The organism is Epilithonimonas sp., assembly GCF_032055105.1.
Taxonomy (GTDB): Bacteria; Bacteroidota; Bacteroidia; order Flavobacteriales; family Weeksellaceae; genus Epilithonimonas.
In genome coordinates this window covers 1-57671 of record NZ_DAMBRK010000005.1, presented here as the reverse complement: position 1 = coordinate 57671, position 57671 = coordinate 1, and the positions used below count along the sequence as shown (strand labels likewise).

Annotated in this window: 39 protein-coding genes (1 of these 39 running past the window's edge); 14 read left to right on the top strand and 25 right to left on the bottom strand. The window is 35.7% G+C overall.

All coding sequences use genetic code 11. The features are described from left to right. Window positions 1-1523 carry the 3' portion of an MFS transporter gene (locus RTY06_RS05685; protein ID WP_312823445.1) on the top strand. 52 nt of this gene lie to the left of the window's left edge, so only the last 1523 of its 1575 coding nucleotides appear in the window; its start codon lies beyond the left edge, outside the window; its stop codon occupies window positions 1521-1523. Window positions 1524-1622: 99 nt separating this feature from the next. Here the strand turns inward: RTY06_RS05685 and RTY06_RS05680 are convergent, their stop codons facing one another. The 6 genes from RTY06_RS05680 to RTY06_RS05655 all read right to left on the bottom strand — a co-directional run bounded on the left by RTY06_RS05680 (window position 1623) and on the right by RTY06_RS05655 (window position 11497). Continuing rightward, on the bottom strand, window positions 1623-3191 hold the full coding sequence (locus RTY06_RS05680; RefSeq protein WP_312823444.1) for a M20/M25/M40 family metallo-hydrolase: 1569 nt from the start codon (window positions 3189-3191) through the stop codon (window positions 1623-1625). 252 nt (window positions 3192-3443) lie between these two features. Further along, window positions 3444-4157 (bottom strand): 3-ketoacyl-ACP reductase, encoded by a 714-nt coding sequence (locus RTY06_RS05675; protein WP_312823443.1) that lies wholly within the window; start codon window positions 4155-4157, stop codon window positions 3444-3446. Window positions 4158-4379: 222 nt separating this feature from the next. Continuing rightward, window positions 4380-5963: a calcineurin-like phosphoesterase family protein gene (locus tag RTY06_RS05670; RefSeq protein WP_312823442.1), complete on the bottom strand. Its 1584-nt coding sequence runs from the start codon at window positions 5961-5963 to the stop codon at window positions 4380-4382. 20 nt (window positions 5964-5983) lie between these two features. Then, the gene (locus RTY06_RS05665; RefSeq protein WP_312823440.1) at window positions 5984-7435 is read right to left on the bottom strand and encodes a SusD/RagB family nutrient-binding outer membrane lipoprotein; all 1452 of its coding nucleotides are present in this window, start codon (window positions 7433-7435) and stop codon (window positions 5984-5986) included. A gap of 11 nt (window positions 7436-7446) precedes the next feature. Beyond that, on the bottom strand, window positions 7447-10422 hold the full coding sequence (locus tag RTY06_RS05660) for a SusC/RagA family TonB-linked outer membrane protein (protein ID WP_312823438.1): 2976 nt from the start codon (window positions 10420-10422) through the stop codon (window positions 7447-7449). A gap of 328 nt (window positions 10423-10750) precedes the next feature. Continuing rightward, window positions 10751-11497 (bottom strand): glycerophosphodiester phosphodiesterase family protein, encoded by a 747-nt coding sequence (locus RTY06_RS05655; RefSeq protein WP_312823436.1) that lies wholly within the window; start codon window positions 11495-11497, stop codon window positions 10751-10753. A 245-nt stretch (window positions 11498-11742) separates the two neighbouring features. Here RTY06_RS05655 and ligA point away from each other — a divergent pair, with 245 nt between their 5' ends. Then, the gene (gene ligA, locus RTY06_RS05650) at window positions 11743-13746 is read left to right on the top strand and encodes an NAD-dependent DNA ligase LigA (RefSeq protein ID WP_312823435.1); all 2004 of its coding nucleotides are present in this window, start codon (window positions 11743-11745) and stop codon (window positions 13744-13746) included. A 246-nt stretch (window positions 13747-13992) separates the two neighbouring features. On the opposite strand, the gene RTY06_RS05645 is transcribed toward ligA, so the two are convergent. Together RTY06_RS05645 and RTY06_RS05640 are read right to left on the bottom strand one after the other, a co-directional pair. Beyond that, window positions 13993-14553 (bottom strand): sugar O-acetyltransferase, encoded by a 561-nt coding sequence (locus RTY06_RS05645; RefSeq protein WP_312823434.1) that lies wholly within the window; start codon window positions 14551-14553, stop codon window positions 13993-13995. A 128-nt stretch (window positions 14554-14681) separates the two neighbouring features. Further along, complete coding sequence (locus RTY06_RS05640) at window positions 14682-15803, bottom strand: 5-methyltetrahydropteroyltriglutamate--homocysteine S-methyltransferase (RefSeq protein WP_312823433.1); 1122 nt, start codon at window positions 15801-15803, stop codon at window positions 14682-14684. A gap of 165 nt (window positions 15804-15968) precedes the next feature. Here RTY06_RS05640 and RTY06_RS05635 point away from each other — a divergent pair, with 165 nt between their 5' ends. After that, entirely contained in the window at window positions 15969-16424 is a 456-nt protein-coding gene (locus RTY06_RS05635; RefSeq protein WP_312823432.1) for an Lrp/AsnC family transcriptional regulator, read from the top strand. 274 nt (window positions 16425-16698) lie between these two features. Here RTY06_RS05635 and RTY06_RS05630 read toward each other — a convergent pair whose 3' ends face one another. The 5 genes from RTY06_RS05630 to RTY06_RS05610 form a co-directional block, all read right to left on the bottom strand. Further along, complete coding sequence (locus tag RTY06_RS05630) at window positions 16699-18279, bottom strand: DHA2 family efflux MFS transporter permease subunit (RefSeq protein WP_312823431.1); 1581 nt, start codon at window positions 18277-18279, stop codon at window positions 16699-16701. A 6-nt stretch (window positions 18280-18285) separates the two neighbouring features. Beyond that, window positions 18286-19401 carry an HlyD family secretion protein gene (locus tag RTY06_RS05625; RefSeq protein WP_312823430.1) on the bottom strand — a complete coding sequence of 372 codons (1116 nt, stop codon included), beginning with the start codon at window positions 19399-19401 and terminating at the stop codon, window positions 18286-18288. Between the two features lie 21 nt (window positions 19402-19422). Further along, on the bottom strand, window positions 19423-20724 hold the full coding sequence (locus tag RTY06_RS05620; RefSeq protein WP_312823428.1) for a TolC family protein: 1302 nt from the start codon (window positions 20722-20724) through the stop codon (window positions 19423-19425). A gap of 31 nt (window positions 20725-20755) precedes the next feature. Continuing rightward, complete coding sequence (locus RTY06_RS05615; protein WP_312823426.1) at window positions 20756-21388, bottom strand: TetR/AcrR family transcriptional regulator; 633 nt, start codon at window positions 21386-21388, stop codon at window positions 20756-20758. Between the two features lie 191 nt (window positions 21389-21579). Continuing rightward, window positions 21580-22686 (bottom strand): DNA polymerase III subunit delta', encoded by a 1107-nt coding sequence (locus tag RTY06_RS05610; RefSeq protein ID WP_312823425.1) that lies wholly within the window; start codon window positions 22684-22686, stop codon window positions 21580-21582. Between the two features lie 300 nt (window positions 22687-22986). Here RTY06_RS05610 and RTY06_RS05605 point away from each other — a divergent pair, with 300 nt between their 5' ends. The 3 genes from RTY06_RS05605 to RTY06_RS05595 are packed head-to-tail and all read left to right on the top strand — an operon-like array spanning window position 22987 to window position 25936. Further along, window positions 22987-24264, top strand: coding sequence for a hypothetical protein (locus RTY06_RS05605; RefSeq protein WP_312823424.1), 1278 nt, complete (start codon window positions 22987-22989; stop codon window positions 24262-24264). A 19-nt stretch (window positions 24265-24283) separates the two neighbouring features. Then, window positions 24284-24877, top strand: a complete 594-nt coding sequence (lptC, locus tag RTY06_RS05600) for an LPS export ABC transporter periplasmic protein LptC (protein ID WP_409450827.1) — start codon at window positions 24284-24286, stop codon at window positions 24875-24877. Further along, a complete protein-coding gene (locus RTY06_RS05595) occupies window positions 24878-25936 on the top strand; it encodes an anhydro-N-acetylmuramic acid kinase (protein ID WP_312823421.1) in 1059 nt (352 codons plus the stop codon). On the opposite strand, the gene RTY06_RS05590 is transcribed toward RTY06_RS05595, so the two are convergent. Beyond that, on the bottom strand, window positions 25933-26319 hold the full coding sequence (locus tag RTY06_RS05590) for an SRPBCC domain-containing protein (RefSeq protein ID WP_116035729.1): 387 nt from the start codon (window positions 26317-26319) through the stop codon (window positions 25933-25935). The genes RTY06_RS05595 and RTY06_RS05590 overlap by 4 nt on opposite strands. A gap of 37 nt (window positions 26320-26356) precedes the next feature. On the opposite strand from RTY06_RS05590, the gene RTY06_RS05585 reads away from it, so the two are divergent. After that, complete coding sequence (locus tag RTY06_RS05585) at window positions 26357-26971, top strand: NUDIX domain-containing protein (protein ID WP_312823419.1); 615 nt, start codon at window positions 26357-26359, stop codon at window positions 26969-26971. Window positions 26972-26990: 19 nt separating this feature from the next. Here the strand turns inward: RTY06_RS05585 and murF are convergent, their stop codons facing one another. Together murF and gldJ are read right to left on the bottom strand one after the other, a co-directional pair. Beyond that, window positions 26991-28262, bottom strand: coding sequence for a UDP-N-acetylmuramoyl-tripeptide--D-alanyl-D-alanine ligase (murF, locus tag RTY06_RS05580; RefSeq protein ID WP_312823418.1), 1272 nt, complete (start codon window positions 28260-28262; stop codon window positions 26991-26993). 83 nt (window positions 28263-28345) lie between these two features. Next, entirely contained in the window at window positions 28346-29953 is a 1608-nt protein-coding gene (gldJ, locus tag RTY06_RS05575; RefSeq protein ID WP_312823416.1) for a gliding motility lipoprotein GldJ, read from the bottom strand. A gap of 160 nt (window positions 29954-30113) precedes the next feature. Here gldJ and porU point away from each other — a divergent pair, with 160 nt between their 5' ends. The 3 genes from porU to RTY06_RS05560 all read left to right on the top strand — a co-directional run bounded on the left by porU (window position 30114) and on the right by RTY06_RS05560 (window position 37580). After that, window positions 30114-34076, top strand: coding sequence for a type IX secretion system sortase PorU (porU, locus tag RTY06_RS05570; RefSeq protein ID WP_312823415.1), 3963 nt, complete (start codon window positions 30114-30116; stop codon window positions 34074-34076). A 45-nt stretch (window positions 34077-34121) separates the two neighbouring features. Next, window positions 34122-35252, top strand: coding sequence for a type IX secretion system outer membrane channel protein PorV (porV, locus tag RTY06_RS05565; protein ID WP_312823413.1), 1131 nt, complete (start codon window positions 34122-34124; stop codon window positions 35250-35252). Between the two features lie 72 nt (window positions 35253-35324). Next, the gene (locus RTY06_RS05560; protein WP_312823411.1) at window positions 35325-37580 is read left to right on the top strand and encodes an FUSC family membrane protein; all 2256 of its coding nucleotides are present in this window, start codon (window positions 35325-35327) and stop codon (window positions 37578-37580) included. Here the strand turns inward: RTY06_RS05560 and RTY06_RS05555 are convergent. Next, window positions 37556-38167 (bottom strand): 4'-phosphopantetheinyl transferase superfamily protein, encoded by a 612-nt coding sequence (locus tag RTY06_RS05555; RefSeq protein ID WP_312823410.1) that lies wholly within the window; start codon window positions 38165-38167, stop codon window positions 37556-37558. The genes RTY06_RS05560 and RTY06_RS05555 overlap by 25 nt on opposite strands. A gap of 145 nt (window positions 38168-38312) precedes the next feature. Between RTY06_RS05555 and RTY06_RS05550 the strand changes: the two genes are divergently transcribed. The 4 genes from RTY06_RS05550 to RTY06_RS05535 all read left to right on the top strand — a co-directional run bounded on the left by RTY06_RS05550 (window position 38313) and on the right by RTY06_RS05535 (window position 44637). Next, complete coding sequence (locus RTY06_RS05550) at window positions 38313-38690, top strand: hypothetical protein (protein ID WP_312823409.1); 378 nt, start codon at window positions 38313-38315, stop codon at window positions 38688-38690. Window positions 38691-38914: 224 nt separating this feature from the next. Further along, window positions 38915-39997, top strand: coding sequence for an efflux RND transporter periplasmic adaptor subunit (locus tag RTY06_RS05545; protein WP_312823407.1), 1083 nt, complete (start codon window positions 38915-38917; stop codon window positions 39995-39997). 22 nt (window positions 39998-40019) lie between these two features. Beyond that, complete coding sequence (locus tag RTY06_RS05540) at window positions 40020-43214, top strand: efflux RND transporter permease subunit (protein WP_312823406.1); 3195 nt, start codon at window positions 40020-40022, stop codon at window positions 43212-43214. Next, window positions 43192-44637, top strand: a complete 1446-nt coding sequence (locus RTY06_RS05535; RefSeq protein WP_312823404.1) for an efflux transporter outer membrane subunit — start codon at window positions 43192-43194, stop codon at window positions 44635-44637. The genes RTY06_RS05540 and RTY06_RS05535 overlap by 23 nt, the downstream gene beginning before the upstream one ends. A gap of 179 nt (window positions 44638-44816) precedes the next feature. On the opposite strand, the gene RTY06_RS05530 is transcribed toward RTY06_RS05535, so the two are convergent. From RTY06_RS05530 to rplK, 8 genes are all read right to left on the bottom strand, one after another. Next, the gene (locus RTY06_RS05530; protein WP_312823402.1) at window positions 44817-46100 is read right to left on the bottom strand and encodes an ectonucleotide pyrophosphatase/phosphodiesterase; all 1284 of its coding nucleotides are present in this window, start codon (window positions 46098-46100) and stop codon (window positions 44817-44819) included. A gap of 135 nt (window positions 46101-46235) precedes the next feature. Further along, window positions 46236-46541 carry a DUF3467 domain-containing protein gene (locus RTY06_RS05525; RefSeq protein WP_027384121.1) on the bottom strand — a complete coding sequence of 102 codons (306 nt, stop codon included), beginning with the start codon at window positions 46539-46541 and terminating at the stop codon, window positions 46236-46238. A gap of 124 nt (window positions 46542-46665) precedes the next feature. Continuing rightward, entirely contained in the window at window positions 46666-50931 is a 4266-nt protein-coding gene (gene rpoC / locus RTY06_RS05520; RefSeq protein WP_312823401.1) for a DNA-directed RNA polymerase subunit beta', read from the bottom strand. Between the two features lie 81 nt (window positions 50932-51012). Then, window positions 51013-54840 carry a DNA-directed RNA polymerase subunit beta gene (rpoB, locus tag RTY06_RS05515; protein WP_312823399.1) on the bottom strand — a complete coding sequence of 1276 codons (3828 nt, stop codon included), beginning with the start codon at window positions 54838-54840 and terminating at the stop codon, window positions 51013-51015. 402 nt (window positions 54841-55242) lie between these two features. Then, window positions 55243-55611 (bottom strand): 50S ribosomal protein L7/L12, encoded by a 369-nt coding sequence (gene rplL, locus RTY06_RS05510; protein WP_116031725.1) that lies wholly within the window; start codon window positions 55609-55611, stop codon window positions 55243-55245. A 47-nt stretch (window positions 55612-55658) separates the two neighbouring features. Continuing rightward, window positions 55659-56255 (bottom strand): 50S ribosomal protein L10, encoded by a 597-nt coding sequence (gene rplJ / locus RTY06_RS05505; protein ID WP_312823398.1) that lies wholly within the window; start codon window positions 56253-56255, stop codon window positions 55659-55661. A 17-nt stretch (window positions 56256-56272) separates the two neighbouring features. Beyond that, on the bottom strand, window positions 56273-56965 hold the full coding sequence (rplA, locus tag RTY06_RS05500; RefSeq protein WP_116031730.1) for a 50S ribosomal protein L1: 693 nt from the start codon (window positions 56963-56965) through the stop codon (window positions 56273-56275). 11 nt (window positions 56966-56976) lie between these two features. Next, window positions 56977-57420, bottom strand: coding sequence for a 50S ribosomal protein L11 (rplK, locus tag RTY06_RS05495; RefSeq protein WP_116031731.1), 444 nt, complete (start codon window positions 57418-57420; stop codon window positions 56977-56979). Window positions 57421-57671: the final 251 nt, after the last annotated feature.

Sequence of the window (57671 nt, the reverse complement as noted above, 5' to 3'; positions counted from 1 at the left end):
TCACATTGTTGTTGCCCAATATGATTATGTTCTTCCTGCCAATGGCCAACGAAGACGTTGCTGCAGGTTATTACGGCATAGAACCGAATGACATCCAGTTTACGATTTCGCTTTACTATGCAGGATTTGCATCATTCTACTGTTTGGAAAGGAGATTTTATAATTACTTCACTTCTAAGCAATACTTTATCCAGTTTCAGTTGTTCCAACTATTGTGTTGTTATCTGCTGTTCTCCTCTCAGATTCTACTGGTGGTTTTCATTGTCAGATTTGTTCAAGGGATGCTTTTTGCGAGTGCCGTGAATCTCTATATGTCGATGGCTATCAGATTTATGAAATCTTACAGAGCCAAAGAAGTTACTTATAGTTTGTTTTTCGGGATGTTGCTTTGTACGACATCTTTTAACAACCTGATTACCGCAGACCTCATCGACCAGTATAATTTTGACATTGTCTATAAACTATCGATGGTGATGTTTGCCGTGAGCGTAATCATTGTTTTGGTTTGCATCTCTTCTGCCAAAGTATTTCATCGACACACGTTGATTCAGTTGGATATGAGCAGTTTTATTTTGCTGGCTGTCATACTAATTGGATTGGGCTATTTGAGTGTCTATGGACAACAATATTATTGGTTTGAAAGTCCCAAAATTATTCAGGTTTCGGTAATGATTGGGTTGGCAACATTGTTATTTGTAGTCCGTCAGTTAACTTTAAAAAGACCTTATATTGATCTTTCTATTTTTAAACAAAAACAATATCTGTGGGGCGCAATGCTCTTGTTCTTTATGTACATCGAGCGATTCTCTTTTACCTATGTCGGGAGTTTTTACAAAAGTGTGCTTCATATGGACCCAAAGCATATCTCATATATGTTTGTCTTTAATCTCATCGGAATAATTGCTGGTGTGGCTTTGGCGGCTTGGCATCAAATCAAACAATCGAATGTCATCTGGCTCTGGATGTGCGGTTTTGTTTCATTGATGATTTATCACATTTGTATGACACAGATGTTGGATAATGCAGGAAATGAAAGCTACTACAGTATTCCGCTATTTGCACACGGATTGGGTGTCGGTCTTATAATGGTTCCTACGATTTTGTTTATCATAAGTATTGTTCCTTATTATCTGGCGCCTTCTGCCGCTGCTTTTGGGCTGGTTATAAGATTTTTAGGCTACACAACCAGCACTTTTTTGACTAAATTTTTTACAGTTTACCACTACAATCTGCATTACAACAGATTCTTAGATTACATCAATTATAACAATCAATATTATCTGGATAAAATCAATCAAATTAAAGCCTATCTCGGAAATAATGGTTTGGAAGAGAAAACTGTTCCTCTAGTAACACAAAAAGTATTCAAAGCACAACTGGACAATCAGATTCTGCTAAGGTCTATTATGGATTATTATTCTCTGATGATTTGGTTTTCTATGGCGATTTTGTTTTTGCTTGTCTGTTATTATATCCGAGAGAAAAAAGTATATGTCCACTTCCGACCATTACTTCCTATCTAAATTTCAAAATCAAAAAAAGCGACAAAAAATATTGTCGCTTTCTTATTTATTTTTGATTGAAATCTAACTTGTAAACTCCAATATCAATTTTCTTTTAGATTAATAATCTTTACTGCTTCTTTTTGGTTCTCTAGCTTCTGGCCATTTCACAGCAGTTCCTTTGTCATCATTCGGCATCACTCGCTTTTCTCTGCTTACAAACTCTGGGTCTTCCGAAGCCATATAAGCTAAAGTGGCTGTCAGAATCACGTTATTTTTCAACTCGTCAAAAACGATTTTGTCATAGGTATCTTTGGTTGTATGCCAAGTATAACCAAAGTAACCCCAGTTAAGCGAACTCAAAGAAAATCCCGGAACTCCTGCTGCCACAAACGATGCGTGGTCCGAACCTCCACCACCAGGCATTCCCGGAAAAGTACTTTTGATTTGGTCTTTCACTTTTTTAGGCGCTGCATCTAGCCATCTTCCGATGTAAGCATAAGAATCTTTGAAACCTTGTCCACTGATGTCCACTACTCTACCAGTTCCGTTATCTTGATTGAAAACCGCCTGCACACCTTTGATGATTTCCGGATTATCCGCAACAAAACCTCTTGAACCATTCAAACCTTGCTCTTCACTTCCCCAAAGTCCAACAACAATAGTACGTTTTGGATTTGGATAATATTTTTTAAGGATTCTCATTGTTTCCAGCATTGTCAAAGTTCCTGTCCCGTTATCAGTCGCACCTTGCGCACCATCCCAAGAATCGAGATGAGCAGAAAGAATCACATATTCATTCGGTTTTTCTGAACCTTTTATCATTCCGATTGTGTTGAAAGATTTAGCTTCCGGAAGAACTTTGGATTGCGCATCCACTTTGATTCTCGGTTTTGAACCTTTTTCTGCCATTCTATAAAGCATTCCATAATCTTCTAAATCAATATCAAACATTGGAATTGATTTGGTTTTAGCGCCGAAAATACGGTTTGTACTTTGGATTCCTGTCCAGTTGGAAATGGCAATTCCTACAGCTCCAGCTTTTTCAAGAGCTTCCGGCAAGGTTGTATTATCATAACCGATAGTTTTGATATAATTTGCGAAATCTTTTTTAGCCTGCTCTTTTTCAGCTTTCAGTTTTTCGTATAATTCTGGTGTTGCAAATTCTTTAATCTGTTCATCAGAACGACCGATTTTCTGATATTGAGCCATCAAAACAATTTTTCCTTTTGCAGAAGGCAACCATTTATCAAACTCCGCTTTGGAAGATACTTTTGGAAGGATTACCACTTCTGCTTCTACTGCTTTTTTAGTTGCCGGACTCCACGCTAATTGTGTTGCAGACAAGGTTTTGGTTCTTGGATAAACCAAATCTACGTGTGTAGTTCCACGCTGCCAACCTTTCCACGTTCCAAATTGCTGAAGATTAGCATCGATTCCCCAAGATTTCAGTTTATCTGCTGTGTAATTGTTAGCAGCTAACATCTCAGGTGTTCCAACAAGACGCGGTCCGATACCGTCCAAAAGTTCGAAAGCCATATTTTCCAACTGGGAATTATCATTGGCTTCATTAACAAAACTTTGAACGATTGGATTGAGTTTTTCTTCGGATTTGTTTTGAGCGTTGACTAACGTGATTTGTCCTGCAAAGAAAACAGCAGACATTGCTAAAATTGAGTTTCTCTTCATATCTTTTATTTAATTCCGATAAAGATAGGGATAAGTGTATTTAAACGCAAAGATTAAATAACGAAACCATTCCTAAGCTAAAAACCCTTCGACTCCGCTCAGGGTGACATCTTAATATCTATCGAGAAAGTTGTTAAGCTGAGTGGAGTCGAAGCCTTATAACAGATACTTAAATAGAACTTAATATAAAACAAAACCCTTTCAGAGTTTGAAACTCTGAAAGGGTTGATATTTAGAATTACTTTATTCTAACTAAGGATTAGTGGAGAAAATAGAACCGTTCGCAATCAATGCGCGTCTGTTCATTTTCAGGATATCTCTTACCCATTCTGCGAAATCTTCTGGCTGAAGAACTTTATCCGGATTACCGTCTGTCAAACCACCACTGATGCTCATATCTGAAGCAATCGTGCTCGGAGTCAAGGTAATCACACGGATATTCTGCTTTCTCCATTCTGCCATCATAGATTGCGAAAGAGAAACGACAGCTGCTTTGGAAGCCGCGTAAGCCGACATATTTGGTCCGCCTTTCAATCCTGCTGTGGAAGCGATATTCACGATGTCACCTTGTCCTTTTTCTTTCAAATAGGGATAAACCGCTTTGGCTGTGTAATAAACGCCAAAAAGATTGGTTTTGATAACTTGTTCCCAAACATCAGAAGCCATTTCCTCGATGCTTCCAAAGTCACCGATTCCTGCATTGTTGACCAAAATATCGATTCCGCCTAATTCGTTTGCCAGAGATTCGATTCCGGCTTTTACTTCTAATTCGTTATCGACGCTGAAAACGGCGTAAGCTACTTTCACCCCGGTTTGTTTCAGTTCGTTAACTGCTATTTTGAGATAATTTTCGTTTCTTCCTGTGATACCAATATTGACACCTTCGTTGGCAAGAATCTGAGCTACAGCTTTTCCAAGTCCTCTTCCTCCGCCAGTGATAATGGCATTTTTACCTTTAAGATCCATAATGTGATTTATAAAATATGAAGCTGCAAATTTACCATTAGTCTATTTATAATCCGAATAAAATCAAATGATTTTATACAAGTTTATGATTAGAAAATTCTATAAATACAAATCACCATATAAGGATGTTAGATTTTTATAAATTGTAATTTCAATCTTTACAAAAAAAAAGAAACCGATTTACAAAACCGGTTTCTGAAAGTAAAAAGTAAAACTTGACTTTTAAGGAATGATGATTTGATCTTGCACTTCGAATTCTTCGGAAGCATAAAACTCATTTCCATACATATCAAGAGCCCTAACCTCAACTTTATGCTTTCCGAGTGCGAGTTTATTTCCAAAACCGCCAACCCAAATATGCTTTGACTGTTCAGGATTTGAAGGTCTTCTTCCCGGAAATATTTTTTCAGTAGCATCCCATTTGAAAACAGAATTAGCAAAATTTGGATCAATCGTTTCGTTGTAATCCATATCTTCCCATTTTCCACTGTCTATCCTGTACTGTACTTTGTCTTTTTTGCTTCCCATAAAGAAATTAGCCAAAACTTTTGCAGAAGTTTTTGATGGATGAGGAATCACTTTCGGAACATATAATTTAATTTGATAATCTTCCGGTTTCCCTGCAGTTTTATATTTAACCTTATACTGATTGTCATTAAAACTGATGAAAGAATATCCTTTTGCAGTACCGTCTCTCATCGTAGAAGTTGGCAAACCAATTTCATCTGAGGTTCCAGACCACCAATCTCCACAAGTTGTACCAACGTTGTACTCATGCAAATCTTTTGCACCATTCCAACCTTGCGCTTTTCCGTAGAAAATCTGCTGCTGAATGTGCGTATGCGCCGAAAGCATTAAAGCATTTGGAAATGGCGATAACGCATCAAACAATTTCTGACGGTCTGCATTTCTGAAGTTATCTTCATTATTATGATCTAACGGAATATGGAAAGAAATGACAATCAATTTGTTTTTGTCAACGTGTTTTAAATCATTTTGAATAAACTGAATCTGATCATCTCTAAAACCTCCCCAATATCCTTTCCCATCTCTCGGATCTGGAAAAAGTATGTCATCAAGAATCATAAAGTGTACATTTCCGTAGTTGAATGAATAGTTTGCAGGACCAAAAGTAGATTCAAAAGTTTCATCTGAAAGGTGATCTTCTTTAGCATCATAATTCATATCATGATTTCCCATCACGTTGTACCAAGGCAAACCGATTTCTTTCATAATGTCTGCGTAAGGTTTCTGAAGACTTAAATCATCTCCCACCAAATCTCCAAGACTGATTCCGAAAACTGCATTTTTCTTATTTCCTTTAACCTCATTCACGATTGCTCTTTTGAAATAATCAAGCTGTTTTTCTGTGTAAGGTTGCGGATCTCCAAAAACCAAAATGTCAAAATTTTTGCTTTCGTTTTGTTTGTTCAAAGCAAAATTTAATTCTTTTGGAAGTTCTCCTGTAGGCGCCGAACCTTTATACTTAAAATCTGTGGGTGAACCTTTTGGTTTATACTGATAATAATATTGAGGAAGGTTATTTTGGTTTAAAGCAACCATATAACCGGAAGGTTTAATTACAAAAATCGTTTGTCCGTCTGCAAGTGGTAAGCTGTACTTTCCGTTTTTATCGGTTAAAACAACCTGTGCTCCGTTGGAAACTGCAACTCCCGCGATTCCTTTCTCTTTATTTTCTTTCTTTTGATTTTTGTTGGCATCTTCATACACAAATCCTGAAACCGAAGCCTGAGAAAAGGCCATTACAGAAATGAATAATGAAGGAATAATGAATTTAGCTTTCATATTTTTTTTAGATTTAATAATTATTGATTCCACCAATTGATAATATTAATATCATCGCCTCCGATGGACTGAACTGCCGCCTGATAATTGGCTGCGTTAAGAATTTTAGGTTGAGTAGGATACATTAACCTTTGAGGCAATTTACCGTCATTCAGCAAACCACCGTTGTTTGGAAGCACCGGAAAACCTGTTCTTCTTTTCTCGTACCACTGTTGCTGATCTACAAAGAATAAGGCTACATATTTCTGTACCATAATTCTTTCTAAAGTACCGTTGTAAACCACATTAGGATTGGCAAAATAGTCAGCAGGCAACACCGCACCCCACTGCTCTACCGCTGCTTTTACCCCATTTTCATAAAAAGTTTGTGCACTTCCGCCAATGATACCTTTCTGTGCAAATTCCGCAAGACTGAACTGAAGTTCTGCATAAGGATAAATCAAAATTTTAAGAGGAGCTTTAGCCAAATTCTGATTCATATTGGATGGCTGATACGTAAATGATGTTCCGGGAGCATAACCGGCCGGAGCCCCTTTGTAGCCAATATTCTGCTGTGTTGTAAGATCTTTAGCCTGAGAAAAGAAAGTTGCCAGTCTCGGATCATTATTATTTTTAAGTGTTTCCACGAATAAATCTGCCGCCGCTCTTCCCGTCGTAAAATCCTGAGGCCTTGGAATTGGAGGAAGATATGGGGCCACGCCTGTAATATCAAGACCTGCTGTATCTGCATTGCTCGTCATAATAGGATACGTTGTAGGATCATTTACAATCTCCTGAATTTTACCGTGTACATCTATTTCACCATTTTTTTTCAGGATTCTTCCTAAAAGTCTCAATGATAAAGAATTACAGAATTTTTTCCATTTCAGAATTCCTGCGGTGCTTGCATTGGCGCTGTAGAAAAGATCCTGATCTGAAAGTGTTTCAGTGGTTACAAACAAAGCGTTTGCTGTTTTCAGGTCTTCCAGAATTTTGATGTAAATATCTTTTTGTTTATCAAATTTCGGTTGGGTAATTCCCTCTTCAACACGTGCCGCTTCACTGAAAGGCACATCCCCAAAAGTATCGGTAAGGTTAGCAAACATCCAAGCATTTAAAACCAGTGAAATCGCCTGATAGTTTTTATCATTTTGAAAGACCGCAAAATCATACATTTCCTTGTTTTGCTTGATCCATTTATAAGAGGTATTCCAGTAAGAATTTCCGGTGGTTTCTGTAATATAATATCTGCTGATAGTATTTCCTTCATTCGGGAAATTGATAGCTACCTGCATCAAGTCAAATGTAAAATCTTCTGCTCTTGAATAGGCATTGGTAGACATATTATACTGTATCGGCATCAAAAGGCTTCCTGCAGTAGGCGTATTGATTTTACTGGTATCTGTATTGATTTCTTCGAAAGACCGATCGCAAGAGCTAAGCATTGCAGCGGCTACCAAAGCGATACATAATTTTGATACTTTATTTTTCATAATTTCTTTTTTTAAAATTTAGCATTAAGTTGAATTCCTATTGTTCTTGCGGTTGGCAATTGTCCCACTTCCACTCCCGGTGTAATCGAAGCGTCGTTAAGCGTAGCGGCTTCAGGATCGAATAATGGGAAATCTTTGGTCCACATCAATAGGTTTCTTCCGTATAGAGAAATACTTAAATCTATCATTTTAAGATCTTTCACCAAAGTTCTTGGGAAAGCATAGGTAATGGTGGCTTCTCTTAATTTAATATAAGAAGCATCGAAGCTGTTCGTTTCTATATTAGCTCTTCTGTAATAATCTCCATAATACGTATGAAGTGCTACTGCCTTTGTATTTGTGGAGAAGCTGCCATTGGCATTCTGTACAACACCGGCACCTACAATAGTTCCGCTAGGATTGTCTCTTCCTGCCAAAGTATGGGTTAGTTTTCCCTGTTCAGACATTTTGTGATGAGACTGCGAGTAGACCATACCGCCATACTGCCCATCGATGCTGAATGAGAATGAGATATTTTTATATTTAAAAGTATTCTGCAAACCTCCTCTCCATTTAGCATATGCATTTCCTACCAACTCTATCTCAGTAGATTTTGCCGTAAGACCATCCGAACCGTAAATGACCTGCCCATCCGGAGATCTCTGCAGCTTGGCACCGTACATATCTCCTAAAGAACCGCCTACAACAGCATTAAAAAATACTACCCCTCCTACAGAAGACATCGTATAAGGTTCCCCATTAAATTCTTCGGGTAATGAAAGAATTTTGTTTCTGTTCATTGACCAGTTAGCATTCACGTTCCATGAGAAATTGTTGTTTCTTATTGGGTATGCGCCCAAAGTCATTTCTATTCCTCGGTTTCTTACTTCTCCGGCATTGATGATTCTGGTAGAATATCCACTTTCTATCAATGTAGGCACCGGGATAATTTGTTTATCGGTGTTATTTTGATAAAATGTAATTCCATAGGTTAACCTATTTTTAAGTAAGCTGAAATCCATCCCTGTTTCAATATTGATATTCATTTCAGGTTTTAGGTTTGGATTAAAATAGATCGCAGAGATTTCTGCCGAATTGTTGAAATCACTGGTATTATAGGTTTGCAATAAGTTATAAGGATCGGTATCACTTCCTACCATTGACCAAGAAGTTCTAAGTTTCCAGAAGTTAAAATTGTTTGACCTTAATCCGAAAAGATCAGAAAGAATGATGGACGTTGCTGCTGAAGGATAAAAATAAGATCTATTTGTTTTAGGCAATGCGCTAGACCAGTCGTTTCTTGCAGTAAGATCTAAAAACCAGATATTATCATAATTTAAAGATGCCAAACCGTACAAACTGTTCATTTCTTTATCTCTTGGCTGAGGCACTCTGGTTAAAACAGAAATACCATTGGTAAGTTCATAAAGCCCCGGGATTTTTAATCCTGTTGCACGGTAATCATTTAAAATATATTCGTTGTATCGAAGATTTCCACCCGCAGAAGCATTAAACCCAAATTTTCCGAAGTTGTTTTTATAACTGAATAAAACATCCGTATTATATTCTGAATTATTGATATACTGTTCTCTATAATATCCCTGTGCATAATTAGCAGAACTGTAAGGCCTTTTCGTGGTTCTAACCTCATCCGTCAGTTCAAGGCCTGAACGCACCATGACGTCAAAGTTTTTGGTAAACTTATAAGTTGCCGTAACGTTTCCTGTGATAAATTTTTTATCAACTCCGTTCAGCATTTCATAGGCAATCAGGTAAGGATTATCAATGTAAGAACTGAATGGATGGATCTGATCGATTTGATTTTGTCCGTTTTTCCAGATCGGTCTGTACCAATTCAAATCCACATTCGGATTCTGGAAAATCATAAAATAAGAGATTGATTGGTTATTATATCCCGTTGCAGGAAGATTATCACTTTTGGTATTACTGTACGCAAACTTGGTTACCACGTGAAGCTTATCATTCACATGATGATCGATAGACAAAGCTCCGCTCAATCTGTCGAAGCCTGTATTGGGCATCATCCAGTTGTTTTTTGTGTAATTTAATGAAGCCCTGAAAGCTGTTTTCTCAGTAGAACTTTCTAGCGAAATGTTATTAGAAAAGGTAGTTCCTACTTCCCAGAAATCTTTGATGTTATTTTTATAAGGTCTCCAAAGCTGTCTTTCAAGACTTTGCCCTTCTACATTCGGGTCGTATTGGAAATAAGACTGTCCGTTAAACTTAGGTCCGAAAGCAGAACTTGTAGAACCTGTATTTACACCATCTGCGGAAGCTCCGTAAGAATAGTAAAACTGCCCCGCTGTATTTTTCTGCAAGGTACCCTGTCCGTATTCGTACTGATAATCCGGCCAATGCAAAACAGAATCAAAACTGGTATTGGAATTAAAAGTTACGGTTACTTTACCATTTTTAGATTTTCCGGATTTTGTGGTAATCATGATAGCCCCATGCATCCCTCTTGATCCATACAAAGCACCTGCAGTGGCGCCTTTCAGTACGGTAACAGATTCAATATCTTCAGGATTAATGCTATTAAAATTATTCCCAAAATCAACCGGAAGGTCACCTCCGGAACCTGCAGCATAAGCAGCATTTCCTGTTCCCGTATTGGTACCTCCTAAAGGCACACCGTCTACAACAATTAATGCCTGGTTATTATCCATATTCATGGATGCACTTCCTCTCAAGGTAATTTTTGCAGATCCCAGCGGTCCTGCACCCGCAGTCTGAATTTTCAGTCCTGCCACTTTCCCTTCAAGAGCCTGAGCCCAATTGTTATTTTGTGTTTTTGTAAATTCTTCTCTTTCTACTTTCTCAGCAACATATCCCAAAGATTTGTCTTGTCTTTTGATTCCGAGAGCGGTTACTACCACTTCCTCGATGGTCTTTGCACTGTCTTGTTTCACCTGCTGCTGAGCCGCCATTTGGACGCTCACTAATCCTAAAACGGATAGAAGAAGCAGTTTTTGAATCTCTTTACGCATATATAAATTTGTTTGCGCAAAAATATAAAGCCATGATAAGCATAGCTTTAAGATGAATTTAACATATCTTAAATATTTTTTAAACCCTTTATGAACCTATTATGAACAGAAAAACATAAATCATTTATTTAAAGAGACTTAAAAACATTACGTATTTTTAATGCAATTTGTGAATTATTTCAGCGTATCTTTATTGTCTTTCTCTGAGAAAATACGAAATACCATATGTATACCTCATTGCTTTTCAATCTTTAAAATTTTCTGTAAAAGAAAAGTCTGCCTCTCGAAGAAGCAGACTTTTAAAAATTAATTCACAAATGAATTAATATTATTTTCCATTAAACATATCTGGTGTATTAGTCGTAACAAAATCCAAACCTTGGGATTTGAGTTTTAAGTATACATCAAGATCATTCACCGTCCAAGAATTGGTGATTAATCCTAAAGCTTTCGCTTCTGAAATCCATGTCGGGTTTTTCTCAAAAACTGAATAATGATAATCCAATCCATCCAAACCGGCTTCTTTAATCTGTTGTGGAGAAAGTTCACCTCTTAAATACTGCACTTTAAAATCCGGTGCCAGTTTTTTGATTTGCTTACAAATATTTAAGCTAAAAGAAATAAACTCGCATTGAGATTCCAGCTTCATTTTTTTAATTAGAGCAACTGTTTTTTCCGTTACCTCATTTTCTCTTGCCTCAGAATCGATGGGCTTTATTTCTACAATCAGCTTTACCGAAGCATCTTTTTTGCCTTGTTTCAGATAATCTTTGAGGGTTGGGATTTTTTCTCCGTTGGATAATTTCAATTTTCTTAAATCAGAAAAATCCGTTTGCGAGATTTCCATTTTCCCGTGATGTTCATCGTGGTTTACGACCAAAACGCCATCTTTGGACATCTGCACATCGAATTCAGCTCCATAAATCTTTAATTGCTGAGCATTTTCTAAAGCCTTAATCGAATTTTCCGAAGTTTTGGGTTGTGTATTCCAAAAACCGCGATGGGCGATAATCTGAGTTTGGGCGTTGATAAACATAGTCGTGACAAGGGTTAAACTACAAAATACTTTCTTCATTTTTTTTAATATTGAATAAATTTGAAGACAAAGTCCACAAAGATTTTTCTTGATTATTTAAACTCTTTTTAAGGTTCACAAAGACACTTCGACAAGCTCAGTATAAACTTTAACCTTAGCAAAAAGCTCAAAGAAGTTCAAATTTATGTGACTATGTGGTTTTATTTTTATGGGTAAGCAAATTACTCATTTTATTTTTAGTCGTTATCCTTGTTTTGGTTATTTTTGCTTTAAATAATTTCCCAATGTCCGAAAACATTCAGCAAAAGATAGAATCCCTGAGAGAAGAACTTCATCAACATAATTATAATTATTATGTTCTTGATAATAATACGATTTCTGATTTTGAATTTGATGAAAAATTGAAAGAACTTCAGGAACTGGAAACGGCGCATCCAGAATTTTATGATGCTAACTCTCCGACTTTACGTGTTGGGGGCGGAATCACGAAGAATTTCCCGACCGTTCAGCATCAATACAGAATGTATTCTCTCGACAATTCTTATGACTTTGACGACCTTGAAGACTGGGAAAAACGAATCATCAAAACCATTGATGAACCTGTAGAATTTGTTGCTGAATTGAAATACGACGGTGCTTCGATTTCCATTCTTTATGAAAATGGAAAATTATCACAAGCTGTAACTCGTGGAGACGGTTTCCTAGGCGATGAAATCACTAATAATGTGAGAACGATTTCTGATGTTCCTTTGACTTTGAAAGGCGATTTTCCTAACCGATTTTTTATCCGAGGCGAAATTTATCTGACAAGAAAAAACTTCGATAAAATCAATAAAAGTCGTGAAGAAGAAGGTCTTGATTTGTTTATGAATCCAAGAAACACAGCCAGCGGAAGTTTGAAAATGCAGGATTCGGGAGAAGTTAGAAAACGTGGCCTTTCTGCAGTTTTGTATCAATATATTTCGGACGAATTTCCGGCAGATACACATTGGGAAATCTTGGAAAAAGCCAAAAATTGGGGTTTCCGAGTTTCGGAAGACCAAGCAAAATTGTGTAAAACTCTTGACAAAGTGAAAGAATTCATCACTTTTTGGGATACCGAAAGACACAAATTACCTTTTGAAATTGACGGCATTGTTCTGAAAGTTAATTCATTAAAACAACAAAGACAACTCGGTTACACCGCTAAATCGCCACGTTGGGCTATGGCTTACAAATTCAAGGCAGAAAAAGTAGAAACCGAATTACAGAGTGTTTCTTATCAAGTTGGAAGAACTGGAGCAATAACGCCTGTTGCGAATTTGAAACCCGTTTTATTGGCAGGAACAACTGTAAAACGCGCATCACTTCACAACGAAGATATCATCAAAAAATTGGATTTGTATGAGCACGATTTTGTTTATGTAGAAAAAGGAGGAGAAATTATTCCGAAGATTGTTGGCGTGAATACAGAGAAACGAACGCTTTTACAAACGCCAATCGAATACATCAAAAATTGTCCTGAATGTGGAACTGAATTAGTGAAAATCGAAGACCAAGCGATTCATTTTTGTCCGAATGAACTGCATTGTCCACCACAAGTTGTGGGAAGGATGATTCATTATGTTTCAAGAAAAGCCTTGAATATCGAGAATCTTGGCGGAGAAACTATCGAACAACTTTATAGAGAAAAACTGATTGAAAATCCTGCCGATTTTTACACTTTGAAAAAAGAACAACTTCTTCCACTCGAAAGAATGGCAGAAAAATCTGCTCAGAATATTCTGGACGGCATTGAAAAATCCAAAAATATTCCGTTTGAAAAAGTACTTTACGGAATTGGAATCAAACACGTTGGGGAAACTGTTGCGAAGAAATTAGTCAAGAATTTTTCTACGATTGATGAACTGAAAAATGCAACTTTGGAAGAGCTTTGTCAGGTTGAAGATATCGGAATGAAAATCGCAGTTAGCATCACTGACTTTTTCCAGAATTCTGAAAATATCCTGATGATTGAACGCTTAAAATCTTACGGTGTTCAGCTGGAAAAAGGTGAAAACACCAACGAAGTTTTGTCTAATGTTTTGGAAGGAAAAACATTCCTTTTCACAGGAAAACTGTCGCTATTTACAAGAGAACAAGCGGAAGAAATGGTGGAAAAACACAACGGAAAAAATATCTCTGCCGTTTCAAAAAACCTCAACTATTTGGTTGTTGGCGAAAAAGCTGGAAGCAAACTGAAAAAAGCGCAAGATATCGGAACGATTACGATTCTAGATGAACAACAGTTTCTGGATTTGATTGGATGAGTTGAGTTGGAGAGTTTTAAAATTTGAAAGTTTGAGCGCTTAAAATCTATATACAAAAGACACCAAAGGAAACAATTAATAACCTGTTTAAATTTGTTTCGAAAACCATAAAAGTCACAAAAGTTTTAATTTTCCTTAAGTTTATCAAAAGTTCAAATAAGGATAATGGCTTCATAAGTTAGCTTTTTTGCTCTTTGAAAGATTTTCTTTTGTGATTTTTCTTTTGTGACTTTTGTGGTTGATTTACTATATTTCTTTGATGACCTTACAAGGATTCCCAAATGCTAAAACATTCGCAGGAATATCTTTTGTAACAACACTTCCGGCTCCAATTACAGCATTATCTCCAATCGTAACTCCGGGAAGAATTGTGCAACTTCCGCCAATCCAAACGTTATTTCCGATTGTAATTGGTTTGGCATCTTCCAAACCTTTGTTTCTGGTTTCAGCGTCCAAAGGATGTCCAGCCGTGTAAAATCCGCAATTGGGCGCAATGAAAACATTATCTCCAAAGGTCACTTTTGCGCAATCCAAAATCACGACATTGTGATTGGTATAAAAGTTTTCGCCAATCTCGATATTGTAACCGTAATCGCAATAAAAAGGTTGCTCGATATGAAACATCTTTTCAGTCTTTCCGAAAAGCCTTTTGATGAGAGCTTTTCTTTCTTTAAGCTTTGAAGGTGGAATATGATTGTATTCGAAGCAGAGGTCTTTGCATTTTTGTCTTTCCTTTACCAAAGTCGCATCGCCTGCATCGTACATCTCGCCGGAAAGCATTTTTTGTTTTTCGTTCAGATGATTCATTGTATTTTTACATTAAATAACTAAGCAAAAATAAAGGCTTTGTTGTTTTTTAGCAATAGTTTTCAATATTTTAGTTTCTAACCAAAAAGCACCCAAAATTGGATGCTTAGATTATTATTGAAACATTATTATTTCCAGACTTCGTCGGCAATTTCTTTTACCAATTTTATCTTGTTCCATTGGTCTTCTTCGGTTAAGATATTGCCTTCTTCGGTGGATGCAAAGCCACATTGCGGGCTGAGACTTAATCTGTCAAGACTTACAAATTGACTGGCTTCTTTGATTCTTGCAATGATGTTTTCTTTCTGTTCCAAAGTTGGGTTTTTACTCGTAATCAAACCTAAAACGACGTTTTTATTTTCCGGAACAAACCTTAATGGCGCAAAGTCTCCAGAACGGTCATCATCAAATTCCAAATAAAAATTTTCAACATTTTCTTTGGCAAAAAGTGTATCTGCAACAGGCTCATATCCGCCGGAAGTTGCCCAAGTGGAATGGTAATTTCCTCTGCAAACGTGAGTCGAAATCCTTAAATCCGACGGCAAATCCTGCAAAGCATCATTATTGAGTTTCAAGTAGATTTCTTTTAGCAAATCTTGATTATAATCTTCACCTGCCATTGTTTTCCAAAAATTGGCATCGCACAACATCCCCCAAGTGCAGTCATCGATTTTCAAATCTCGGCAACCCAATTCATAAAAAGCTAAAATGGCGTCACGGTAAGCTTTGGACAAATCACTTAGAAATTCTTCTCTGTTTGGATAAAATTCTGCTACTTTATCCGCATTAGATTCTCTTAACAATTCTGCATAAAGTTGTGCTGGTGCAGGAATACTTTGTCTTGCAATATGATTTTCGCCCGCCAAACTTTTTAGAAATGCAAAATATCCTAAGAATGGATGATTCTTTGTAAATCTGATTTTGCCTGTCAATCTTGCAGAATCATTTTTGGTTTCTTCGCCGTGAAATTGATAACCGCGCGGCATAAAATTGTGTTCAACACCTTCGAATCCCCAGAAAAAATCGAGATGCCAATAACTTTGTCGGAACTCGCCATCGGTAATTACCTCTAATCCTAACTCTTTTTGTTTCTTAACTAATTTGATGATTTCCTGGTTTTCGATTTCGGTGAGTTGTTCTTTTGAGATTTCACCGTTAGAATATTGTTCTCTTGCTTTTTTCAGAACTTCTGGTCTTAAGAAACTTCCAACGGTGTCTAATTTTGGTGTTCTTACTTTTGTTTCACACATACTTGATTATTTAGATTAATATTTTGTGTAAAATTATATTTAAAGTTTTTTATTTTTTATTAAATGAAATTATTAAGCAAATAAAACTCATAAACAATAATTAAAAAGATAAATATTCTTTAATTTTACCATTCATTAAATCGAAACCAAAATATATTCTGAATTATGCTCGACGATACTGACATCAAACTCTTAAAAATCCTTCAAAAAAATTCTAAATTCACGGTAAAAGAGCTAGCACAGCAAGTTAATCTCTCCGCATCGCCTGTTTTTGAGCGTGTAAAAAAGCTGGAACAAGATGGCTTTATCAAGAACTACATTGCTGTTCTGGATTCAGAAAAGTTGAATAAAGGTTTTATTGTCTTTTGTAATGTCAAACTGAAACAGCACGATAAAAATATCGGAAATCAGTTTGTCAACGACATCCATTCCATAGATGAAGTTGTGGAATGTTATAATATATCAGGAGACTTTGATTTTCTTTTGAAAGTTCAGGTTCAGGATATGAAGCATTATCAGGATTTTGTTTTCAACAAATTAGGTTCTTTGGAAAGTATTGGAAGTACACACAGTTCTTTTGTGATGTCGGAAATCAAAAATAGTTATGGCATCACGATTTGAGTTTTGCGAGACTTTGAGAGCTTCAGCCTGACATTGATTGACAAGTGGTTTTTATGACAAAATCCCTAGCCCTGATTGACTCTATATTTTATTTTTTTTAATTGGAATCGTCGAAACTTCGTTTTGCAGTGGAAATCCCGCAGTGAGGCGGCGGAGCGAAGCGGAGCCGACCGAGCGAGGAATTGTAACGGAAAGCAGGTTCCCGGCTCCTAAAAATAAAAAACTCAGAACCAATGATGATTCTGAGTTTTCACAAATAACTAAAATTTAAATATTAATGAACTGAACTAAGGTCGATTTTCTCGCCTTTGCCTTTTCGCTCTTTTACGAATAATACAAACGGAATACATATCAAGAACATCAATCCTAAGTAAAGGAAAACGTCCATATATGATAAAACGGTTGCCTGCTTCGTAACGGAGAAATCAAGCATCTGATAAGCTGCATCAAGCGCTCTGTCTGGCGTATATCCTTTGGCTATAAAACTTCCTTTGAGAGCAGCAATTCTCTGTTGTACATCAAAATCGTTGACATCTAAGTGGGATACAAGATTGCTTCTGTAAAGTTCACTTTTATTAGCAATGAAAGTTGTAATAGCTGCAATACCAAATGAACCTCCTAACTGACGCATCATTCCCGTGAAAGCTGCACCTTGTCCAATTTCAGGACCTTTCAGTGTACTGAGTGATAATGATGTAATCGGGATAAATAGCAATCCTAATCCCATTCCTCTTACAATCAGCATCCAGAAGAAGGCATCTTTTCCTGTGTCTGGCGTTAGAATTTTGTAACCCCAGAAACTGTAAACGAAGAAGATGAATAAACCCAAAGCTACTAACACTTGTTGTTTTGCTCCTTTTGTCAATAATTTACCTATTATAGGCATCATAAAAGCAGTTGTCAATGCTGCCGGAATCATTAACGCTCCAGATTGCAAGGCTGTCCATCCAAGTATACTTTGTGTATATAATGGAACGATAAACGTTGAACCATACAAACCAAACCCTAAAATGAAGGACATCACGGTTCCAATTCTAAGGTTACCGTTTTTGAGAACTCGGAGTTCTACAATCGGATATTTGAAAGTAAGTTCTCGCCAAATAAATAAGATGAATCCTACAACTGCAGTAATCGTCAATACAACAATGGCTTTGCTTTCAAACCAATCGTCCTCGTGCCCTCTTTCCAAAATATATTGTAAAGAACCTACAAACGCAGCCAATAATCCAATCCCAATCCAGTCCACATCCGAAGCAGAACGTTTTTCTGAGTATCTTGGGCTTTTTACGAATTGTAATGTCAATAATGTTGCGATAATCCCCAACGGAATATTGATATAAAAGATATAAGGCCAACTGTAATTGTCAACAATATAACCTCCCAGCGGCGGACCAAGTGTTGGTCCGATAATAACTCCCAATCCATAGATTGCCTGAGCCATACTTCTTTTCTCGATAGGGTAAGATTCGGTGATGATGGTTTGTGAAGTTACCAAAAGTGCTCCTCCACCAATCCCTTGCATCAAACGGAAAAATACCAGTTCCCAAATATTGGTCGCATTACCGCAGAGAAAAGAGAAAACCGTAAATATGATAATGGATACCGCAAAGTAATTTCTACGCCCAAATTGTTGAGACAACCAGCTAGTCATCGGAACGATAATCACGTTACCGATAGCATAAGCGGTAATTACCCAGCCCACTTCGGAGAGTGTTGCACCAAGATTACCTTTCATCTCGTTAAGTGCCACGTTCACGATTGTGGAATCCACAATCTCAAGAAGCGCACACATAATCGCCGTAATGGTAATAATGGTTCTGCGAAATCCGTATTCTACTAATGAATCGTCTTGCATTGTGTTTTATTTTAGAGAAACCACAGTTTGAACGTTCATTCCAACACGTAGTTTTTTCATAATATCTTCATTAAGATTGTCAAAAGTAATTTTCACAGGAAGTCTCTGAACCACTTTTACGAAGTTTCCACTTGCGTTATCCGGAGGAAGCAGTGCAAATGCAGAACCTGTTGCCGGAGAGAATGAACTGATTGTTCCTTCGAATTTTTGCCCTGGATAAGCATCGATTTCGATTTCTACTTTTTGTCCTTCCACCATTTTTTCAACCTGAGTTTCTTTATAGTTTGCCACAACCCATTTCTGATTACTCAAAACAATGCTAAACAATTGTGAACCTGCCTGAATAAACTGTCCAACCTGAACAGGAATTTTAGAAACATATCCACTTTCTTTAGCTGTGATTACGGTATAAGAAAGATTCAGTTTTGCATTTTCTACATCTACCTGTCTTTGTTTTAATTGAGAATTCGCAATTCCGATATTCTGATAAGTCGCATTAGACTGTGAAGTTACAACTCCTGTCTGAACACTTGCTTGATTTTTTTGGTCAATCAAAACCTGAAGTTGTTTCTGAGCTGTTTGATAAGCTGCAGAAGCCTGCTCATATTGCTGTTGTGTAATGGTGTGGTCTTTTACCAATTCAGAATATCTCTTCATATCCTGTTCTGTTCTCCATACATTCACTTTAGCAGCTTCGATTTGAGCATTAGCAGTCTGAACCGCTGCTCTAGAATTACCAATTCCTGATTTTGCAGCTTCTGAACCTGCGTGTGCAGAAGTTACATTACTCTGAGCTGTTCCAAGAGCCGCCTCTGCCTGAGCCAATGCCATTGTCTGGTCTCTGTTATCAAGTACGATTAATGTATCTCCTTTTTTAACGAATTGGTTATCTTTTACTTTAACCTCAGTAATGTAACCAGAGATTTTTGAAATCACAGGACTAATATCTGCTGCAATCTGTGCATCATCAGTTTCCTCGTGAACCTGACTGTACTGATATTCTCTAACTCCGAAAAATATTGCTGCCAAAACTGCAACGCTTATCACGATGTAGAAAACCGGGCTTTTTTTCTTTTTTACAGGAACTTCTCCCTGCTCGAATTTTATATTATCTTGTGCCATTTTATTTATAGTTTATTGTAATTAGTTATTGATAGTTCCTGTAGTTTGTAATAATTTTTTGTGAGCCAAAGCTGCATCTGCTTTCGAAGTGATGACATTCACGTTTGCAGTGATTTTCGCCGTATCAGCATCCAAAAGATTGGTGATGGTTTCTAGACCGTTATTATATTTATTAAGTGTAATTCTGTAATTTTCTTCGGCTTGCTCAAGCGTTTTTTGATAAACATCAATTTTCTTATGAGCGTACAAATCATTCTGATAATCACGTTTCACTTCCAGCGTTACATTATCATTTAATAATTCGTTGTTAGCCGATAATTCCTGTTCTCTAGCTTTTGACTGCATTAAGCTTGAGTTCTTTTTCCAAATGTTCGAAAGATTATACTGAATTCCAACACCAACATTTACAGCATTAGTTAAAGTGAAAAGTTTCGGAATGTCAGCTGCAACATAACCACCGGTGAAAGCTATTGAAGGAAGATTTTCCGCTTTAGCAGCTTTAGTTCCAAGCGCAGCTGCCTTTCTTTGATAATCCAAAGCCTGAATGTCTTTTCTGTTTTCTCTTGCAAGATTCAAGTAATAATCATCAGGTTTTCCAAGGTCATCTGCTGCAATATAATTAGAATCAACCTCGATTTCTGTATTATCAGGAAGACCAAGAAGCAAATCCATATTGATGTTGGCAATATTATAATTGTTTTCTGCTTCCATTAATTGCAATTCGATATTCGAAGTTTGAAGTTGAGCTTTCAATCTGTCATTTTTTGCAATCACGCCATTATTTTCCAATTTAATGAAAGACTGGTCTCTTTTCTGAGAAGAAACCAAATTTTCTTTCAACAATTTTACCACTTCCGATGCTTTGAAAAGATTGTTATAAGCCTGAGAAATATTGTACGCAACCGCGTTCTTGTCATTTTCTGTACTTAGTTTTGAAGCTTCTACAAGATATTCCGCAGACTTGATTCCGTATTTGATTCTTCCTCCAGAATAGATTGGCATTGATAAGTTGACTGTTCCGTACATCGCCTGATGAACATCTGGACCACCAGAACCAGAAACTCCGGCAATTTTCATATCAATATTTGGTTTGATAGGAAGATAAAGATAACTTCCAGAAACTTTCAGCTCCGGCAATTGTCTGTTTTTCGCTTCCAGAAGATTCGCTGTGGATTCTTCTATTTTAGCTTGATCTATTTTTAGATTTTTGCTGTTTTCTATTCCTAATTTCACAGCTTCTTCCAGACTCAATAATCGTTTTTCCTGAGCGGAAACCGAGTAGAAAGTCCCAACAATTAGAGCTGTTGTTAAAAATTTATTCACTGTTTTATTTATTGTTAAGGTTTGAGTAATGTTATTCTCCTTTGTAACCGACCATTGCTCTCACAACGGACTTCACGTGGGCTCTGACTTCCTGGAAATATTGATTTTCGTAATGCTTTTCGTCGAAATCTTGATTATGTTTTTTCAGATATTCCTTATACATTTTCATCCCGTGCATCGCATTGAAGATTGTTCCAGAAATTGTGCATTGTAGAAGATGATAAGAAGGCCTTATTGTGAAAAGCCCTTTTTCTAATCCTTGTTCTACAATCCGTTCGTTAATTTCGATATAATTGACTTTATAATCTTTCAAAAAATTCTGAATACTTTTATTTTGAGCAATCACTTGTTGTGTATGAACCAATAAAAAAAAGTCTCTCAGTCTTTGGACTCTGTTTACAAAATTATCAATGAAACCCTCTATTTTTTCGATTTCACTCAATTCATTATTTTCCAAAGTGTTTTTTGCAAAGTTGAGCCCTTCTTCCATTCTCCATTTGAAAAGTTCTTCCAAAAGGTTTTCTTTGGACCCGAAATAATAAGAAATCATAGAAACATTCACTTTCGCTTTCGTTGCAATGTCTCTTACAGAAGTCCCATTATAACCATTAGCCGCGAAGAGTTTCTCCGCAACCATCATAATATGTTCTTCTTTTGTTGGCATAATTAATTTTTGACGGGGCAAAGTTAAATCAAAAACATCATTCAATCAAACATTTGTTTGATTAATTTTTTATTAAGAATTTATCGAATTTATCTATAATTCTAAAACATTGATTAATAGAAGATTTTTAAAGTTTTATCAAGTAAATAAAACTCCTTTTCAATAAAAAATAAATTAAAATAATTAAAAAATCAAGAAGCAGATTTATGAATATAACGTGTCAATTTAATTCCCATATCTGTAAGTACAATCTTGGAATTAGCATTTCTCGAAATATGATAAGATGCGTCTGTAATTTCCTCAACAATTGACACAATATTAGCACCATGAATGTATTTTGAAAAAGCATTCCAGTTGAAATTACCTACAGAAAGAGATTTGTAAACTAAATCTGATGTACCATAATTTTGGAGCATTGCCAAACGAAATATTTCTATGCAATACGAAAGAAACTTCATTTGTTTTTCACGATTCCATTCGGAGATTTGGCGTGCCCATTTTACGATTTCGCGCAAAACTTCAGGTTTCTTTTTAGCCTGAAAAGCGTTTCGAACCCATTGAATGAATAAGGTTTCAAACTCCGAAGTTGTAACATTGCTCTCAGACAATGACTTGGCAAGATTCCAATCACCTTGAGCTTGATAAGCAATTTCTTTTGCAGAATTATGATTTTGAAGTTTTTCTAAAATATCTTCATCATTAATTCTTGGAATATTGACAATCTGACATCTTGAAAGAATCGTAGGTAAAATATCATTTGTACTAGGCGCACAAAGAATAATGAAGGTATTTTTTGGAGGTTCTTCTAGGAACTTTAGGATTTTATTGGCAGCAGCATCATTCATTTTATCAGCTCTCCAAACAATCAAAATTTTGCTTCCACCTTCAAAACTTTTCAGATTAAATCTTTGTCCAATGTCTTCTGCTTCATCTGCAGAAATGAAAAACTGTTTATTCTCAGATTCCAAAAAACTTGTCCAATCATCAAAAGACGAATAAGGATTTTCCAAAACCATCTCTCTGAAATTATCAAAAAAACGTTTACTCAGTGAAACATTCTTCTCAGAAAAAACAGGAAAACTGAAATGTAAGTCGAGATGATTGAGATTCTCAACCTTGTGAACAGAAGCCGGATTTTCTTTTTCGAAGATCTCCTGAGCCATCGCCAAAGCTAAAGGCAAAACACCAAAACCTTCTTCTCCTACAAAAAGCTGAGCGTGTCCAACTCTGGAATCGTGGATACTATCTCGTAAAAGATTCTTGACTGATTGTTGACCAATAATCTGTTCCCATTTCATACTTAATTATCATTTTTTTTAAAGGTCATATGCAATCGCCCAAATAAAATGAGTCAACTTTAACAAAATTGTAATTCGGCGATTTCATACGAGCAAAGATAAATATTAGTTTTTACTTGTCGGTTATTAGTTGGCAATTTTCGGATTACGTAATAGTACGACATTGTCAACAATCTAATAATATATATCATCAATCGACAAAGATGCCTTAACTGTCGCAATTACTTAACAAACTTTAACCCAAATATATTTTTGCAATTCATTATTAATTAAGATATTTGCGAATTGAAATTTTAAAGGATGAAGAGAATTTTTGTTTTATCATCATTGGTGGCAGGATATTTCCTAAACGCTCAAAGTATTGGTAACTCACCATACGGAGCTTATGGAATTGGAGATGTAAAATATGATAATACACTTGACATAAATGCAATAGGAGGTATCTCTACAGCTTATGTATGGGATTTTAACAATAGTTTTAACTTCAAAAACCCAGCTGCTAATACCAATTTGGAACTTACTTCTTTGAAAGTAGAAGGTACAAATGAAAGCAATTATTACAGATCAGATTTTAATAATCTAAAAAGTAATAAGCACTCGACTTATCTCTCCAATATAAGTATTGCGTTCCCTATTTCAAGAAAAGTAAAATTTGGGATGGGTTTTCAGCCTTACAGCTCCAAAAGTTATGATATCGTAACAAGCCAAACCTTGCCAGATAGCGAAGTCATAAAAGTGAGCAATTTCCACGGAGAAGGCTCTCTTAATACAATTCAAGCTGCAGTTTCTTACCAGATCAATCCAGAGTTTGCTTTAGGTCTTAGATCCAATTTTTTCTTTGGAAAGTTATATGACATAGAAGAAAATGCTTTCTCAGGAGCTGAGCTAGTTAGCGGTTTCTCTAATAGTTATAGAGTAAAGGCCTTCAACTTTACTTTGGGAACTACTTATCAGAAGAAAATGGCAAACGAACACAAATTAACTCTTGGTGCAACTTACACCATTGGTAATAGTGGAAATTTGAAAAACATGTATACCAATAGTACGTATTACTATCTTATTGGTGAAACAAAAGCATACGAAACTGTTATTGAACAACAAACTAATTTTGATAAAAAGTTTCTTCCACAAGAAGCATCTTTAGGTTTGGGTTATGGTAAAGACACCAAATGGTTCTTGGGAACTCAGGTAGATTATAAAAAGGGAGAAAGTATTAATTTCTTAGGACAACCTTTTAGTTATCAAGATTCTTACAGATATGCAATTGGAGGATGGTACTTGCCTAACTTCAACAACTTCCGTTCTTATTTTTCTAGAATCATCTACAGATATGGTGCTTATTATGAACAAGGAAGTATCCAAATTAACGGAACCAATATCAACAAATATGCTCTTACCGCAGGCGTTACATTGCCTTTCCAGAAGAGTACTATCAACCGTATGAGCAGTTTGGACATTGGTATAGAGGTTGGAAAAAGAGGAACACTTGACAATAATATGATTCGTCAAAATTTTGTAAACTTGAGAATTGGAGTTAACTTTGCAAGCAAGTGGTTTGAGAAGAGATATTATAATTAATGACCTTCTCAAATAATCTATGAAAGATTATTATTTTAAAATATTTAATATAAAAACATCACAACTCTTTTTGTTGCTGATGTTTTTTCTTATTCAGTCTTGCGAAGAAGATCTTACAAAGATCAACCAGAACAAAAAGACCAACTTTGCTTCTACAGTAATTCATGACGGAACGATCATCCAAAGAGACTCTGGCATTGTAAAAGTAAGGTTCAAAGCACCCTTGATAGAACAATATGAGCTTATAGACTCTCCATATATAGAAGCAAAAAAAGGAATCTATCTAGAATTTTTTGATAAAAAAAATCCAAAAGTTCCTGGCAAAATATGGGCAAAATATGCGAAAAACAACTTAAAAAAAGATTTTTATTTCGCTAAGGGGAGAGTGAAGATCGTTACAACAGAAGGGCAAACCTTCGTGACAGAAACTATAAACTGGGACAAAAAGAAGCAAAAAATGTACACCAAAGACACTGTTTTTGTTTCTGATAAAGACGGTAACATTCTAGTTGGTGCACACGGAATGGTTGCAAAAGACGACTTTTCTGAATATACTTTTTTCAACAATTCTGGCAGTTTCAGTTCTGCTAATTTGCCTGCAACAAGCAAGTAAATGGAAAAGCAAACTTTTTTCGCAATAGGTTTGATGTCCGGAACAAGTCTAGATGGTTTGGATATTTGCTATTCAAAATTTATCAAAAATGATTCTATTGGGACTTTCGAAATTCTAAAATGCAAAACACTTCCCTACTCTACGGATTGGGAAAACCGTCTTAAAAATGCCATCAATCTTTCCAGCGAAAAATTATTAGAACTTAATTCAGAATACGGATTTTATCTTGGTGAGAAAACTAAAGAATTTATTTCAAACAATAAAATTACTGAACTTAATCTGATTTCATCTCACGGTCACACCATTTTTCATCAGCCAAAAAACAAGTTCACGTTACAGATTGGCGATGGACGAGCGATTAAAATTAAGACCAATAAAACCACTATTTATGACTTCCGAAGTCAAGATGTTTTGCTTGGCGGAAATGGAGCACCATTAGTTCCGATTGGTGATGAAATATTATTCTCGGAGTATGATGCGTGTCTTAATCTTGGTGGGTTTTCTAATATCTCTTTGAAGCGAAACGAAAAAAGAATAGCTTTTGACATTTGTCCAGTTAATATTATTCTGAATAATTTGGCTAATAAACTTGGAAAGAAATACGACAAAAATGGAGACTTTGCAAGAAATGGAACTATTGACTTCCATCTTTTAGATCAATTAAATCAATTAAATTTCTATCAAGAAAAAGCGCCGAAATCTTTGGGAATCGAATGGATCAATGAAAATGTTTATCCATTAATTCAGGATCAAAAACCCGAAGATCTTTTAGCAACTTTCACAGAACATGCTGCGATTCAGATTGCAAAAGTCTTTAATGATTACGAAATTAGAAATGTATTAATAACTGGTGGTGGAACTTACAACAGCTTTCTAATTGAAAAAATAAAAGCAAAGACCAAAACCGAAATCAATATTCCTGAAAAAGAAATTATCGAATACAAAGAAGCTTTGATTTTTGCTTTTATGGGCGTTTTGAGATTACTTAACCTCAATAATGTTTTATCATCTGCAACCGGAAGTTCGGTAGATCACTCATCCGGATTGATTGCTAATTAAAGTTGCTCGATTTTATCTGTCAAAGAATTGATGAAATTCTGAAGCGGTTTTTCTACCATCATTTTGATAAATGGATTGAATTTTCCTTCGAACAATAACTGAACTTCGGTTTGATTCTCATTCAAAGCGTTCATGGATCCAGTCAAAGCGAAGTCTAGACTTGAACTTGCAGATTTCAGAACTACTTCTTTATCAGATACATTATCAATCTTCAAAGCAATTTCTGGCATACCTTTCAATCCAAATTTGAAACCGTCTTCTCTAGCTTCAAAACTTTGAAGACCTTCTGGCATCAAGTCTTTGTAATCTTGAGGATTTTTCAGCATTCCAGCTAATTCTGATGAAGATTTATTTACTATAATTTTTCGTCCTTCTAAATTCATTTTTATATTTTTGTAGTTATACTAAAAAGCCTTACAAATGTATAAAGTTTTTATCAATGAAAAAAAAATAGTTTTGAGTTCTGAGCCTCAAAACAGCCCAAAAACATTGAACTATGATGGAACGCATAGCTTTGAATTTGCAATTGATCTACTTACAAATACGCCATCGCAAGGCTTGAATATTTATCATAATGACATTGACCAACTTTGGGCAGAGTTCAAAGCATTTTTCAGAAATATAGAAGCTGCTGGAGGTATTGTCCTGAATCCCGAGAACAAGATTCTGTTCATCCATCGTTTGGGAAAATGGGACCTTCCTAAAGGTAAAATAGAAAAAGGTGAATCTAGAGAACTTGCCGCAGTGAGAGAAGTGGAAGAAGAATGCGGAATTTTTGATCTGGAGCTGAAAGATTTCATCAATTCTACATATCATATTTACACTGAAAGAAGCGGCGAAAAAATCCTTAAAACAACTTATTGGTTTGAGATGTTTTACAAAGGAAATGAAACGCCAAAACCGCAAATAGAAGAAGGCATAAGTGAAGTGGGATGGAAAACCAAAGAAGAAGTGGAAAGCGAAATTCTACCTTCAACATTCCAAAATATCAAGTTGATTCTAAATGATTTTCAAAATAAAAATCCTCAATCATAATTGAGGATTTTTTTATTAATTATAGGAATTCAATAATTTTTTCAAGGGCAATTCCCCGCGATGCTTTGAGAAGAATATTATCTGTATTAATAGAATTTGATTTCAATTTTTCTATTAATTCTGTTGTATTTTCAAAAGCATTTTCAGATTGATAAACAGATTTGAAATGCGGTCCAACTGTGATAATCTCATCAAAGTTACAAGAGTTGGCAAAATCAATAATAGTTTGATGTTCTTTCAAACTCTCCTCACCAAGCTCCAACATATCGCCAATGATAATGGTTTTACTTCCTTCAAAAGTTTTGAAGTTTTCAAGAGAAACCTGCATACTACTCGGGTTGGCATTGTAAGTATCCAAAACCAAAGTTTTACCTTCTTTTTGCTGAATCTGAGAACGCATGTTAGAAGGCACATAATTCTCTATTGCAGTTTTAATTTGTTTAATATCAAGTCCAAAATGCAATCCTAAAGCCACAGCAGCTGAGATATTATCGTAGTTGTATTGGCCTGTTAGGTTAGACAAAATTTCGGTCTCATTAAATTTTAATCCAACAAAATGATCATTAAAAATAGGTTGAAATTGATAATCGGACTCGGGAGTTCCAAAAGTTATTTTTGAAGTGTAACTTTCAGTTTTTTCTTTTTGAATGGAGTCATTTTCATTAACCAAAATCGTTTGATTATTATTAATTAAATAATTGTACAATTCTGATTTACCTTTGATAACGCCTTCATAGCCACCAAAGCCTTCGAGATGAGCTTTTCCAAAATTGGTAATGTAACCTATATTTGGTTTTGCAATTTCGCTCAACATTTCGATTTCTTTCTGATGATTTGCTCCCATTTCTATAACAGCAATCTGATGTTCTTCTCTTATAGAAAGTAATGTAAGAGGAACACCAATATGATTATTAAGATTACCAAATGTATATTGAACTTTAAATTTTTCCGCAAGTACACTGCTGATTAATTCTTTGGTAGTTGTTTTACCATTACTACCTGTCAACCCAATAAATGGAATCTTTAATTGGCTCCTATGAAATATTGCTAAGTTTTGTAAAAACTCCAAAGTTGAAGAAACAAAGAAAATATTCTTTTCTTGGTCAGCATATTTTTCATCTTCAACAACCACTGCCAAAGCTCCTTTTTCAATAGCTTCCGTAGCTTTTTCTGCGGCATTGTAATTATCGCCTGAAAAAGCGAAGAAAACACTTCCTTTTTCTATTTTCCTGCTATCAATTACAACATTTTTACTTTGTAAGTATACGGGATAAAACTCGCTAATATTCATAAATCAAAAATAAACAAATGAGATGATTTTAAATAAAAAAACAGCAGAAAATTCTGCTGTTTTGATATTATAATGATAATTAATTATCTTTTTGTACGCCCAGTTTTGCTGTTCTTTGCATCTTGTGCTACACGGAACCCAACCCAACCATAACCTTTTGTTTGGTTTTTGAATCTTCTGTGTCCCGGATCCAACCAATAAGCTGAGTCTAACCAAGAACCTCCCTTCACTACTCTACTGTAATCATTGATTTGAGAAGTCACTTTGTTCTTATCTTTTTGTAGAACTACATTTCCATTTTTGTTGACAATGAAAGTTGGTTTTACAGAGTTATACATATTAAACTCGGCACTATCACTTGGAGCAGTTCCACCAGCATCTAATGAAGATTGATAGTCACCATCTCTATAGTTCCTGTTATCCTCTATAGTTTTCCTTTCAAACTCTCCAGGCAATCCTTTGTAAACCAAACGACCATCCGCAAGTGTATCATATTTGATTTCTGTATCGCTTACTTTTTTATAAGATCCATCTTCATTCTTAACAGCTTGCACTACAACATTACCTCTGAAGTAGTTAAAATCACTGAACTCTTCATCAATAATTGGTCTGTAGATATCCGCTACCCATTCTGCCACGTTTCCATACATCCCATAGATACCAAGATCGTTAGACGGATATTGCTTTACATCCGCAGTTGTAGGTGATCCATCATTTTTCCAGCCAGCAACACCAGAGTAATCTCCTCTTCCCATCTTGAAGTTTTCAAGATACATTCCTCGGTTTCTTCCTTTGGTACCTTTTATTTTATCTAATTGAGTGTTCTTACCTAAATAGTTGTTGTACTCTCTTTGTTTCTGAAGACCAAGTGCCGCAAATTCCCATTCAACCTCTGTTGGAAGTCTGAATTTTTCTACAATACCAGAAGATGCATTTCTATTAGCTGCAACAATTTTTTCATTAGCAGTCTTGATACCACTTCTCTTCTTAAGTTTGTCTTTATCAATATAAGAATCCATCTCCGCATCGTTGGATTTGAACTTATCCATATTGAAAGTAGCACCTGCCGTAGCCGCTTTGTCAGCAGAATAAACATCTTTGGCTATTACACCTTGTTTCATCAAGGCTTTTTCATTAGCTCTATCTGTTAACCAGTCACAGTATTTTGTAGCTTGCAACCAAGAAACTCCAACTACTGGATAATAGTCATATTCTGGAGAGCGGAAATATGTCTCTGCATAGTCATTTCTTGATAGTTTGTTATTCCAAACCAAAGTATCTGGCAAAGATCCTGAATAGATGTGTTTGAAACTTGGATCTGAAGAAGGGAAAACAAACTTAAGCCAAGTTGTATACTCTCTATATTCAGAATTTGTAATTTCTGTATCTCCGATGAAGAAAGAGCTTACCTGCATTCTTCTTGGTGTATTGTTCCAGTCACGCATTACATTATCCTCTACCAATCCCATGGTAAAAGTCCCACCTTCTACATAGACCATTCCTGGCCAAGCTTTTGGTTTTTGCTGCTTTGCAGAGAAGAACCACCCGTCTTTTTCGTTTGGCTTCCATCCAGTTTTGCTCACAAAACCTTTTGTACCGCCTCCTTTCTTCGAGTTCCCTCCGCCTCCACAACTTACTAGAAGTAGTGTAGCGCTAAAAGTAATGATCGAAAACAACCTAGTTTTTTTCATAATGTGGTATAGAAATTTTCAAAGTACAAAGAAAAAGTAAATTCTTTGATTAATCAAATATTGTTTGTCTTTTTTTGATTAAACGCATTTAAATTAATTTTATTATATACCATTTTTTTAAAAAAATCGTTTATTTTGTATTCTAATTAAAATATCATTGATGAAATTCAAATTTTATATTCTATTTTTTTTGGTAATTTCTGTCCTTGGGAAAGCTCAAAAGATTAGTCTTGCTTGGGAAGGCTACAAAGAGATGGACAACGGAATAGAAAAACAAGTTTATCCTTTTTTCACTAATTATAGTTTTCAAGTAGATTCTAAAACTATTTTTGTTAATCTTAATATCAAGACTAAAAACCAAGTAAAATTAGAACAATTTGAATGGCAAGAGTTGGCCAATAAAGATATTAAAGATCTCCAAGCCAATCCACTTTCAGAATTCCCTAAAAATCACATCAATTACTTTTTCGACGAATTTGCAAACGAGGAAAGTGCTAATATCAATGTAGCAGCAATAAAATATGAGAATAATAAATTCTACAAACTGATTTCATTTAATATAGTAAAAACTAATCAAAGTCCTTCTGAGCTGAACAAAAACAGTAACAAATATGGCAACTCTGATAATCCTTTAAAATCTGGGAATTTTTATAAAATAAAAGTTGATAAGTCTGGTGTTTTTAAAATAACAAAACAATTTTTACAACAGAATGGCATCAATGTCTCTAATATTAATCCAAAAAATTTCAGGATCTATGGCAATGGAGGATTAATGCTCCCGGAAGACAACAGAGATAGTCGTTTTGATGCTTTACAAGAAGATGCTATACAAGTGATTGGTGAAGAAGATGGCGTATGGAACGATGCCGATTATGCTTTGTTCTACGCACAGGGACCTAATGGTTACAATCTTTTTGATAAATCTAATGGAAATGGAAATAAACGAACAGATTATAGAAGGCTTGACGATCCAAATAACGTTGTAAACATTTATGAAGATTATGCTTATTATTTCATCAATTTTGATATCGGTCCTGGCAAAAGAGTTGAAACGATTGACATCAGCTTACCTCAAGATTTAGCAACACGGTATGATGATTACCAAGTCATCAATGAAGAGAAATTCAACCTACTGAAAGTAGGAAGATTATGGACAGGAGATGCAATTGCTAATACTAAAGAAGTTGTTTTCACCACCAAAAGTCCTATAAGAGCTAACGACCCGATAAAATTCAGAAGCAGTGTGATTGGTTTCAATGCTCAAAATGCTCAAATTACAACCAGTTTTAATAATGGCACCCCCACAACTAGTACTGTAAATAATAATACCTACTTACAAATTGCAAAGGGAGCAACAGTATCCAATCAAAGTGGTAATACTTTAAAATTTAATTTCACAACCAACATGAGCGCCAACCCCAATGGAGCTTTTTATTTTGATTATGCAGAAGTCCAATATAAAGAGGACTTGAACTTCAACAATTCCCAAATGAATTTCAGAGATTTTGGCATCAAAGAAGGTACCGGGGAAACATATGGTTTTTCTATCTCCAACGCATCTGGAATAGATCAAGTTTGGGATGTGTCCGACGTTACCAATGCTAAACGAATGACTAATAAAAATACCCAAAATACATTATTCAATTTTGGATATATTGCTAATAGTCCTTTTTTCAATAATGAGTTTACTGCTTTTAACAATTCGGCTGCTTTTGAACCTAGTTTTGTAGGTAAAATTGAAAACCAAGATCTCGCATCTCTTACTAATGTAGATTATCTAATCATTACTCAACCCTCGTTTTTCTCGCAAGCACAGAGACTAGCAAATTATCATCAATCAATCAATGGTTATAATGTTCAGATTGTAGATGTTAATAAAATATATAACGAATTCAGTAGTGGGAGCAAAGATGTAACAGCAATTAGAGACTTCGTGACTAAGTTGAACACAGCTCCTAATACTCTCAAGTATGTTTTTATCTTAGGAGATACTTCTTACGATTATAAAAACAGAATCTCTGACAATACAGATATCATTCCTAGCTATCAAAGTGAAATGAGTTCAAATTATGCAGATTCTTATGTTACGGATGATTATTTTGTGATGACAAAGTCTCAGTCTGTCAACAATCTAAGTCAAGTTCCGGACATACCTATTGGAAGATTACCAGCAGCCAATGTTCAAGAAGCAAAAACATTGATTGACAAAACCTTGGCTTATTATAATGCTTTACCAGGACAATCTAACCCATTTGGAGAATGGAGAATGAAACTCGACTTTGTTGCTGATGACGATCATGACGGAGATGGTCCTATGCAACCCAATGGCACTAATACTCCTGGACCATTTCATTACTTAGTAGATTATGCAATCAATCAAAGTTTTACAGATACAGAAAAACCAGAGTATAATATTAGAAAATTATATCTAGATGCTTTCCCTGCTATCACAAGTGCAGGTGGACAAAGGTTTCCACAAGTCAACCAAGCCATTACAAATGATGTAGGTAATAGTTTGTTTTTGTTTTATTTTGGCCATGGAGGGATCAATGGATGGGCTCAGGAAAGAGTTTTAACATCAGCAGAGGTTCAAGGCTTCAACAATTTCACGTCTGTTTATAGTCGCTTTCCTTTTGTATCTACAATCACTTGCGAATTCACATTATGGGATGATCCTAGCACCAACTCTGTAGGAGAACAATTTATAAAACTAAGTACAGGAGGAACTACAACTATGATTACTTCTAGTCGCGCTATTTATGTAAATTATGGCAGACAATTCACGCCAATTTTTACAAAAAATCTATTCTCATTATCTTCAGATGAGTTTACTTCACTAGGGAATGCACATCTTAATGCCCGAAGAGAATATTACTCTCGTTATAATTCTTCTTTTGATCCTTTGAAAGTTAACTTTTTGGGAGATCCTGCTATGAAAATGAGCAGACCGCAAAGATTGCTTAAAATAGACAATATAGAACAACCAGATCCAGATAAAATAAGAGCATTAGATTTCATCAAAATAACTGGACATGTTGTAAAAGCTGATGGCACAACATTAGACGAAACTTTTAATGGCCGTGTTGCTGTAAATATTTTTGATAAAAAAATCAAAAAAACAACATTGAACAATGACAATATTCCAATAAGTACAGCTCCAATGGTTTTTGAATTCACAGAAGAACCTAGTGCTATTGTGAAAGCTTCGGGCAAAGTTGAAAAAGGTGTTTATACAGTAGAATTTTATGTTCCAAAAGACATCAATTATGAAATTGGAAATGGTAGAATCTTAGCTTACGCAGAAAATTTTACAGATGCAAAATCAACAGGAAAGATAGCACATGATGTTTTCACAAACCAAGTACAAAAAGTTGGATCTATAAACCCTGATGGAATCAATGATAATGAAGCTCCAGGCATCAATCTTTACATGAACAATACCAACTTTGCCAATGGTGGTATTACAGATCAAAACCCAATGCTACTAGCTTGTGTAAAAGATAATATGGGTATCAATTCTACTGGTGCAGGAATTGGTCATGATATCACTTTCGTATTAGACGGTGATATTATTAATACAACATCTGTTAATGATTATTTCTCATCAGGAGATGGTAATGGCTGCAATTTCACAGATCTGAAAGACTATCAAAAAGGGTCTGTAACATTTCCTCTTAAAAGTTTGACACCAGGAGAACATCAACTCTTTTTTAAAGTTTGGGACATTAACAATAATTCTTCTTCTTCCACGTTAAACTTTGTAGTAAAAGATGAAGCAGATCAAAAATTAATTGTAAACAGACTTCTAAACTGGCCCAATCCTTTTACAAACAAAACCTATGTTCAATTTGAACATAATTGTGATGATATACTGGATGTGAATGTTCAGATATACACTATTACTGGAAAAATAGTGAGAACACTCTCAACAAGTGTCACAGCAGAGCCATTTTTACAAGGTTTCAGAACCCCAAGACAGGCAATAGAATGGGACGGAAAAGATGATTTTGGAGATACGGTAGCAAAAGGTACATATATTTTTAAGATATTTGCAAGAAGCCAAAATCAAGAGAAATGTTCCGGAAGCGCAACTGCTGTTGAAAAAATGGTTTTATTAAAATAATAAGCACATACTATATCGGTAAAATTTTACCTTAAAAGAACAAAAATGAATTTAACAAAAAGATTATTTTTAGGATTAGGAATTGGCGCAAGTGCCTTTGCTTTTTCTCAAAACATTCAACCGGTACTTACCGGGGCACCATTTCTAAGAATTTCTCCAGACGCAAGAGCTGGTGGTATGGGAGACCAAGGTGTTGTGACATCTACAGATGTATTCTCTCAATTTTGGAATGCTGCGAAATATCCATTCGCCAAGGTTTCTTCAGGATTTGGGGTCAATTACACACCTTATATGAGTAAACTTACAAATGACGTATTTTTACTTTATGGGTCTTATTACACTTTTTTAGGTGATGATGAGCGTTCTACTTTAAGTGCCAGTATCTATTACTTCAATATGGGAGAAGTAGATCTTACAAGTCTTGTTGGGAACGATGTTGTTCAAGGAGGTACTACAAAACCAAATGAATTCTCAATTGATATTGCTTATGGTTTGAAATTAACAGACAACTACTCTATGGCTGTAACAGGTAGGTTCATCCGATCTGATCTTGGAGGCAATTTCGGTGGAGATGGAACACTTAAGCCTGCTAATACTTTTGCAGTAGATGTTTCTGGATACTACATGTCTCCTAGACACGAAAGTATAAGTGGCTACGAAGGAAGAGTAAAAGCAGGATGGGCTGTGCAAAATCTAGGACCTAAGTTAGATTATACAGGTGAAGAAGAATCTAGATCTTATCTTCCTACAATGGCAAGGTTAGGTTTAGGTTATGATTTATTGATTGATGATATGAACCGTTTCAGTCTAAGTGGTGAGGCTTCTAAAATATTAGTTCCTGGAATAGATGAAAATACAGGCTTAGTTCCTAATGTTGGTGTAATGGAAGGCGTCGGAAAGTCATTTAGCAACAAAAAAAGTATTATGTTCAGTGGAGCTGCAGAGTACTCTTATGATGAGACTTTTGCGCTAAGAGCTGGATATTTTACAGAAGCTCCAGAACAAGGTGCTAGACAATATGCAACTGTGGGTGTAGGTTTCAAATACGCTTCTTTTGGACTAGATCTTTCTTACCTTATCAATACTTCAAAACTAAATTCAGCTTTGGATAATACCCTAAGATTTGGTTTAACTTGGAACATCGGTAGCGAGACATACAATGCTCAAGATTATTAATATTGCAAAATATTAAACATAAAATAGATGCCTCTACTTTTTAGAGGCATTTTTATTTTCTAAATTTGTAATATGAACTACAGTTCCGAACTCAAAAAATTCTTAACCAGCCAATACATCTACTCCGGAGCAAGGATTGCTTTGGCAATTGTGATTCCTAGTATCATATTGGCGCAGTTCGGCCTACTGAAAGAATATTTCTTATTCCCTCTCGGGACAAGTTTTGTGGGATTAACAGATCAGCAAGGCCCCTTCATTAGAAGACGAAACACATTGTTGCTCTCTGTTTTTTCTTTTTTCCTGATTGCACTTTTCGCAAGCTTGGTCAAAGAGTTTCCTATTGCCGTTTATTTAGAAATTCTCGTATTCGGTTTTTTCTTTTCCATGATTGGAGTTTATGGATTACGATTGGCAACCTTTGGATCATTAGCTTTGGTTGTTCTCAGCATCTTTATTGATGGGCATCTTACGGGCGATGATATCTTCAAAAGCTCTTTTATATTTTTTCTCGGATGTCTTTGGTTTTTCATAGTATTTATGATTGTTTCTACTTTACAACCTTACAAATTAGCTAGTCAGGTTGTTGGTGAAAATTATCTCGAATTAGCAGATTACCTCAGAATCAAAGCTCAATATTATACAAAAAAACCAGACTTTGATTCATTACTAAATCAATTGATTTCTCAGCAAGTTAAGATTAAAAACCTTCAAGAAGACACCAGAGAAATAGTTTTCAAAACCAGAAAAATTGTCAACGAATCTACGACACAAAGTAGAATCCTAATGTTGATGTTTCTTAATTCTGTTGATCTTTATGATAAATTGTTGACATCAGAAAACGATTATAAAAAAATGAATGAAGTTTTTGGAGAAACAAGGCTTCTTCAAAGCATTCATAATTATCTGATGCTGATGGCAAACGAAATTACCAATCTAGGGATTTCTCTGCAAAGTGGTTTATCATACAAACAGATCACAAATTTTGACGAAGAACTCAAAAAGATTTATGACGACTTTTTTGAGCATCGTTCAAAAAAATTCTCATCAGAAACCCTAGAAGACTTTATGATGTTGCGCCAAGTTTTGATGAGAATCACAGAAATCACAGACGAAGTCAATACTATTTTAAAAGTTAACTCTCAAGATGTAAAACTGGCAAAAAGCTTATCAACAGGATTAGATTATTCTAAGTTTTTACCAAAAGAAGAACAACTTAATCATAAAGTTTTCTTGTCCAATTTTTCTCTCAAATCTGGACATTTTCGTCACGCAATCAGAGTTACTGTCGCATTGTTGATTGGGTATATTGTTTCAAGATTTGAGATTCTTGGAATTGGGCATTCTTACTGGATTCTCATCACCATTATTGCGATTCTAAAACCAGCTTATTCTACAACCAAACATCGGAATCTCCTTCGTTTCTTTGGCACTTTGGCAGGAGCAATCATTGCTTATATTATTTTATACTTTGTAGATGAGCCATCTGTTCTTTTGGCCATACTTCTTGTAAGTATGATTATCTGTTTCAGTCTGTTAAAATCAAATTATTTCTGGGCAGTGTTGTTTATGACGATTTATATTTTTCTGTCATTCAATTTTCTTAGACCAGGAAATGTCAACCTCATTTTCAAAGACCGCCTACTAGATACGTTGATTGGAGGTGTTATAACATTTTTAGTCGCTTATTTCATATTACCAGTTTGGGAACATACTCAGAATTTGGCTTTAATGAAAAAATCCTCCAAAAGTAATTTGGATTATTTCCGTCTTGTGATGGATCATTTTCTAAAAAAAGATATTAATGATGAAGATTTTCGTCTTAAAAGAAAAAATGCAATCATTGATTTGGCGAATCTTTCCGACAACTTTCAGAGAATGATCTCTGACCCAAAAAACCAGCAGAGGAAATTGGAAACGGTTCATCAATTTGTGACAACAACCCATCTGATTACAGCTTACATTGCATCTTTGTCACAATATGCAAAAACAGGGCACGACTTTCCAGAAATTGATTTGGAGAATTGGAAAATCAAGATTTCTGCAGAATTATTAAGAACCTCATCTCTACTGTTTCAAAAAGAACTGGACGAGAAAACCAGAGCAGAAAGCCACATAAAACCAGAAGATCAGGTTGTTGATTTGTTAGAAAAAAGAAAAACCGAATTAGAGAGTCAAGTGATTTCCGATGAACGAAAATTTGGAGTAAGCCATTTAACAGAAATTAAAAACATCAAAGAATTATTAGAACTAATCAATGATGTTGCAAAAGATCAAAGAAAAATTATTGAGGAATATTTGATTTATCAATCAACAATTGCCAAACAATAATTGTCAAAGAAAGAAATCTTAGCTTTGAAAAAATCTTCATTTTCTAGATCATAAACTCTACTTTTTACAGTAACCTCTTCCTGCAATTCAAAAGGTAAAATATCGTAATGTTTTTTCAGAGACCAATGTTTGCTGTGATGGATTTTGTAAAGTGCTTCTTTCACGCACCAGATGGCTGTTAAAAAATCGACTTCCTCCCTGTTATCAATATAAATATCCTCGTGAAGAATGAACTTGTGTCTAATATTTTTGATTTTTTCTTTTCTTTTTTCGAGATCAATTCCAACCTTTTTTTTAGAAACTGCCAAAGCTGCCAAAGGATAAGAATGACTAATAGAAATGTGATGATTTTGAGGGAAAAGATATGGTTCACCGTTTTCTCTGTAAAGAATTTTGTGCTCTGGAAGAACTGTTTTTAGCATTTTTCTTACCATCAGAACCTCAGCAATTTTGTTAGGATGATAACCAAGAATCTTGTGCTGATTTTCTGACTCCAAAAGTATATCTGGATTAAGTTCTTCATTTTCATCATACTTCCAAACCAAAACGGTTGCGATATCATCAGAAAAATCTTTATAAAGAGGCATCAATTATTTTTTTGAATGGTTAAAATTACTAAAAAAAACACGATTCCTAAAATTACTCTACTGATTATCAGAACTTAAAAATGCCTTAAAAATGAAACATTAAGATTATTTTAACAATTATCCGATGTAAATTTGCAATATCAAAATGAAAAAAGCAATTTTATATAGTCTAATGTTTATCTTTCTGCTATTCACGGCAGAGAACAAACAGACGCTTGATTTCCATCCAGATTTTGGAACTCATAATATATCTTTGCGCCTGCTTTCTTTTGCAAAAAAACAGCACCTGAATCACACTTTAGAAAAAGCATCTCTGCAACAGATTAACGATTCTTTGGATTCTCCCGAGGAAAGCAATCTTAATTTTTCTAATACGCTTAACTTTGTTGCCGTTATAGTTACTTTCGGCTTTGGTTATCTAATAAGCTTATATTTCAGACACAGAAAACAAGATTTCCACGAGCCGGAACTTATTCTTTCTTCGGTCAAAAGATTTATTCTACTGCGTACAATCCGCATTTAAACTTCGATATTTCAAAAACCAAATTACCCTTATCCCAAAGTGGTAACAATCTCTGTTGTTTTTGAAAAACTCCCTATTCAACTTTGCGTATAATCATTGGTTGTGATTTTAATTCTAAAAATCTAATATCCAATGGATTATTCGCTCAACATTCAATTAAAAAAAATAAAATTTATTTAAAATGGATCCGCAAGGTTCATTAATTCCTTAAAAAAAATAAAATTATGAAAAGAGTCACTATCACTCTTATTTTCAGCACACTATTAATGATATTAAGTTGCAAAGATAAGAAAGAAGAAAAAGAGGAAACGGCTATTTATCCAGTAACCTCTCCTCTAAAAATGGATACAATAATTGATAAAGAATTTGTGTCTCAAATTGCTTCAGAAAAAAACATAGAAATCCGCGCTATGGAAAAAGGGTTTCTAGAAAAAACATATGTTGATGAAGGCCAGTACGTAAAAGCAGGGCAAGTATTATTCAAAATAATGCCTCAGATATATCAGGCTGATGTTCTAAAATCAAAAGCTCAGGTAGCACAGGCAGAAATAGATTTGCAAAATGCAGTTACTTTAGCAAGCGGCAACGTTGTTTCCATCAATGAAAAAAAAATGGCAAAAGCTAAATTAGATGCTGCAAAAGCAGACTTAAATCTTGCTCAAACCCACTTATCTTTTACCACTATAAAAGCGCCTTTCTCGGGAATCATCAACAAACTTCCGCTTAAAGTAGGAAGCCTGGTTGATGAAGGCGATCTATTAACGAGTCTTTCTGACAATAGCGAAATCCATGCTTATTTCAATGTATCAGAACCCGAGTATATTAATTATCAAACACATTCTGCAGAAAGAGGCAACAATCTAGTTTCGCTGATACTAGCCAACGGAGAAACTTTTCCTGAAAAAGGCATCATACAAACAATGGACGGTGAGTTTGATAACGAGACAGGAAATATTGCTTTCCGAGCCAAATTTGCAAATCCAAATCAATTACTTAGAAATGGACAAACGGGAAAAATCCGAATGACTTTACCATTAAAAAATGCTTTAATTATCCCACAAAAAGCAACTTACGAAATTCAAGACCAGACATATGTTTTTGTTGTAGATAAAAATGGGGTAGTCAAATCAAAAAACATAAAAATCGCATACGCTCTTCCAGATGTATATGTAGTTTCCGAAGGATTAAGTTCTAATGACAAATTCTTACTAGAAGGTGTTCAAAAGGTGAAAGACGATCAAAAAGTTGAAACCAAATTTCAAGATCCAAAAAAAGTTGTGAACTCATTAAAATTACAAGCCAACTAATTCCATTTAAAAACGAAAAATTATGTTTAAGAAATTCATTCGCAGACCTGTTCTGTCGATTGTGATCTCTATGATCATCGTCTTTTTAGGAATTTTATCTTTGGTAAAACTTCCTGTAACGCAATTTCCATCTATTTCTCCTCCAAAAGTAAATATTACAGCGGAATATCCCGGAGCTAATAACGAATTACTGATTAAATCTGTTGTAATTCCTTTGGAACGCGGATTAAACGGTGTTCCAGGAATGAAATACATGACTTCTGATGCAGGTAATGATGGAGAAGCTTCTATCCAAGTCGTTTTTGATTTGGGTACTGACCCGAATGTAGCAGCTGTTAACGTTCAAAATCGTGTGTCATCTGTGGTTAATAAATTACCTCCTTTAGTAGTTCGAGAAGGGGTAAAAATCACTCGTGAAGAACCGAATATGCTGATGTACATCAATCTTTACAGTGATGATCCAAAAGCAGATCAAAAATTCCTCTTCAACTATGCGGATATCAATGTAATGTCAGAATTACGAAGAGTGAGCGGTGTTGGTTTTGCGGATATCCTCGGAACTCGAGAATATGCTATGCGTATTTGGCTGAAACCCGATAGAATGACGGCTTACAATATCTCTTCCGATGAAGTAATGGATGCCTTAAATAGCCAAAGTATAGAAGCATCTCCCGGAAAAACCGGTGAAAGCTCTGGAAAACGATCACAATCTTTTGAATATATTTTAAAATATCCTGGTAGTTTTGATAATGAAAAAGATTATGGTAATATCATTCTCAAATCAAAACCTGGAGGTGAGTTCATAAGGTTGAAAGATGTCGCCGATGTAGAATTCGGTTCATCAATGTATGATATCTACTCTACTTTGAACGGAAAACCTTCTGCTGCAATTACACTGAAGCAATCTTATGGGTCTAATGCAAGTGATGTCATCAAGAATGTGAAAACCCTAATGGAAACACTTCAAAAAACAACATTTCCAAAAGGAATGCATTACGAAATCAGCTACGATGTTTCAAGATTCTTGGATGCATCTATTGAGAAAGTAGTTCATACACTGTTTGAAGCGTTTATATTAGTAGCAATTGTAGTTTTCCTATTTTTGGGAGACTGGCGTTCTACATTGATTCCAACAATTGCAGTTCCCGTTTCTTTAATAGGAACATTTGCGATAATGTCTGCTTTTGGAATTACGCTGAACTTGATTTCACTCTTTGCTTTAGTAATGGCCATCGGGATTGTCGTAGATGATGCAATTGTTGTGATAGAAGCCGTACAAGCGAAGATGGAAGAAAAACATCTATCGCCACTCAAGGCAACGGAAGAAGCAATGCACGAAATAAGTGGTGCGATTGTCGCAATCACTTTGGTAATGGCTTCGGTTTTCATTCCGGTAGCATTTATGTCGGGACCGGTTGGGGTTTTCTATCGTCAGTTTTCCATTACGATGGTTTCCTCAATCATTTTATCGGGAGTTGTGGCTTTGACTTTAACACCAGCTTTATGTGCATTAATACTGAAAAACAATCACGGAAAAGAGAAAAAGAAAACACCAATTACACGGTTTTTGGATGGTTTCAATAACTTGTTTACAATTGGAGCCGGAAAATATCACAACTTATTAACTAAAGTTGTAACGAGAAAAATGGTAACACTTCCATTATTGGTTCTTTTCTGTATTGGAACGTTTTTCTTGAGTAATAAATTACCTTCAGGATTTATCCCGAGTGAAGACCAAGGGATGATTTATGCAATTATTCAAACGCCTCCGGGTTCGACTTTGGAAAGAACGAATCAGATTGCTTTACAACTTCAAAAAGCTTCTGAAGATATTAATGGCGTTTCGTCTGTTTCATCTTTGGCAGGTTATGAGATTTTGACCGAAGGAACTGGTTCTAACTCTGGAACTTGTTTGATTAACCTTAAAAATTGGGATGAAAGAAAAGAATCGGCGACAGAAATCATCGAACAATTGGAACAAAAAGCCAAAGAAATTCCTGGAGCCAATATAGAATTCTTCCAACCGCCGTCAATTCCTGGTTATGGAGCTGCAGGAGGTTTTGAATTAAGACTTCTCGACAAAGCCGGAAGTGGTGATTATCATAAAATGGAACAAGTTAGCAATGATTTTGTAAAAGAATTGAAAAAACGTCCAGAACTAGGTTCTGCATTTACATTCTATTCTGCGAGTTTCCCTCAGTATATGTTGAAAGTAGACAACGATTTAGCAGAGCAAAAAGGCGTAACAATAGAAAAAGCAATGAACAATCTTTCTACATTGATTGGATCTGACTACGAAACTAGTTTCATAAAATTTGACAGACCTTATAAAGTAATTGTTCAGGCGGGACCACAATATCGTGCGTTGCCAAGTGATTTATTGAAATTGTATGTTAAAAATGATAAAGACCAAATGGTTCCTTATTCAGATTTTATGCATCTTGAAAAAGTGTATGGATTGTCGGAAATCACCAGACATAATATGTACAACTCTTCCGAAGTGAGTGGAACGCCAGCTCCTGGATATAGTTCCGGAGATGCAATCAAAGCCATTCAGGAAGTTGCTGATAAAACATTGCCAAGAGGTTTCGGAATCGATTGGGCGGGAATTTCTAAAGACGAAGTTTCCAGAGGTAATGAAGCGATTTATATTTTCTTGGTTTGTCTCGGATTTGTTTATATGATTCTTTCTGCTCAATACGAAAGTTTCATTTTACCATTGCCTATTATTTTGTCTTTACCAACGGGGATTTTTGGAGCGTTTTTATGTCTTTCACTTTTCGGATTAGAGAACAATATATATGCACAAGTGGCAATGGTAATGCTCATCGGATTACTCGGAAAGAACGCCGTTTTGATTGTCGAATTTGCGGTTCAGAAAAAAGCGGAAGAAGGATTATCTACAAAAGAAGCTGCGCTACAAGGAGCATCTTTGAGATTCCGTCCTATTTTGATGACTTCATTCGCATTTATCGCCGGATTGATTCCTTTAGCATTGGCAACAGGACCTGGAGCTGTAGGTAACAGAACTATCGGAACCGCAGCTGCAGGCGGAATGTTGATTGGAACAATCTTCGGATTGATGATTATCCCTGGATTGTATTACATTTTTGGCAGTTTTGCTTCCAAGTCCAAAATGACTTATTATGAAGAAGAAAATCCTTTAACAGAACAAACAGAACCCTACAAACACGATGGAAAATTTGAAGATCATTAAAAATATAATTGCTACAACAATCTTAGCATTACTATTGATTGGTTGTAAAGCACCCATGGCAACCAAAATTGAGGACAAAACAAAAGAAACAATTCCTCAGAATTTTGAAAATCAAAATGTTTCAGAAAACAATTCTGGCATCACACCTTGGAAAGAGTTTTTCACAGATCCTAATCTTGTCAGTCTTATTGATGAAGCTTTGAAGAATAATCAAGATTTATTAATTACTCTTCAACAGATAGAAATTGCTAAAAGTGATGTGATGTACAAAAATGGAAAACTAAGTCCAACTGTTGCAGGCACAATGGGAGCTAGCGTTATGAAAGCTGGAAGATACACTGCAGATGGCGCAGGGAACGCTACAACAGACATCAAACCTGGTAAGTCAACCCCAACTCCTTTGCCCAATTTCGAAGGCGGATTAACATTAGACTGGGAAATAGACATCTGGAAAAAACTGAAAACTGAAAAACAAGCAGCTGTAGCTCATTATTTGTCTACAGTTGAAGGAAAGAATTTTGTTTTATCTAGTTTGATTGCAGAAGTTGCTGATAATTATTACGAATTACTATCTCTTGATAACCAACTGGACATCATCCACCAATATATTGGTTTACAACAAAAAGCATTAGAAATAGCAAAAATCCAAAAACAGGCAATGGCAGCAACGGAATTAGCTGTTAAAAAATTCGAAGCAGAATTGGCAAAATCTAATGCAACTGAATATGATCTGAAACAGCAAATCATTGAAAAAGAAAATCAAATCAATGCATTGCTAGGACGTTATCCTCAACCGATTATAAGAACTAAAGAAACTTTTATGACAATCGTTCCGCAAACGGTATATACAGGAATCCCATCTCAGTTATTAGCAAATCGACCAGATATCAAGCAAGCTGAATTAGAATTGCAGTCTGCAAAGTTAAATGTAGAAGCTGCCAGAAAAGAGTTCTACCCTAGTCTAGATATCAATGCTACATTAGGTTTAGCAGCTTTTAATCCCACATATTTAGTTAATATTCCAAAATCAATTGCATATAATCTAGCAGGTGAACTGGCTGGTCCTTTGATTAATAAAAGTGCAATCCAAGCGCAGTTCAAGACTACAGATGCACTACAAATCCAAGCTTTGTACGAGTATGATAAAACTATTCTTACAGCTTACCTGGATGTTTGTAATCAAATATCTGCAATTAAAAATCTGGATCAATACTATCAATTGAAAGCTCAAGAATCAAAATCTTTGGATGAAGGAATTGATATTGCCAATCAATTATTCAGAAATATGAGAGCGGATTATCTGGAAGTTCTAATGAATCAGCGTGATGCATTGGACGCCAAAATGGAACTAATTGATGCTAAAAAAAGACAACTGAGTACAGTTGTGAACATCTATAAAAGCCTAGGTGGCGGTTGGAAATAAACATTCATTATTCTCTCTATACGCGATGCTCTCGGATTTTTTTCGGGAGCATTTTTTTCAACAATAAAAAACATCCGTATATCTTATCAAAAATATACGGACAGTTTTAGTCCCAATCGTAACTACCCTTTTCATTGCTCTTGCAGAAAGGCAATTTTTTGAAATATAAAACTAAAATTTTAATTTTTATTTTTCAAAATTGGTTTCATTTTTTTTAATTTACCATCAATTTTTTCATCAATTTTCAAACCCAGAATCTCAGCAACTAAAGGATAAACATTGACATTTTCAAATTCACGAATTACTAGATTATTTTTAAAATCGCTTCCCCAAGCAAAGAATGTTGATTTCATTTCTGGGACAATTCTTGGATTATAGCCGTGTTTTCCGACAGACGTTTTTTTGCCTTTTTCCAAGAATATTTTCGGAGCTTTTGGAATTAATAAAATTTGTCCTATTCTGTTATACTTATCATCCCTTGTAGAGAAATGAAGATATTTTGGTAATTTCTTATCTAGGAAAACTTCATAATCATCGGTTTTGTTGGCTTTCAATTCCTTATAAACTTTCTTAACCTCATCAGGATTTTTAACATAAACTCTCAACAAAGTCTGAGAATTATAATAATCGAATCTATTTTTATCAAATAAAATTGAAGGAATCTCAAGTGGAGCTCCACCATCTACTTTTATCATCCCATGGTCTGAAACGAAGATAAAATTGACATTCTTCAAGCCTAATTCATTTACTTTCTGTACTAATTCTCCAATTGCCTCATCTATCAAATGAACAGCCGACTCTGTCTCTTTTGCATCTGGACCGAAACGATGGCCGGCTCCATCAACTTCTGGAAAATATAAAGAGATAAAATGAGGTCTTCTATCTTCCGGAAGTTTCAACCAATTGACAACTTTATTCACTTTTTCCGAAGGTGAAAACTTCTCGTGGTAATGGTAATAGTAAGTTGGTCTCATTCCATCAGCATCACTAGCAGAACCAACCCACTGTAAAGAAGCAGAAATTACATTTTGCCTTTCTGCCAAACTCCAAAGCGGAATTCCGCCGTACCAACTTCCATCTTCTGCATTATCTTTTTTACTCATCGCATAAGATTCTTTTCTTGCATAATCATAGAAAAAGTTATCTATCAAACCGTGATGAGAAGGATATAATCCCGTAATCAAACTCCAGTGATTTGGGAATGTAATACTAGGATAACTCGGAATCATAGCTTTTGACTGAACGCCTTGGTTTGAAAATTTCAGAAGATTCTCCGCATTATATTTCTTAGCATAATCATATCGGAAACCATCGGTGGAAATCATTATCACATAAGGTTTCTGCATTGGTTCAGCATTATTGAATCGATTGGGAATGACGACTTGAGCTGTATCGGTAATTCCTTTCTGCGCGAATATAATTAATGATAAAACTAGCAGACAAAATGAGAATATCTTCTTCATTATAAAAAAATTTTGACAAAGGTAGTTTGTGAGTTTTGTTAATGAAAGAATGTTGAGTTAATAAAATATTAATCCTAGAAATAAAAAATCCCGATTCTTATTCAGAATCGGGATTTGTATGTTAAGAAAAAAATCTTAAGCTTGAACGTTGTTTCCTCCTAATACGAAAGGTTCAACTTCTTTGATTTCACCAAACTGCTGCTCATAATTAGCAACATTTTGCTGAAGTGCAGCTAAAACTCTCTTTGCATGAAGAGGTGCTACGATAACTCTAGATCTTACTTTCGCTTGTTGTACACCTGGCATCAATTGGATGAAATCTAATACGAATTCTGAAGGTGAATGGTTTACTAAAGCTAAGTTCACATAAACTCCCGCTGCTACAACTTCATTAAGTTCGATGTTGATGTTGTTTGGATCTTGGTTTTGATTATTGTCCATTGTTTTTATTTAATTAATTTAAATTATAGACTGCAAGATAATAGATTATAGACTAATAGACAACAGAAATTATTATTAAAACATAAAATCTCTTATCTATCGGTCTATTATCTAAAAATCTTTTCTAGTTAATATCTTCGAATTCTTTTCTAGAACCAACGATGATGTTTTGGTAATCTTTAAGACCAGTACCTGCAGGGATTCTATGTCCTACAATTACATTTTCTTTAAGACCTGTCAAGAAGTCGATTTTTCCAGAAACAGCTGCTTCGTTCAATACTTTGGTAGTTTCCTGGAACGATGCTGCAGACATAAATGACTTAGTCTGTAATGCCGCTCTTGTAATACCTTGTAGTACAGAAGTTGCTGTTGCAGGAAGTGCTTCTCTTACTTGTACCAAAGCAAGATCTTCTCTCTTCAGTTTCGAGTTCTCATCTCTAAGTTCTCTAGCTGTAATCATCTGTCCTGGTTGGAATACTTTAGAATCTCCAGCTTCCACAACTACTTTAAGACCAAATACTCTGTTGTTTTCTTGTAAGAAATCGTATTTGTGCTCCAAAGCACCTTCTAGGAATTGAGTATCTCCTCCATCCACAATCGATACTTTTGTCATCATCTGACGAACAATAATCTCGAAGTGTTTGTCATCGATTTTCACCCCTTGAAGACGGTAAACCTCTTGAATTTCATTTACTAGATATTCTTGAACCGCAGTTGGACCTTTGATTCTTAAGATATCATCTGGAGTGATAGAACCGTCGGAAAGTGGACCACCTGCGTACACGAAGTCATTTTCCTGAACCAAGATTTGGTTTGATAATTTAACCAAGTATTTCTTGATTTCTCCAGTTTTAGCCTCAACGATAAGTTCACGGTTACCTCTTTTGATTTTACCGTAAGAAACTACACCATCAATCTCTGTAACAACCGCTGGGTTGGAAGGATTTCTAGCTTCGAATAATTCGGTAACTCTTGGAAGACCTCCGGTGATATCCCCTGCTTTTGCAGATTTTCTTGGGATTTTGATAAGGACTTTACCAGACTTAATCTTTTCACCATCATTTACCATAAGGTGGGCTCCAACAGGTAAGTTGTATGCTTTTTGCTCTACGCCTTTTGCATCTACTACTCTAAGTGTAGGAACTGCTTTTTTATTTCTAGATTCGGAGATTACTTTCTCTTCGAAACCTGTTTGCTCATCAATTTCTAACACGAAAGAGATACCTTGGATAATATCCTCATACTCTACTTTACCAGAAGTTTCTGCAATGATAACCGCGTTATATGGATCCCATTTTGCAACAAGGTCACCTTTTTTAACTTTATCACCTGGTTTCACGAAAAGCTCGGAACCGTAAGGAACGTTGGCTACCATGATTGGTGTTCTAGCTTCGTTATCAGCAACTAATCTAAATTCTGTTGAACGAGAAACCACGATATCTGTTTCTTTTCCGTCTTCGCCTTCAGATTTAATAGTTCTAACTTCGTCCATCTCTACAATACCATCACGTTTTGCAACGATACTTGGATTTTCTGAGATGTTACCAGCAGTACCCCCTTGGTGGAACGTTCTCAATGTTAACTGAGTTCCCGGCTCACCAATAGACTGTGCTGCGATTACACCAACAGCTTCTCCCATGTGGATACCTTTACCTGTTGCAAGGTTACGTCCGTAACACTTCGCACAGATACCTTTTTGAGCTTCACAAGTCAATGGAGAACGAACTTCAACAGCCTCGATTCCCGCTTCTTCGATTTGCTTAGCAACCGCTTCTACGATTAACTCGTCTGCGTTCGCAATCAACTCATCAGTTTCTGGGTGATAGATATTATGAAGAGAAACTCTACCAAGTATTCTCTCAGCGATTTTTTCTACGATATCATCGTTTTTCTTAAGTGCAGTAATTTCTGTACCTCTAAGTGTTCCACAATCTTGTTCTGTAATGATAACATCTTGTGCAACGTCTACCAATCTTCTAGTCAAGTAACCAGCATCGGCAGTTTTAAGAGCGGTATCCGCAAGACCTTTACGAGCACCGTGGGTAGAGATAAAGTATTCCAAAATTGACAAACCTTCTTTAAAGTTTGCAAGAATTGGGTTTTCGATAATCTCAGCTCCAACAGAACCAGCTTTTTGTGGTTTTGCCATCAAACCTCTCATCCCTGATAACTGACGGATCTGCTCCTTAGAACCCCTCGCACCAGAATCAAGCATCATATATACAGAGTTGAATCCACCTTGATCCGTCTTCATTCTGCTCATAATCATTTCGGTAAGGCTGGCGTTGGTATTTGTCCAAACGTCGATCACCTGATTATAACGCTCTGTATCTGTAATGAGACCCATGTTATAGTTAGCCTTGATTTCGTCTACAGTTTCGATAGAAGTTGCGATCATTTGTTTCTTCTCAGCCGGGATTACAATATCACCTAATGAGAAAGAAAGACCTCCTTTGAATGCATTAGCATAACCAAGATTCTTCATATCATCCAAGAACTTAACCGTAGTTGGGAAATCTGTATCTGCCAATACTTGACCAATTACATTTCTAAGAGATTTCTTAGTCAACAATTCATCAATATAACCTGATTCTTTAGGTACAATTTGGTTAAATAAAATTCTACCAACTGTTGTAGGGAATAACTTAGTTGTGATTACGCCATTCTCTTTGATTGGAAGACGACATCTTACTTTTGCATTAAGAGAAACTTGCCCCTCTGCATAAGCAATTTCTACTTCTTCCGGAGAATAGAAAGCAAGACCTTCGCCTTTTACTTTCATTGTATCCGTAGAATCTAGTTGTTTGGTCATAAAATATAGACCCAAAACCATATCCTGAGATGGTACCGTAATAGGAGAACCATTAGCAGGGTTAAGGATATTTTGAGAACCTAACATCAATAATTGAGCTTCCAAAATAGCTTCTGGACCTAGAGGTAAGTGTACAGCCATCTGATCCCCATCAAAATCGGCGTTGAAAGCCGTTGTTACCAATGGGTGAAGTTGGATTGCTTTACCTTCGATCATCTTAGGTTGGAATGCTTGGATCCCCAATCTGTGAAGCGTAGGTGCTCTGTTCAGAAGAACAGGGTGACCTTTCATCACGTTTTCTAAGATATCATAAACTACAGGCTCTTTTCTATCGATGATTCTTTTAGCTGATTTTACAGTTTTTACAATACCTCTCTCAATCAATTTTCTGATGATAAACGGTTTGTAAAGTTCAGCAGCCATATCTTTAGGAATACCACACTCGTGAAGTTGAAGACTAGGTCCAACGACAATTACCGAACGTGCAGAGTAATCTACCCTTTTTCCTAATAAGTTTTGACGGAAACGACCTTGCTTACCTTTCAATGAATCAGAAAGTGATTTCAATGGTCTGTTTGACTCCGACTTAACCGCAGAAGATTTTCTTGTATTATCGAATAGTGAATCTACTGATTCCTGAAGCATACGTTTCTCGTTTCTCAAGATTACTTCTGGAGCTTTGATCTCCAATAATCTCTTCAAACGGTTGTTTCTGATGATAACTCTTCTGTAAAGGTCATTAAGATCAGAAGTTGCGAAACGTCCTCCATCCAATGGAACCAATGGTCTTAGTTCTGGTGGTATAATAGGAAGAACTCTCATAATCATCCACTCTGGACGGTTAATCATTCTTGTATTAGCAGCTCTAAGTGCTTCTACAACGTTCAATCTCTTAAGAGCTTCGGTTCTTCTTTGCTTAGAAGACTCGTTGTGAGCTTTGTGACGAAGATCGAATGATAAAGAATCAAGATCGATTCTCTTCAACAATTCTTCAACAGCTTCCGCTCCCATTTTCGCAACGAATTTGTTAGGATCAGAGTCATCAAGATATTGGTTCTCGATAGGAAGAGTTTCTAATACATCAAGATATTCTTCTTCTGTAAGGAATTCTTTATCCTCGAAATCAGAACCATCTGCTTTCTTAGCAATACCTTGTTGAATCACAACATATCTCTCGTAATAGATAATCATATCCAATTTCTTGGACGGGATACCTAATAGATAACCAATTTTGTTCGGTAAAGAACGGAAGTACCAGATGTGAGCCACAGGAACAACCAAACCAATATGTCCGATTCTTTCTCTACGTACTTTTTTCTCGGTAACTTCTACACCACAACGGTCGCAAACGATTCCTTTGTAACGGATACGTTTGTATTTTCCACAAGCACACTCATAATCCTTTACAGGACCAAAGATTTTCTCGCAGAACAATCCATCTCTTTCTGGCTTGTGAGTACGATAGTTGATCGTTTCTGGTTTTAGAACTTCTCCTCTCGATTCTTGAAGAATAGATTCTGGTGAAGCTAAACCAATAGTGATTTTATTAAATCGACTAGTTTTATTTTTATTTGACATTTGTTAGAATTTAAATTTTAGAGTTTAGATTTTAGATTAATGCTTTGAATTGTGACATTCAAAATCAATTAAAATTTAAAATTACTCTTCAAGTCTTACATCAAGTCCAAGACCTTGTAACTCGTGAAGTAATACGTTGAAAGATTCCGGAATACCAGGTTCTGGCATTGCTTCTCCTTTCGCAATTGCTTCATAAGTTTTTGCTCTACCAATCACGTCATCTGACTTAACAGTCAAGATTTCTCTAAGGATGTTAGATGCTCCAAATGCTTCAAGAGCCCAAACCTCCATCTCTCCAAATCTCTGACCTCCAAATTGCGCTTTACCTCCTAACGGCTGTTGCGTAATCAATGAGTATGGTCCGATAGAACGTGCGTGCATCTTATCATCTACCATGTGTCCTAGTTTCAACATGTAAATCACACCAACTGTAGCTGCTTGAGTAAATCTCTCTCCTGTACCACCATCGTAAAGGTGTGTGTGACCGAATTTAGGAAGACCTGCTTTATCTGTATATTCGGTAATCTCATCTAGTTCTGCTCCATCAAAGATTGGTGTTGCAAATTTAAGTCCTAGCTTAGTTCCAGCCCAACCAAGAACAGTTTCGTAGATCTGACCAATGTTCATACGAGAAGGTACCCCAAGTGGATTCAATACGATATCTACTGGTGTTCCGTCTTCTAAGAATGGCATGTCTTCTTCACGTACGATTCTTGAAACGATACCTTTGTTACCGTGACGACCTGCCATTTTATCACCAACATTCAGTTTACGTTTCTTAGCGATGTAAACTTTAGCTAGTTTGATGATACCTGCTGGTAACTCGTCTCCGATAGACAATGCAAATTTCTCACGGTTTTTAACACCAGAAAGATCATTGAATTTGATTTTATAATTATGAATCAATTGTTTGATCCATTCATTTTTATCAGAATCAACTGTCCAATCTGCACCATTGATGTTGTTATAATCTTCAACGTTTTGAAGTAATCTCAATGTGAATTTAGTTCCTTTACTGATTACTTCTTCTTCAAGATCGTTTTGTACACCTTGAGACGTTTTACCAGAAACTAGAGTATTCAATTTTTCAATCAAAGTATTTCTAAGAGCATCGAACTTAGCTTTGTAAGTATTTTCGATTTCTTCTAACTTGATTTTTTCTTCGCTTCTTTTCTTTTTGTCCTTAACATTTCTAGAGAACAATTTTTTGTTGATCACAACTCCTCTTAGAGAAGAGTCTGCTTTCAACGAAGCATCTTTCACATCACCAGCTTTGTCACCAAAGATTGCTCTAAGGAGTTTTTCTTCCGGCGTTGGATCAGACTCACCCTTTGGTGTGATTTTTCCGATAAGGATATCACCAGGCTTAACTTCTGCTCCAATTCTGATCATACCATTCTCGTCAAGATCTTTAGTAGCTTCTTCAGAAACGTTAGGAATATCTGCTGTCAATTCTTCCATACCTAATTTGGTATCACGAACTTCAAGAGAATATTCGTCAACATGGATAGATGTAAACCAGTCCTCACGAACTACTTTTTCATTAATTACAATCGCATCCTCAAAGTTATAACCTTTCCAAGGCATAAAGGCTACCACAAGGTTTCTACCCAATGCTAACTCTCCGTTTTCAGTTGCATAACCGTCGCAAAGAACCTGACCTTTTTCTACTACATCACCTACTCTTACGTTTGGTCTCAATGTAATAGTTGTACTCTGGTTGGTTTTTCTGAACTTAGTTAATTTATAAGTTTTAGTTGCAGAATCGAAGTTAACTAAGTCGTCTTCTTCGCTTCTTTCGTACTTAATAACAATTTTCTCAGCATCCACATATTCTACAACTCCAGTTCCTTCTGCATTGATCAAAATTCTAGAGTCTCTAGCTACTTGTTTTTCCAAACCTGTACCTACAACTGGTGCCTGAGGTTTCAATAATGGAACAGCCTGACGCATCATGTTAGATCCCATCAATGCACGGTTCGCATCATCGTGCTCCAAGAACGGAATTAATGAAGCAGAAATACCAGAAATCTGGTTTGGCGCAACATCAATTAAGTCTACTTGTTGAGGCTCAACTACTGGATAATCTCCATCAAGACGAGCAATAACTCTATCTGTATTGATGGTTCCATCGTCGTTCATCTCAACGTTCGCCTGAGCAATTACTTTGTATTCCTCATCCTCTGCATTAAGATAAATTGGAGTTGCTTCTAAGTCAACTTTACCATCTTCCACTTTTCTATAAGGCGTCTCGATAAATCCTAGACGGTTGATTTTTGCAAACATCCCTAGTGAAGAGATCAAACCAATGTTTGGTCCCTCTGGAGTTTCGATTGGACAAATTCTACCGTAGTGCGTATGGTGAACGTCACGAACCTCGAAACCTGCTCTTTCTCTAGATAAACCACCAGGCCCTAGTGCAGAAAGTCTACGCTTGTGCGTGATTTCTGATAGTGGGTTGGTTTGATCCATAAACTGAGAAAGTTGGTTGGTACCAAAGAATGAGTTAATAACAGACGTCAAAGTCTTAGCATTAACCAAATCAACTGGTGTAAAGATCTCGTTATCTCTAACGTTCATTCTTTCTTTGATAGTTCTAGCAATTCTAGAAAGACCAACACCAAACTGTCCAGATAATTGCTCTCCAACAGTTTTGATTCTTCTGTTTGATAAGTGATCGATATCATCAACTTCAGCCTTAGAATTTACCAACTCAATTAAGTGTTTTACGATAGAGATGATATCTTCTCTCGTCAATACTTGGTTTTCTTGAGAAATATTAAGACCTAATTTTTTGTTCAATCTATAACGACCAACCTCACCTAATGAATATCTCTGCTCAGAGAAGAATAATTTTTCAATAATTCCTCTTGCAGTTTCCTCATCTGGTGCATCAGCATTTCTTAACTGACGGTAGATATATTCAACCGCTTCTTTTTCAGAGTTGGTTGGATCTTTTTGTAAAGTATTTTGGATGATAGAAAACTCGTTGCTATTTTCTTTATGAATCAAGATTGACTTAACGCCAGATTCTACAATAACATCAAGATGTTCTTTTTCAAGAATAGTCTCTCTATCTAAGATGATTTCGTTTCTTTCGATAGAAACTACCTCACCTGTATCCTCATCTACGAAATCTTCGAACCAAGTGTTCAATACTCTCGCAGCCAAAGTTCTTCCTTCTACTTTTTTAAGGGCAGCTTTGGAAACTTTCACTTCCTCTGCAAGGTCGAAGATCTGAAGAATCTCTTTATCAGACTCATAACCGATTGCTCTTAATAATGTAGTTAAAGGTAATTTTTTCTTACGGTCAATATACGCATACATTACGTTGTTGATATCCGTAGTAAACTCCATCCAAGATCCTTTGAAAGGGATAATTCTTGAATAATAAAGTTTAGTTCCGTTAGCGTGGTAAGTCTGTCCGAAGAACACACCCGGAGATCTGTGTAACTGAGTTACAATAACACGCTCTGCACCATTGATGATGAATGAACCAGAAGGTGTCATATAAGGAACTGGACCTAAATATACATCTTGTACAACAGTTTGGAAATCTTCATGTTCCGGATCTGTACAGTATAATTTAAGTCTAGCTTTTAGAGGAACGTTGTACGTTAAACCTCTCTCAACGCACTCATCGATAGAGTAACGAGGAGAATCTACCAGATAATCTAAGAATTCCAAAACGAATTGGTTTCTAGAATCTGTAATTGGGAAATTTTCCTGAAACGTTTTGTAAAGTGATTCATTCAAACGTTGCTCAGGAAGCGTGTCTAACTGGAAAAACTCCTTGAAAGACTGGATTTGGATATCCAAAAAGTCAGGAGTATCGATTCTACCTTTCGCTGTGGAAAAGTTGATTCTCTCAGTTCCTTTTACCTTTTGAGTTGCCTGTGTTTTACTCATAAAATTATAAGAAAAATGGGTTAAAAAATATTTTGTTTCACAAAAAATATCAGGAAAAACTTAAGAAACAAGATAAAAGACAAAAGAAAAAAGTGTTTTGGCGCGCACGTGAGACCTTGCTTTTTCTTTATTCATGATTCTTCCTAAGAGCAACACCGGTATATCTTTTCACGATGTAGTGCAAAATATTTTATTACTTTTGGTTTGAGTATACTATATTAATAAATAGAAAATCCCCTTCCATAAAGATGAAAGAGTATCAGTTATTTAAAATATATTAATAAGTCGCGCCAAATGATTTTGCAAATATACAAATTAATTTTTATATTTTGCAAATCAGAGTCATAACAAAAAAACTCCCAAACATAAGTTTGGGAGTTTATATTTTGGAGTAAACCAGAATTATTTCAATTCTACTTCAGCACCAGCTTCTTCTAATTGTTTTTTCAAAGCTTCTGCTTCGTCTTTAGAAACACCTTGTTTGATTGGAGCAGGAGCACCATCTACGATATCTTTAGCTTCTTTAAGACCAGCACCAGTTAAATCTTTTACCAATTTAACAACAGCTAATTTAGAAGCACCTGCTGATTTAAGAATTACGTCGAATTCTGTTTTTTCTTCAGCAGCTTCACCTGCACCACCTGCAGCAACTACTACTGCAGCAGCAGCTGGCTCAATTCCGTACTCATCCTTAAGGATAGCAGCTAATTCGTTTACGTCTTTTACTGTTAAGTTTACTAGCGTTTCAGCTAAATTTTTTAAATCTGACATTGTTGTAATGTTTTTTGTTGATTATTTATCTATTTTTTTGAGTGTAATTATTCAGCAGCTGGCGTTTCGTCAGTGCTTTCTGCAGCAGGAGCTTCTGGAGCAGCCTCAGCAGGAGTTTCTTCTACTGCAGGAGCAGCAACTTCTTCAGTTGTAGCTTCTCCAGCTTCAGATTTGTTTTGAAGAGCAGAAACAACTCTTTGGATTGGAGATTGAAGTAATCCGATGATTTCACCGATCATTTCTTCTCTAGACTTGATGCTTACTAATGCGTCAAGGTTCTCGTCACCAACATAGAAAGTTTCTTGAACGAAAGCTGATTTAAGAGCTGGCTTCTCTTCTTTCTTTCTGAAATCTTTAATCAATTTTGCTGGAGCGTTAGCTGTTTCAGCAATCATAATTGCAGAGTTTCCTTTGAAAGTTTCGAACATCTCAGAGTAATCTACACCTTCGATTTGTTCCATTGCTTTTTGAAGCAATGTGTTCTTCACAACTTTTACTTTGATATTTTGTTTGAAAGCTTGTCTTCTGAAATCAGAAGATTTAGAAGCATTCAATCCTTCAAGATCTGCTACATAAACTACTTTTGCATCCTGAAGCAAGTCTTTGATCTCTTGTATCGCTACAACTTTTTGGTCTTTTGTCATTGTCTTAAGGATTATAATTAGTTAACAGATTTAGTATCAATTGCAATTCCAGGACTCATTGTAGAAGAGATGAAAATACTCTTAACATAAGTACCTTTAGCAGCAGTTGGCTTCAACTTAATCAAAGTAGAGATCAATTCTTGAGCATTTTCTTTAATTTTAGCAGCATCGAAAGATACTTTACCAATACCTGCGTGGATAATACCGTATTTATCTACTTTGAAATCGATTTTACCAGCTTTTACTTCAGCTACAGCTTTACCAATTTCCATAGTTACAGTACCAGATTTAGGGTTTGGCATAAGACCTCTTGGTCCTAAAACTCTACCTAATGGTCCTAATTTACCCATTACAGCTGGCATAGTAACGATAACGTCAACATCTGTCCAACCTTCTTTGATTTTTTGCAAATACTCATCAAGACCTACATAGTCAGCACCTGCTTCTTTAGCTTCTGCTTCTTTATCTGGAGTTACCAAAGCTAAAACTTTGATATCTTTACCAGTACCGTGAGGAAGAGATACAACACCTCTTACCATTTGGTTAGCTTTTCTTGGATCTACACCTAATCTAACAGCGATATCTACAGACGCGTCAAATTTTGCGAAATTTACTTCTTTTACCAAAGCAGATGCTTCGTCAAGATTGTAAATTTTGTTTTTTTCTACTTTACTTAAAGCTTCTTTTTGCTTTTTTGTCAATTTTGCCATTTCTTTAAGTTTTAAGCGTTAGTTGGTTTAGCTCCTGTTACTCTCAATCCCATAGATCTAGCAGTACCAGCTACCATAGAAATTGCAGGTTCAACAGAGAAACAGTTAAGATCTCCCATTTTGTCCTCAGCAATTTTCTGAACTTGAGCCCAAGATACAGCACCTACTTTGTTTCTGTTAGGTTCTCCAGATCCACTCTTCAGTTTTGCAGCTTCCAATAATTGGATTGCAACTGGAGGTGTTTTGATGATGAATTCAAAAGATTTGTCTTCATATACCGTGATAACAACTGGCAAAACTTGACCAGGCTTATCCTGCGTTCTACCGTTGAATTGTTTACAAAACTCCATGATGTTCACACCCGCAGAACCCAAAGCTGGACCTACTGGTGGAGAAGGGTTAGCAGCGCCACCTTTCACCTGAAGTTTTACCATTTTAAAGACTTTTTTAGCCATTTTAATGTGTTGATTTGATTAATAAATAATTGATGTGGAAGCATTAATTATTCAACATAAGTCACTTCGCATAAAAGAAGACTTATATTTCGGTCTGCAAAATTATAAAATATATTTGAAATAGCAATAGCTAACTTATTAAATTTCAGAAAATAAATTTTAATATATAAACTAAAAAAAAAACTATTGAAGAAATCGGATCAATCTCAAAAGTTGGGGAGAAATATAGAAAGTGTTAACTTTGGTTGATG

What these genes read in the sequence shown, in the direction of transcription:
- RTY06_RS05555 (WP_312823410.1), bottom strand. Translation starts at nt 38,167, where the DNA reads ATGCCTCTTTATAAAGATTTTTCTGATGATATCGCAACCGTTTTGGTT.
- RTY06_RS05675 (WP_312823443.1), bottom strand. Translation starts at nt 4,157, where the DNA reads ATGGATCTTAAAGGTAAAAATGCCATTATCACTGGCGGAGGAAGAGGA.
- rplA (WP_116031730.1), bottom strand. Translation starts at nt 56,965, where the DNA reads ATGGCAAAATTGACAAAAAAGCAAAAAGAAGCTTTAAGTAAAGTAGAA.
- RTY06_RS05630 (WP_312823431.1), bottom strand. Translation starts at nt 18,279, where the DNA reads ATGCAAGACGATTCATTAGTAGAATACGGATTTCGCAGAACCATTATT.
- ligA (WP_312823435.1), top strand. Translation starts at nt 11,743, where the DNA reads ATGTCCGAAAACATTCAGCAAAAGATAGAATCCCTGAGAGAAGAACTT.
- RTY06_RS05665 (WP_312823440.1), bottom strand. Translation starts at nt 7,435, where the DNA reads ATGAAAAATAAAGTATCAAAATTATGTATCGCTTTGGTAGCCGCTGCA.
- RTY06_RS05585 (WP_312823419.1), top strand. Translation starts at nt 26,357, where the DNA reads ATGTATAAAGTTTTTATCAATGAAAAAAAAATAGTTTTGAGTTCTGAG.
- RTY06_RS05545 (WP_312823407.1), top strand. Translation starts at nt 38,915, where the DNA reads ATGAAAAGAGTCACTATCACTCTTATTTTCAGCACACTATTAATGATA.
- porV (WP_312823413.1), top strand. Translation starts at nt 34,122, where the DNA reads ATGAATTTAACAAAAAGATTATTTTTAGGATTAGGAATTGGCGCAAGT.
- RTY06_RS05540 (WP_312823406.1), top strand. Translation starts at nt 40,020, where the DNA reads ATGTTTAAGAAATTCATTCGCAGACCTGTTCTGTCGATTGTGATCTCT.
- RTY06_RS05670 (WP_312823442.1), bottom strand. Translation starts at nt 5,963, where the DNA reads ATGAAAGCTAAATTCATTATTCCTTCATTATTCATTTCTGTAATGGCC.
- RTY06_RS05610 (WP_312823425.1), bottom strand. Translation starts at nt 22,686, where the DNA reads ATGAAATGGGAACAGATTATTGGTCAACAATCAGTCAAGAATCTTTTA.
- rplJ (WP_312823398.1), bottom strand. Translation starts at nt 56,255, where the DNA reads ATGACAAAAGACCAAAAAGTTGTAGCGATACAAGAGATCAAAGACTTG.
- rpoB (WP_312823399.1), bottom strand. Translation starts at nt 54,840, where the DNA reads ATGAGTAAAACACAGGCAACTCAAAAGGTAAAAGGAACTGAGAGAATC.
- RTY06_RS05615 (WP_312823426.1), bottom strand. Translation starts at nt 21,388, where the DNA reads ATGCCAACAAAAGAAGAACATATTATGATGGTTGCGGAGAAACTCTTC.
- rplK (WP_116031731.1), bottom strand. Translation starts at nt 57,420, where the DNA reads ATGGCTAAAAAAGTCTTTAAAATGGTAAAACTTCAGGTGAAAGGTGGC.
- RTY06_RS05655 (WP_312823436.1), bottom strand. Translation starts at nt 11,497, where the DNA reads ATGAAGAAAGTATTTTGTAGTTTAACCCTTGTCACGACTATGTTTATC.
- RTY06_RS05560 (WP_312823411.1), top strand. Translation starts at nt 35,325, where the DNA reads ATGAACTACAGTTCCGAACTCAAAAAATTCTTAACCAGCCAATACATC.
- RTY06_RS05530 (WP_312823402.1), bottom strand. Translation starts at nt 46,100, where the DNA reads ATGAAGAAGATATTCTCATTTTGTCTGCTAGTTTTATCATTAATTATA.
- rpoC (WP_312823401.1), bottom strand. Translation starts at nt 50,931, where the DNA reads ATGTCAAATAAAAATAAAACTAGTCGATTTAATAAAATCACTATTGGT.
- RTY06_RS05535 (WP_312823404.1), top strand. Translation starts at nt 43,192, where the DNA reads ATGGAAAATTTGAAGATCATTAAAAATATAATTGCTACAACAATCTTA.
- RTY06_RS05640 (WP_312823433.1), bottom strand. Translation starts at nt 15,803, where the DNA reads ATGTGTGAAACAAAAGTAAGAACACCAAAATTAGACACCGTTGGAAGT.
- RTY06_RS05605 (WP_312823424.1), top strand. Translation starts at nt 22,987, where the DNA reads ATGAAGAGAATTTTTGTTTTATCATCATTGGTGGCAGGATATTTCCTA.
- RTY06_RS05590 (WP_116035729.1), bottom strand. Translation starts at nt 26,319, where the DNA reads ATGAATTTAGAAGGACGAAAAATTATAGTAAATAAATCTTCATCAGAA.
- lptC (WP_409450827.1), top strand. Translation starts at nt 24,284, where the DNA reads ATGAAAGATTATTATTTTAAAATATTTAATATAAAAACATCACAACTC.
- RTY06_RS05625 (WP_312823430.1), bottom strand. Translation starts at nt 19,401, where the DNA reads ATGGCACAAGATAATATAAAATTCGAGCAGGGAGAAGTTCCTGTAAAA.
- RTY06_RS05595 (WP_312823421.1), top strand. Translation starts at nt 24,878, where the DNA reads ATGGAAAAGCAAACTTTTTTCGCAATAGGTTTGATGTCCGGAACAAGT.
- RTY06_RS05645 (WP_312823434.1), bottom strand. Translation starts at nt 14,553, where the DNA reads ATGAATCATCTGAACGAAAAACAAAAAATGCTTTCCGGCGAGATGTAC.
- rplL (WP_116031725.1), bottom strand. Translation starts at nt 55,611, where the DNA reads ATGTCAGATTTAAAAAATTTAGCTGAAACGCTAGTAAACTTAACAGTA.
- RTY06_RS05550 (WP_312823409.1), top strand. Translation starts at nt 38,313, where the DNA reads ATGAAAAAAGCAATTTTATATAGTCTAATGTTTATCTTTCTGCTATTC.
- RTY06_RS05635 (WP_312823432.1), top strand. Translation starts at nt 15,969, where the DNA reads ATGCTCGACGATACTGACATCAAACTCTTAAAAATCCTTCAAAAAAAT.
- gldJ (WP_312823416.1), bottom strand. Translation starts at nt 29,953, where the DNA reads ATGAAAAAAACTAGGTTGTTTTCGATCATTACTTTTAGCGCTACACTA.
- RTY06_RS05680 (WP_312823444.1), bottom strand. Translation starts at nt 3,191, where the DNA reads ATGAAGAGAAACTCAATTTTAGCAATGTCTGCTGTTTTCTTTGCAGGA.
- RTY06_RS05525 (WP_027384121.1), bottom strand. Translation starts at nt 46,541, where the DNA reads ATGGACAATAATCAAAACCAAGATCCAAACAACATCAACATCGAACTT.
- porU (WP_312823415.1), top strand. Translation starts at nt 30,114, where the DNA reads ATGAAATTCAAATTTTATATTCTATTTTTTTTGGTAATTTCTGTCCTT.
- RTY06_RS05660 (WP_312823438.1), bottom strand. Translation starts at nt 10,422, where the DNA reads ATGCGTAAAGAGATTCAAAAACTGCTTCTTCTATCCGTTTTAGGATTA.
- murF (WP_312823418.1), bottom strand. Translation starts at nt 28,262, where the DNA reads ATGAATATTAGCGAGTTTTATCCCGTATACTTACAAAGTAAAAATGTT.